This window comes from Microbacterium invictum, assembly GCF_034421375.1.
GTDB classification, from domain to species: domain Bacteria; phylum Actinomycetota; class Actinomycetes; order Actinomycetales; family Microbacteriaceae; genus Microbacterium; species Microbacterium invictum_A.
The window spans coordinates 3,288,126-3,343,257 of sequence record NZ_CP139779.1; the positions used below are offsets into that span (position 1 = coordinate 3,288,126).

At 70.6% G+C, this 55,132-nt stretch carries 57 protein-coding genes (2 of these 57 only partly in view); 25 read left to right on the forward strand and 32 right to left on the reverse strand.

Going from position 1 to position 55,132, the window contains the following annotated elements:
- From T9R20_RS15775 to T9R20_RS15850, 16 genes are all read right to left on the reverse strand, one after another.
- A protein-coding gene (locus tag T9R20_RS15775) for a family 43 glycosylhydrolase (RefSeq protein WP_322410286.1) crosses the window boundary here: on the reverse strand, positions 1–9 show its beginning. 1,455 nt of this gene lie to the left of the window's left edge; 9 of the gene's 1,464 nt are visible here — the first part of the coding sequence; it begins with the start codon at positions 7–9; its stop codon lies off the left edge, out of view.
- A complete protein-coding gene (locus tag T9R20_RS15780; RefSeq protein ID WP_322410287.1) occupies positions 6–1,172 on the reverse strand; it encodes a GDSL-type esterase/lipase family protein in 1,167 nt (388 codons plus the stop codon). Before T9R20_RS15780 ends, T9R20_RS15775 begins: the two co-directional genes overlap by 4 nt.
- Positions 1,169–2,089, reverse strand: coding sequence for an alpha/beta hydrolase (locus tag T9R20_RS15785; protein WP_322410288.1), 921 nt, complete (start codon positions 2,087–2,089; stop codon positions 1,169–1,171). The genes T9R20_RS15780 and T9R20_RS15785 overlap by 4 nt, the downstream gene beginning before the upstream one ends.
- On the reverse strand, positions 2,086–3,561 hold the full coding sequence (locus tag T9R20_RS15790) for a C-glycoside deglycosidase beta subunit domain-containing protein (protein ID WP_322410289.1): 1,476 nt from the start codon (positions 3,559–3,561) through the stop codon (positions 2,086–2,088). Before T9R20_RS15790 ends, T9R20_RS15785 begins: the two co-directional genes overlap by 4 nt.
- Positions 3,562–3,571: 10 nt before the next feature.
- Positions 3,572–4,873: a C-glycoside deglycosidase beta subunit domain-containing protein gene (locus T9R20_RS15795; RefSeq protein WP_322410290.1), complete on the reverse strand. Its 1,302-nt coding sequence runs from the start codon at positions 4,871–4,873 to the stop codon at positions 3,572–3,574.
- A gap of 139 nt (positions 4,874–5,012) precedes the next feature.
- The gene (locus tag T9R20_RS15800; protein WP_322410291.1) at positions 5,013–5,792 is read right to left on the reverse strand and encodes an IclR family transcriptional regulator domain-containing protein; all 780 of its coding nucleotides are present in this window, start codon (positions 5,790–5,792) and stop codon (positions 5,013–5,015) included.
- Complete coding sequence (locus T9R20_RS15805; RefSeq protein ID WP_322410292.1) at positions 5,789–6,958, reverse strand: thiolase family protein; 1,170 nt, start codon at positions 6,956–6,958, stop codon at positions 5,789–5,791. Before T9R20_RS15805 ends, T9R20_RS15800 begins: the two co-directional genes overlap by 4 nt.
- 2 nt (positions 6,959–6,960) lie before the next feature.
- On the reverse strand, positions 6,961–7,611 hold the full coding sequence (locus tag T9R20_RS15810; protein WP_322410293.1) for a 3-oxoacid CoA-transferase subunit B: 651 nt from the start codon (positions 7,609–7,611) through the stop codon (positions 6,961–6,963).
- Positions 7,608–8,336, reverse strand: coding sequence for a 3-oxoacid CoA-transferase subunit A (locus T9R20_RS15815; protein ID WP_322410294.1), 729 nt, complete (start codon positions 8,334–8,336; stop codon positions 7,608–7,610). Before T9R20_RS15815 ends, T9R20_RS15810 begins: the two co-directional genes overlap by 4 nt.
- A 287-nt stretch (positions 8,337–8,623) precedes the next feature.
- Entirely contained in the window at positions 8,624–9,616 is a 993-nt protein-coding gene (locus tag T9R20_RS15820; protein ID WP_322410295.1) for an acyl-CoA thioesterase, read from the reverse strand.
- A 7-nt stretch (positions 9,617–9,623) separates the two neighbouring features.
- On the reverse strand, positions 9,624–10,025 hold the full coding sequence (gene pcaC, locus T9R20_RS15825) for a 4-carboxymuconolactone decarboxylase (protein WP_322410296.1): 402 nt from the start codon (positions 10,023–10,025) through the stop codon (positions 9,624–9,626).
- A complete protein-coding gene (locus T9R20_RS15830) occupies positions 10,012–10,797 on the reverse strand; it encodes an alpha/beta fold hydrolase (protein WP_322410297.1) in 786 nt (261 codons plus the stop codon). Before T9R20_RS15830 ends, pcaC begins: the two co-directional genes overlap by 14 nt.
- Entirely contained in the window at positions 10,794–12,206 is a 1,413-nt protein-coding gene (locus T9R20_RS15835) for a lyase family protein (RefSeq protein WP_322410298.1), read from the reverse strand. The genes T9R20_RS15830 and T9R20_RS15835 overlap by 4 nt, the downstream gene beginning before the upstream one ends.
- Positions 12,181–12,762 carry a protocatechuate 3,4-dioxygenase subunit alpha gene (gene pcaG / locus T9R20_RS15840; RefSeq protein WP_322410299.1) on the reverse strand — a complete coding sequence of 194 codons (582 nt, stop codon included), beginning with the start codon at positions 12,760–12,762 and terminating at the stop codon, positions 12,181–12,183. Before pcaG ends, T9R20_RS15835 begins: the two co-directional genes overlap by 26 nt.
- The gene (pcaH, locus tag T9R20_RS15845) at positions 12,762–13,637 is read right to left on the reverse strand and encodes a protocatechuate 3,4-dioxygenase subunit beta (protein ID WP_322410300.1); all 876 of its coding nucleotides are present in this window, start codon (positions 13,635–13,637) and stop codon (positions 12,762–12,764) included. Before pcaH ends, pcaG begins: the two co-directional genes overlap by 1 nt.
- 87 nt (positions 13,638–13,724) lie before the next feature.
- A complete protein-coding gene (locus tag T9R20_RS15850) occupies positions 13,725–14,510 on the reverse strand; it encodes an IclR family transcriptional regulator (protein ID WP_322410301.1) in 786 nt (261 codons plus the stop codon).
- A gap of 116 nt (positions 14,511–14,626) precedes the next feature.
- On the opposite strand from T9R20_RS15850, the gene T9R20_RS15855 reads away from it, so the two are divergent.
- The 3 genes from T9R20_RS15855 to T9R20_RS15865 all read left to right on the forward strand — a co-directional run bounded on the left by T9R20_RS15855 (position 14,627) and on the right by T9R20_RS15865 (position 17,249).
- Complete coding sequence (locus T9R20_RS15855) at positions 14,627–15,118, forward strand: hypothetical protein (protein ID WP_322410302.1); 492 nt, start codon at positions 14,627–14,629, stop codon at positions 15,116–15,118.
- 26 nt (positions 15,119–15,144) lie between these two features.
- The gene (locus T9R20_RS15860) at positions 15,145–15,903 is read left to right on the forward strand and encodes an IclR family transcriptional regulator (RefSeq protein WP_322410303.1); all 759 of its coding nucleotides are present in this window, start codon (positions 15,145–15,147) and stop codon (positions 15,901–15,903) included.
- 161 nt (positions 15,904–16,064) lie between these two features.
- Positions 16,065–17,249, forward strand: a complete 1,185-nt coding sequence (locus T9R20_RS15865; protein ID WP_322410304.1) for a 4-hydroxybenzoate 3-monooxygenase — start codon at positions 16,065–16,067, stop codon at positions 17,247–17,249.
- 45 nt (positions 17,250–17,294) lie between these two features.
- Here the strand turns inward: T9R20_RS15865 and T9R20_RS15870 are convergent, their stop codons facing one another.
- On the reverse strand, positions 17,295–18,518 hold the full coding sequence (locus T9R20_RS15870) for a CynX/NimT family MFS transporter (RefSeq protein WP_322410305.1): 1,224 nt from the start codon (positions 18,516–18,518) through the stop codon (positions 17,295–17,297).
- A 429-nt stretch (positions 18,519–18,947) separates the two neighbouring features.
- Here T9R20_RS15870 and T9R20_RS15875 point away from each other — a divergent pair, with 429 nt between their 5' ends.
- From T9R20_RS15875 to T9R20_RS15910, 8 genes are all read left to right on the forward strand, one after another.
- On the forward strand, positions 18,948–20,192 hold the full coding sequence (locus T9R20_RS15875) for an MFS transporter (protein ID WP_322410306.1): 1,245 nt from the start codon (positions 18,948–18,950) through the stop codon (positions 20,190–20,192).
- A 52-nt stretch (positions 20,193–20,244) separates the two neighbouring features.
- The gene (locus tag T9R20_RS15880; protein ID WP_322410307.1) at positions 20,245–20,721 is read left to right on the forward strand and encodes a MarR family winged helix-turn-helix transcriptional regulator; all 477 of its coding nucleotides are present in this window, start codon (positions 20,245–20,247) and stop codon (positions 20,719–20,721) included.
- An 88-nt stretch (positions 20,722–20,809) separates the two neighbouring features.
- A complete protein-coding gene (locus T9R20_RS15885; RefSeq protein ID WP_322410308.1) occupies positions 20,810–22,213 on the forward strand; it encodes an FAD-dependent oxidoreductase in 1,404 nt (467 codons plus the stop codon).
- A 78-nt stretch (positions 22,214–22,291) separates the two neighbouring features.
- Positions 22,292–23,206, forward strand: a complete 915-nt coding sequence (locus tag T9R20_RS15890; RefSeq protein ID WP_322410309.1) for an SDR family NAD(P)-dependent oxidoreductase — start codon at positions 22,292–22,294, stop codon at positions 23,204–23,206.
- 16 nt (positions 23,207–23,222) lie between these two features.
- Positions 23,223–24,104 carry an amidohydrolase family protein gene (locus tag T9R20_RS15895; RefSeq protein ID WP_322410310.1) on the forward strand — a complete coding sequence of 294 codons (882 nt, stop codon included), beginning with the start codon at positions 23,223–23,225 and terminating at the stop codon, positions 24,102–24,104.
- A gap of 25 nt (positions 24,105–24,129) precedes the next feature.
- Positions 24,130–24,582 (forward strand): MaoC family dehydratase, encoded by a 453-nt coding sequence (locus T9R20_RS15900; RefSeq protein WP_322410311.1) that lies wholly within the window; start codon positions 24,130–24,132, stop codon positions 24,580–24,582.
- A 47-nt stretch (positions 24,583–24,629) separates the two neighbouring features.
- Positions 24,630–26,195 (forward strand): long-chain fatty acid--CoA ligase, encoded by a 1,566-nt coding sequence (locus T9R20_RS15905; RefSeq protein ID WP_322410312.1) that lies wholly within the window; start codon positions 24,630–24,632, stop codon positions 26,193–26,195.
- Between the two features lie 480 nt (positions 26,196–26,675).
- Positions 26,676–27,332 (forward strand): dihydrofolate reductase family protein, encoded by a 657-nt coding sequence (locus T9R20_RS15910; RefSeq protein ID WP_322410313.1) that lies wholly within the window; start codon positions 26,676–26,678, stop codon positions 27,330–27,332.
- Positions 27,333–27,354: 22 nt separating this feature from the next.
- Here the strand turns inward: T9R20_RS15910 and T9R20_RS15915 are convergent, their stop codons facing one another.
- The 5 genes from T9R20_RS15915 to T9R20_RS15935 form a co-directional block, all read right to left on the reverse strand.
- Positions 27,355–28,194, reverse strand: coding sequence for a PaaX family transcriptional regulator C-terminal domain-containing protein (locus tag T9R20_RS15915; RefSeq protein WP_322410314.1), 840 nt, complete (start codon positions 28,192–28,194; stop codon positions 27,355–27,357).
- Positions 28,191–28,997 (reverse strand): ABC transporter ATP-binding protein, encoded by an 807-nt coding sequence (locus tag T9R20_RS15920; protein WP_322410315.1) that lies wholly within the window; start codon positions 28,995–28,997, stop codon positions 28,191–28,193. Before T9R20_RS15920 ends, T9R20_RS15915 begins: the two co-directional genes overlap by 4 nt.
- On the reverse strand, positions 28,990–29,814 hold the full coding sequence (locus T9R20_RS15925; RefSeq protein ID WP_322410316.1) for an ABC transporter permease: 825 nt from the start codon (positions 29,812–29,814) through the stop codon (positions 28,990–28,992). Before T9R20_RS15925 ends, T9R20_RS15920 begins: the two co-directional genes overlap by 8 nt.
- Positions 29,811–30,689 (reverse strand): ABC transporter permease, encoded by an 879-nt coding sequence (locus tag T9R20_RS15930; protein ID WP_322410317.1) that lies wholly within the window; start codon positions 30,687–30,689, stop codon positions 29,811–29,813. Before T9R20_RS15930 ends, T9R20_RS15925 begins: the two co-directional genes overlap by 4 nt.
- An 83-nt stretch (positions 30,690–30,772) precedes the next feature.
- Positions 30,773–31,768, reverse strand: coding sequence for an ABC transporter substrate-binding protein (locus T9R20_RS15935; protein ID WP_322410318.1), 996 nt, complete (start codon positions 31,766–31,768; stop codon positions 30,773–30,775).
- Positions 31,769–32,086: 318 nt separating this feature from the next.
- On the opposite strand from T9R20_RS15935, the gene T9R20_RS15940 reads away from it, so the two are divergent.
- The 5 genes from T9R20_RS15940 to T9R20_RS15960 all read left to right on the forward strand — a co-directional run bounded on the left by T9R20_RS15940 (position 32,087) and on the right by T9R20_RS15960 (position 36,716).
- On the forward strand, positions 32,087–32,893 hold the full coding sequence (locus T9R20_RS15940; protein ID WP_322412204.1) for a methylenetetrahydrofolate reductase: 807 nt from the start codon (positions 32,087–32,089) through the stop codon (positions 32,891–32,893).
- A 10-nt stretch (positions 32,894–32,903) separates the two neighbouring features.
- Positions 32,904–33,788, forward strand: coding sequence for a formyltetrahydrofolate deformylase (purU, locus tag T9R20_RS15945; protein ID WP_322410319.1), 885 nt, complete (start codon positions 32,904–32,906; stop codon positions 33,786–33,788).
- Between the two features lie 52 nt (positions 33,789–33,840).
- The gene (gene ligM, locus T9R20_RS15950) at positions 33,841–35,250 is read left to right on the forward strand and encodes a vanillate/3-O-methylgallate O-demethylase (protein ID WP_322410320.1); all 1,410 of its coding nucleotides are present in this window, start codon (positions 33,841–33,843) and stop codon (positions 35,248–35,250) included.
- 78 nt (positions 35,251–35,328) lie between these two features.
- Entirely contained in the window at positions 35,329–35,907 is a 579-nt protein-coding gene (locus tag T9R20_RS15955; protein ID WP_322410321.1) for a PadR family transcriptional regulator, read from the forward strand.
- A gap of 155 nt (positions 35,908–36,062) precedes the next feature.
- Positions 36,063–36,716, forward strand: coding sequence for a GntR family transcriptional regulator (locus tag T9R20_RS15960; RefSeq protein ID WP_322410322.1), 654 nt, complete (start codon positions 36,063–36,065; stop codon positions 36,714–36,716).
- A 195-nt stretch (positions 36,717–36,911) separates the two neighbouring features.
- On the opposite strand, the gene T9R20_RS15965 is transcribed toward T9R20_RS15960, so the two are convergent.
- Genes T9R20_RS15965 through T9R20_RS15985 form a run of 5 tightly spaced genes read right to left on the reverse strand, consistent with a single transcriptional unit; the run spans position 36,912 to position 41,609 of the window.
- Entirely contained in the window at positions 36,912–38,195 is a 1,284-nt protein-coding gene (locus T9R20_RS15965) for an ABC transporter substrate-binding protein (RefSeq protein ID WP_322410323.1), read from the reverse strand.
- Complete coding sequence (locus tag T9R20_RS15970) at positions 38,192–39,250, reverse strand: branched-chain amino acid ABC transporter permease (RefSeq protein ID WP_322410324.1); 1,059 nt, start codon at positions 39,248–39,250, stop codon at positions 38,192–38,194. The genes T9R20_RS15965 and T9R20_RS15970 overlap by 4 nt, the downstream gene beginning before the upstream one ends.
- Entirely contained in the window at positions 39,250–40,131 is an 882-nt protein-coding gene (locus tag T9R20_RS15975) for a branched-chain amino acid ABC transporter permease (protein WP_322410325.1), read from the reverse strand. Before T9R20_RS15975 ends, T9R20_RS15970 begins: the two co-directional genes overlap by 1 nt.
- A 1-nt stretch (position 40,132) precedes the next feature.
- Positions 40,133–40,843 carry an ABC transporter ATP-binding protein gene (locus tag T9R20_RS15980; protein WP_322410326.1) on the reverse strand — a complete coding sequence of 237 codons (711 nt, stop codon included), beginning with the start codon at positions 40,841–40,843 and terminating at the stop codon, positions 40,133–40,135.
- Positions 40,830–41,609, reverse strand: coding sequence for an ABC transporter ATP-binding protein (locus T9R20_RS15985; protein WP_322410327.1), 780 nt, complete (start codon positions 41,607–41,609; stop codon positions 40,830–40,832). Before T9R20_RS15985 ends, T9R20_RS15980 begins: the two co-directional genes overlap by 14 nt.
- Positions 41,610–41,863: 254 nt before the next feature.
- On the opposite strand from T9R20_RS15985, the gene T9R20_RS15990 reads away from it, so the two are divergent.
- Positions 41,864–43,228: an aminomethyl transferase family protein gene (locus T9R20_RS15990; RefSeq protein WP_322410328.1), complete on the forward strand. Its 1,365-nt coding sequence runs from the start codon at positions 41,864–41,866 to the stop codon at positions 43,226–43,228.
- A gap of 176 nt (positions 43,229–43,404) precedes the next feature.
- The gene (locus tag T9R20_RS15995) at positions 43,405–43,851 is read left to right on the forward strand and encodes a DUF6069 family protein (RefSeq protein WP_322410329.1); all 447 of its coding nucleotides are present in this window, start codon (positions 43,405–43,407) and stop codon (positions 43,849–43,851) included.
- A 54-nt stretch (positions 43,852–43,905) separates the two neighbouring features.
- Here the strand turns inward: T9R20_RS15995 and T9R20_RS16000 are convergent, their stop codons facing one another.
- A complete protein-coding gene (locus tag T9R20_RS16000) occupies positions 43,906–44,442 on the reverse strand; it encodes a hypothetical protein (protein WP_322410330.1) in 537 nt (178 codons plus the stop codon).
- A 48-nt stretch (positions 44,443–44,490) separates the two neighbouring features.
- A complete protein-coding gene (locus T9R20_RS16005; protein WP_322410331.1) occupies positions 44,491–45,120 on the reverse strand; it encodes a hypothetical protein in 630 nt (209 codons plus the stop codon).
- Positions 45,121–45,185: 65 nt separating this feature from the next.
- On the opposite strand from T9R20_RS16005, the gene T9R20_RS16010 reads away from it, so the two are divergent.
- Together T9R20_RS16010 and T9R20_RS16015 are read left to right on the forward strand one after the other, a co-directional pair.
- Entirely contained in the window at positions 45,186–46,067 is an 882-nt protein-coding gene (locus T9R20_RS16010) for an IclR family transcriptional regulator (RefSeq protein ID WP_322410332.1), read from the forward strand.
- Positions 46,060–46,851 (forward strand): NAD(P)-dependent oxidoreductase, encoded by a 792-nt coding sequence (locus T9R20_RS16015; protein WP_322410333.1) that lies wholly within the window; start codon positions 46,060–46,062, stop codon positions 46,849–46,851. The genes T9R20_RS16010 and T9R20_RS16015 overlap by 8 nt, the downstream gene beginning before the upstream one ends.
- 177 nt (positions 46,852–47,028) lie before the next feature.
- On the opposite strand, the gene ligM (T9R20_RS16020) is transcribed toward T9R20_RS16015, so the two are convergent.
- Positions 47,029–48,435 carry a vanillate/3-O-methylgallate O-demethylase gene (gene ligM, locus T9R20_RS16020; protein WP_322410334.1) on the reverse strand — a complete coding sequence of 469 codons (1,407 nt, stop codon included), beginning with the start codon at positions 48,433–48,435 and terminating at the stop codon, positions 47,029–47,031.
- 142 nt (positions 48,436–48,577) lie between these two features.
- Between ligM (T9R20_RS16020) and T9R20_RS16025 the strand changes: the two genes are divergently transcribed.
- The 4 genes from T9R20_RS16025 to T9R20_RS16040 are packed head-to-tail and all read left to right on the forward strand — an operon-like array spanning position 48,578 to position 52,163.
- The gene (locus T9R20_RS16025; protein WP_322410335.1) at positions 48,578–49,333 is read left to right on the forward strand and encodes a PIG-L deacetylase family protein; all 756 of its coding nucleotides are present in this window, start codon (positions 48,578–48,580) and stop codon (positions 49,331–49,333) included.
- The gene (locus tag T9R20_RS16030; protein ID WP_322410336.1) at positions 49,330–50,043 is read left to right on the forward strand and encodes a 4-carboxy-4-hydroxy-2-oxoadipate aldolase/oxaloacetate decarboxylase; all 714 of its coding nucleotides are present in this window, start codon (positions 49,330–49,332) and stop codon (positions 50,041–50,043) included. Before T9R20_RS16025 ends, T9R20_RS16030 begins: the two co-directional genes overlap by 4 nt.
- Entirely contained in the window at positions 50,030–51,106 is a 1,077-nt protein-coding gene (locus T9R20_RS16035) for a PrpF domain-containing protein (RefSeq protein WP_322410337.1), read from the forward strand. Before T9R20_RS16030 ends, T9R20_RS16035 begins: the two co-directional genes overlap by 14 nt.
- Before the next feature lie 49 nt (positions 51,107–51,155).
- Positions 51,156–52,163 carry a VOC family protein gene (locus T9R20_RS16040; RefSeq protein WP_322410338.1) on the forward strand — a complete coding sequence of 336 codons (1,008 nt, stop codon included), beginning with the start codon at positions 51,156–51,158 and terminating at the stop codon, positions 52,161–52,163.
- Positions 52,164–52,245: 82 nt separating this feature from the next.
- On the opposite strand, the gene T9R20_RS16045 is transcribed toward T9R20_RS16040, so the two are convergent.
- Positions 52,246–53,103 (reverse strand): helix-turn-helix transcriptional regulator, encoded by an 858-nt coding sequence (locus tag T9R20_RS16045; RefSeq protein ID WP_322410339.1) that lies wholly within the window; start codon positions 53,101–53,103, stop codon positions 52,246–52,248.
- 169 nt (positions 53,104–53,272) lie between these two features.
- On the opposite strand from T9R20_RS16045, the gene T9R20_RS16050 reads away from it, so the two are divergent.
- On the forward strand, positions 53,273–54,136 hold the full coding sequence (locus T9R20_RS16050; protein ID WP_322410340.1) for an SDR family NAD(P)-dependent oxidoreductase: 864 nt from the start codon (positions 53,273–53,275) through the stop codon (positions 54,134–54,136).
- Positions 54,137–54,230: 94 nt separating this feature from the next.
- Here the strand turns inward: T9R20_RS16050 and T9R20_RS16055 are convergent, their stop codons facing one another.
- Positions 54,231–55,132 carry the 3' portion of a 5-methyltetrahydropteroyltriglutamate--homocysteine S-methyltransferase gene (locus tag T9R20_RS16055; RefSeq protein WP_322410341.1) on the reverse strand. 211 nt of this gene lie beyond the right edge of the window, so the window shows 902 of its 1,113 coding nt (coding positions 212–1,113); its start codon lies off the right edge, out of view; the stop codon is at positions 54,231–54,233.

Genomic DNA, 55,132 nt, shown 5'->3' on the forward strand with positions numbered 1-55,132 from the left:
GGTCGTCATCGCGGCTCCGGCTCGGCTGCGTCGATCCACGCGGACACGACCGGCGCCCCGGCGAATCGGTCGGCGATCCGCAGATAGCCGGCAGGGCTCGGGTGGAGCCCGTCGGGCAACTCGTCGATGTCGTCAGCGCCGAACAGGTCGAGCCCGTCGAGGAAGAAGATCCTCGTGTCCGCCACGGCGCGCGCCGCCACGATGCCCCGCAGGATCTCGCGCACCGAACGGAGAGTGAGCGGAGGTTCCAGCGGATCGGGCACGATGGGGGGCGTGCCGCGGCGCTCGCCCGTCTCCGGATCGGTGACGGTCGGGCCGGGCGTATCCTCGTGCATCGGGCACAGGATCGGCGAGATGACGAGGATCGGGGCCGTAGGAGCGCCCTCGCGGATCGTGTCGAGGAATCCATGCACCGCCGGAACGAAGGTCCGTCGCTTCATGGTGTCGCCACCGACGATGTTGATGCCGACCTTGAGGCTGAACAGGTCCGCGCCGGAGTCGCGCATCGCGCGCGCCGTGAACGGGTCCAGGTGCGCGTTCGCGGCGAAGCCGAGATTGGTCACGTCCAGATCGAGCTGGTCGGCAGCGGCGACCGGCCACACCCCGCGGGGCGTCTCCGCCTCGATGCAGTGGCTGATGGAGCTGCCGTGATGCCACCAGCGCAGCCGGCCGAGCGGCTCGGCGGGTGACAGGGCCGCGTCCGCGCGCACATCCAGGATCTCCACGGACTCGTTCTGCGACAGCCACACCACGACCCTGCGCTCCTCGAGGCCGGTGCCGCCGAGATCGAACCGCGCGACGGCCGGCTCACCCCTGACGAACCGCGGTCCCCCCGGCTCGGCGAGGTGCCGTTCCGATCCGCCGGTCACCCGGGCATCGCCGACCGGCTCGCCGTCGACCGTCGCAGAGAACACCGCCCATCGAACGTGGTCGGGGATCCACGGCAGGTACAGACCGGTGGTGTGGACGGTCAGTTCGAGCCACGTGGCCGCCGTCTGCAGCTCCAAGCGAACCCCAGAGGCCTGTTCCGAGGCGATGAGCATCCAGTCCGAATCCGTCTGGCTCCTCGCCCACGCCGGCAGGCGCATCGGTGTGACGCCGGTCGCGCTGACGCTGATGTCCGCCACCCCGCGCAGACCGGCGCGCAGCAGTTCGCGCGTCGCGCGATTCACGCGCCGATCCACTCCGCGATGGCCTCGACCGTCGGCGATGCCGTCGGATCCGCAGGCTCGTTGATGTGACCGTGGTCGGCACCCGGCTCGACGCGCAGCTGCACGTCGACGCCGGCTTCGGCGAGCTGACGGGCGAAGGCTTCGCCCGAGGGGCGGAGTGCATCCTTCTCGCACACGACGACGAGTGTCCGGGGAAAGCCGTCCACGCGGCCGAGCGCGGCGAAGGCGTGAGGGTCGGCGAGCGCCTCCTGCGATCCCGCGAAGTTCAGCGACAGCTGCCCGTGCGGCGACGCGAGGTCGACCGAGCTCGACGCCTCCGGTGCATTGGGGTGCACGACGGGGTAGACCAGCACGAGCCCGGCGGGCACCGGCTCACCGGCATCCTGCAGCTGCGCCACCGCGCCCGCCGTGAGGTTGCCGCCCGCGCTCGCACCGCCCAGCAGCACCGCCCCGGGGTCGATGCCGAAGAGCTCCGCGGCGTGCGCGACCGCGTGCGCGAACGCCGCGCGCACCTCGTCGGTGGGCTCGGGGAAGTGCGTCTCGCCGAGGCACTTGACGTAGTCGACCGAGAGGACCGGGGTGCCGCGCGACGCGATCTCGAGAGAGACCCAGTTCGCCTCGGGCATGTCGAGGTACCCGCCGATGAATGCCCCGCCGTGCACCCACACCAGGGCGCGGCCGGTCGTCGCTGCCGCGGCGTCGCGGTACAGCCGCGCCGGAACCGGCCGGCCGTACGGTCCGTCGATGCGGACGTCGGAGGTCTCGACACCGGCCAGGTGGGGGAAGCGGCGCCTGAGCGCCGCGGTGTCTATGTCGGGTCTCGGGTCCGCCGGCTCGCCGTGCTCAGCGAGCCGGCGGATGGCCTCCGCGATCGGCAGCCGACGGAGGTCGGCGGCCTCGGTCGTGCCGTCGGTCACACCGTCTCCCGCTCTCGCATCGCCGCACGAATCAGGTCGTGCTGACGCCGGACGAGGAGCAGCGGATCGACCTCGCCGAGCTCGGCGAAGGCGTGCCCCTCCCACTCGCTGGACCAGTAGCCGCGGTATCCGCCGTCGACGAACACCCGGACGTGCGCGGGGTAGTCGATCGCCGGCTCCTGGCCCGACTCGTCGATGTCGTAGAACTTCGCGTGCACGTGGAGGATCTGCGGCATGATGTCGGCCCACTCGGCCGGATCGACGTGGCCGTGCATGTTGAAGGCGAGGTGGGCGAAGGCGCCGAGCCGGCCCGGGTCGAAGCCCCGACCGTGCAGGTACGCGATGAACTCCTGCTGACGGTCGCGCATCGACGCATCCGTCGCCCAGATCTCCTGCAGCCTGTCGACCGCCTCGTCATCGAGCCCCGCCCGGCGCACCGCCCGCAGGAGGGTCGGCGACATCGCGTGCATCGTCGAGGAGAAGTCCGCGACGAAGCCGAGGAGGGGCGAATCGAGTTCGGCGTAGGTGTCGCGCACCCTCATGATCTCGGGCGCGTTCGGGCCGAGCGGCGCATGGATCTCGTAGGCGAGCTTCAGCTCGAGATCTTCGGCGACCGGGAGGAGACGCTGCAGCAGCGTGGGCTTTGCCGACTGGATGCGCACGAGGGGGAAGCCAAGCTTCTTGGCGCCCCGGAACATCTCCAGTGAGAACTCGAACTCCTCGTCGGGCGTCATGTCGCGATCGCGCCGCCGGCCCATGTCGAGGTTCGCACCGAAGGAGCTCTCTGCGAACCCGTGCCGGTCGAACGCCTCTCGCCACGTGCGGACGAAGTCATCCGAGACGACGGGGTACGTGGGCACCACCTGCGACGCGACGATCTCGATGCCGGGACCGATCCCGAATTCGGCGACCCGGCCGAGCAGTCCGTCGAAGTCGTACCAGCCGGCGCGGAACTCGGCGCTCGCCGAGTACAGGGTCAGTCCGAGCTGGAACGGATCGCTGTCGGTTGCCGGCGGCGGCGGGGCGACATCGTGCACGAGCGCCGGCGGCGGGGCGTCGACGTCGGTGGCCGTGAGAGTAAGGGTCTGATGGACGACATTGGGCACGTAGAGGCCCGGGCCGCCGTCTGCCCCGGGCGCGATCTGCATGTAGGGCAGACGCAGCTCGCCGTGCACCGTGACCTCGTGGGTGTCGCCGACGGCTACCTTCTCGTCGCGGCGCGCGATCAGCAGCGGGTGCGCCTGCAGGAACCATAGCGTCTCGCTCTGGGCGGAGAGCTCGTCGAGCGCATACCGGCGCCCGGCGAGCTCGAAGGAGAGATCGGATGCCGCCACCTCCGTTCCGTCGATGGTGACGGCGAGCGTGGACACCGACGACAGCCAGAGACTGCGGTACCACGGGAGGGTCAGGCGGAGCGCCAGTCCGTCGGGATGCAGACGGAGGCTGTCGTCGGCGATGAGTCCGTTGGGCATGGGATCCCCCCTAGAGGCTCGAGGCGATGCGGCGGATGAGGCTGTGCTGCCGGCGGACCTGCTCAATGGAGCGCCACGGTGCGCGATCGCCCTCGTACTCGCTGGAGAGGTAGCCGGAGTAGCCGGCGTCCTTCAGCGCCCGAAGCACCGGCTGCCACGGGATCTGCTGGTCGACCTGGCTCTCGTCGATGTCGTGGAACTTCGCCTGGATGAACACGACATACTCGGCGATGTCGGCGATATCAGACGGGTCGACGCCGATGCCGTCGAGGAAGGCCGGGCGCTGCCCGGGGAGCTCGCCGGGGCGAAGCGGAATCGGCCGGTCCTGGAAGATGCCGGTGTCCAGCAGCAGGCCGAAGTGCTTCGTGCCGGTGCGCTGGATGAGCCCGATGTAGTCGTCGACCACCTCGTGTTTGATGGGCGTGGGCGAGTGGATCTCGGGGCAGATGATCACGTCGAGCTCGGCGGCGAGGTCGAGGCTCCGCTCGACCGCTTCGGTCCAGGTCGGGTGCGGCACGAGGTCGCTGGAGACCACGCCGATCTTCGGCCGGACGAACCCGAATCCGAGTCGCCGCGCGAGCCGCAGGTCGCGCTGGAGCATCGCCGCCCCCTCCGCGGCCGTGAGGTCTCGCGCGTTCGGGCCGCTGGAGTGCAGCCGGGTGTCGATCCACGAGCCGTAGTTGGTCGGCTCGAGGGAGTACTTCTCCAGCAGGGCGAACCACGTGTCGATCCACGCTGTCGAGGGCTCGGGGTAGCCGGCGATGTGCCCCTCGCCGAGGATCTCGACCCCGGTGGCGCCGACGTCCGCGACGTGCGCGAGCGCCGACTCGAGGTCGAGCACCGTGCCGAAGTCGTGCATGAAGCTGTAGAGCGAGACGCCGTACTTGAAGGGCCCGCCGTCGAGGTCGGAGGTCAGCGTGATGTGACGGGTCTCGCGGTAAGTCGAGGGCTGATGCTCGACCGGGATGTACGACATCCGGAGGCGCAGCTCGATCGACACCTCGTGTGTGCCCTCGGGGAGTCCGCCGTCGAAGGGCACCGTGATCACCGCCGCATCCTCCAGGGGCCACCGCACACCCTCGGAGTCCCACAACTCCTGGAGGGTGTACGTGCGGCCCTGGAGCGTCCAGCGCGGGACGCCGGGTCCGACATCGACGAGGTCGCCGACGCGGACCGCCACGCCGTCGATGAGTGAGGCGGCCATGCCGCGGTAGGACGGCATGCGCAGCCGGATCTGGAATCCGGTGACGCGGTCGCCCTCGTGGACGTTCCGGAAGCCGATGGACTGGAGGATGTCTCGTTCGAGAAGCATCGATGCTCACTTCGTCGGGATGGTCCGGCGCGGCGACGACGCCGGCACGAGGCCTCGACAGGCCCATCCCCAGGCTAGCCCGATTCGTCGTTTTTGCTCATAAGAACGACGGATATCCGCATTGAGGGAACGGATGCCCCTACACCAGCCGCAGGTCCGCCTCGATCGCGCGCGTCGTCGCCAGGAGCGCGGGGAGGTAGGTCTCGCGCACCCGGTCGACAGTGTCGCGCGTGGCGCTCGTAGAGATGTTGACGGCGGCCACGACGGTGCCGGTGCGATCGCGGACCGGGGCGGCGACCGACCGCAGGCCCGGCTCCAGCTCGCCGTCGACGAGCGACCACCCCTGCTCACACACCTGCGCGATCTCGGCGGCGAGCGCCTCGGGATCGGTGAGGGTGCGGTCGGTGAGAGGCTCGGGCGGAAGAAGGGCGAGGATGTCGGCGACCGCCGCCTCGGGGAGCGCGGCCAGCAGCACCCTTCCCATCGAGGTGGCGTAGGCCGGGAACCGGGTGCCGATCGTGATGCGGACGCTCATGATGCGGCGCGTGGGCACGCGCGCGACGTAGACCACTTCGGTACCCGCGAGCACCCCCGCCGAGACGCTCTCGTCCACTTCGCGGGAGAGAGCCTCGAGGTGCGGCTGCACGACCTCCGGCAGCGTCAGAGCGGAGAGATAGCTGAATCCGAGCTCGAGCACCTTCGGCGTCAGCGCGAAGGCGCGGCCGTCGCTGCGGACGTAGCCGAGGGTCTGGAGCGTGTGCAAGAACCGTCGCGCCGCGGCGCGGGTGAGGTCGGTGCGTCGCGCGACATCGCTGAGGGTCAGGGAGGGGTTCTCCGCATCGAAGGCGCGGATGACGCCGAGTCCGCGCGCGAGCGACTGGACGTACTCGCTCGACGGCTCCGGGTCCCTGGCGCTCACCGCTCGAGGACCACCGCGAGCCCCTGCCCCACGCCGATGCAGAGCGCGGCCACGGCGACACCCGAGCCGCGGCGGGCGAGCTCGTGCGCCGCCCGGCCGATGACGCGGGCGCCCGAGGCACCCAGCGGGTGCCCGATCGCGATCGCGCCGCCGTGGACGTTCGCCTTCTCGGGGTCGAGTTCGGTCCACAGCTTCAGGCACGCGAGGCTCTGCGAGGCGAACGCCTCGTTGAGCTCCATGATGTCCACATCGGCCCACGTGCGGCCCGCCCGCGCGAGCGCGCGGTTGGCGGCTTCGACCGGGGCGACACCGAACACGTCGGGATCGTTCCCGAACGCCGCGCGACCGGTGATGCGCGCGAGCGGCTCGGCGTCGACGGCCCCCTCGGCGCCGAGGAGGATCGCCGCGGCACCGTCGTTGATCGACGAGGAGTTGCCGGCCGTCACCGTGCCGTCGGCGGCGAAGAGCGCCCGGAGTCCTGCGAGCTTCTCGAGCGTCGTGTCGGCGCGAATGCCTTCGTCACGGGCGAGCTCGGTGCCGGGAACCTGGGTGATCTCCCCGTCGAAGACACCGTCGCCCCACGCCTGGGCGGCGCGTTCGTGAGTGCGCAGGGCGAAGGCATCCTGTTCTTCCCGGGAGATCCCGTAGATCGACGCGAGCTTCTCGGCGGACTCGCCGTTGGAGATCGTCCACTCCTTCGGGAGCGCCTTGTTCGTCATGCGCCACCCGATCGAGGTGTTCCACATGGTCTGGTTGCCCGTGGCCGGCCACGGCTTCGGCGACTTCTCGACGACGAAGGGCGCCCGGCTCATCGACTCCACCCCGCCGGCGAGGATGACGTCGGCATCGCCGGCCTCGATGGCCCGCGATCCCTGGATGACGGCCTCCATGCTCGACCCGCAGAGCCGGTTGACGGTGACCCCGGGGACCGTGGTGGGGAACCCCGCGAGGAGCGCGCCGAACCGCGCGACGTTGCGGTTGTCCTCGCCGGCCTGATTGGCATCGCCGAAGATGACGTCGTCGATGCGGGCGGGGTCGAGCCCGGTGCGTTCGACGACGGCCTTCATGGCCACGGCGGCGAGGTCGTCGGGGCGGACGCCGGAGAGCGCGCCGCCGGCGCGGCCGAACGGGGTGCGGACGGCGTCGTAGACGTAGGTCGCGGGCATGGTCAGTGTCCTTCCGCCGAGGCCAGGCTGAGGCCGGTGAGTTCTTCGAGTGAGGCGACGGTGTTGTCGCCGAACGCCTCCCGCACCGCGAATCCGTCGGAGGTCACGTCGAAGATCGCGTGGTCGGTGTAGACGCGGGTGACGCAGCCGACCCCGGTCAGGGGGTAGGTGCACGCGGTCACGAGCTTGGACTCCCCGGTCTTGGTGAGGAGGTCGGTCATCACATAGACATCCTTGGCGCCGATGGCGAGGTCCATCGCCCCGCCGACGGCGGGGATGGCGCCGGGCGCGCCCGTCGACCAGTTCGCCAGGTCGCCGGTCTCGGAGACCTGGAACGCTCCGAGGACGCAGACGTCGAGGTGGCCGCCCCGCATCATGCCGAAGGAGTCGGCGTGGTGGAAGTACGCCGCCCCCGGGAGGGCGGTGACGGCCTGCTTGCCGGCGTTGATGAGGTCGGGGTCGACCGCGCCGGGCTCGGGCGCGGGCCCCATGCCGAGGAGTCCGTTCTCGGTGTGGAGGATGATCTCGAGGTCGGCGGGGAGGAAGTTCGCCACGAGGGTGGGGGCGCCGATGCCGAGGTTCACGTACGCGCCCTCGGGGATGTCGGCGGCGATGCGGCGGGCGAGGTCGTCTCGCGAGATGCGGGTGCTCATCGAACGGGCCGTCCTTCCAGGTCGACGCCGCCCACGAAGGCGCCGTCGTTCAGCCAGGGGCGCTCGCCCACCGCGACGACACGGTCGACGAAGATGCCGGGGGTCACCACGGCCTCGGGGTCGAGGCTTCCGAGCGGTACGATCTGGTCGACCTGCGCGATCGTGCGGGTCGCCGCCGTCGCCATGATCGGACCGAAGTTCCGAGCCGTCTCGCGGAAGACGAGGTTGCCCCACCGGTCGCCCTTGAGCGCGCTGATGAGGGCGACATCGGCCTTGATCGGGTATTCCAGCACGTAGGTGCGACCGTCGATCTCGCGGGCCTCCTTGCCCTCGGCGAGTTCGGTGCCGACCCCGGTGGGCGAGAAGAACGCGCCGATCCCCGCGCCGGCGGCGCGGATGCGCTCGGCGAGGTTGCCCTGCGGAACGAGTTCGAGCTCGATGTCGCCGTCGCGGTAGAGGCCGTCGAAGACCCACGAGTCGCTCTGACGGGGGAAGGAGCAGATGATCTTGCGCACGCGCCGCTTGGCGAGGAGTGCGGCGAGCCCGACGTCGCCGTTGCCGGCGTTGTTGTTCACGATCGTCAGGTCCTTCGCACCCTGCGCGATGAGGGCGTCGATGAGCTCGACCGGCTGACCGGCGCGACCGAAGCCGCCGATCATGACGGTCGCCCCGTCGGGGATGTCGGCGACGGCGTCTGCGACGCCCGCCACGGTCTTGTCGATCACACCGACTCCTGTCTGACCTGCAGAATGTTCGCGATACGTACACATGTACGTATGTCGTACCCAGGGTACGCCGAAACGCGCGTTGGCGCGACCCCTCGTGGCGTCGCGCCTTCGGCTGATCGTGCCTCGGTGGTCGCGATGTGCGGTGGCGAGGCGCCGCATCTGACAGGCGAACCGACCGTTCAACGCGCCTCTCGGTTCAGCTGTCACGATGTGCGTTACCGGGCCGCCGACTGCGACAGGCGAGGAGCGGCGAGCGGCGACGGGCGACGCGCGAAGCGGCGCGGTCAGTCCTGCAGCGTCAGCGCGGCGGGGATCGGCACGATGCGCTCGCGCTCGTGGATGAGTTCGACGGCATGCCTCACGAGCCGGACGTCCTCGGCGAGCTCGGGCTCCCACCGCGGCACGGGCCGGGCGCGGCCGTCGGGGCCGGGATCGACGAAGACCATGATGCACTGCGTGGTGAGGGTCTTCTCGGCGGGTGTGCGGGGGTCGGCCGAGAGCACGCGCACGACGATGTGCATGCTGCGCGGCCCGGTGTAGATGAGGCGCGCGTCGAGCTCGACGAGGTGCCCGATGCGCACGGGGGCGAGGAAGTGGATGCCGCCGGAGTACACCGCCACGGCCTTGTCGGACGACCACGCCGCAGCGCACGCGAAGGCCGCCTCGTCGATCCATCCCATCACCGTGCCGCCGTGCGCGGCACCGCCGAAGTTCACCGCGCTCGGCGGGGCGAGGAAGCGCAGCTGCGAGCGGGGCGCGGCGGTGTCGTCGGTGTACACCTGACCGAGCATGGCCTTCTTGATGGTGTCGCGCGCGGCGATCCGCGAGATGGCGATCGCTCCGAGAGCCCGGTCGGCCTCGGTGCGCGGCGTCCACTGAGGAACCGACGCCGGGCGGCGATCGTCGTCGACAGCGACGAAGACGAGCATGCAGGTCGTCGCCGGCTCGTACCGGCGGGAGCGGATGTCGCCGGCCTCGACGGTGACGGCGACGTGGACGCTCGACCGACCGGTGTGCACGACCCGGGCGTGGACGGACACGAGCGACCCCGGCGCGATCGGCCGCGTGTGGTGCACATTCCCCACGTAAGCCGTGACGCAGTACCGCCCGCTCCAGCCGACCGCGCAGGCGTACCCGGCCTGATCGATCCACTCCATCACGCTGCCGGCCGCGACGGTGAGGCCGCCTGCGGCGGCGTCGTGGGGCAGCGCGAGAAAACGCATCGTGACCCGGTCGGCAGGGGCGGCGGCGTCGGTCACGAGGGGCTCTGCGCTCATGCTCACATCATGGCGTGTCGGCGTAGACCTCTGCAGCGATGCGGAAGGCGGTGTTGGCCGCGGGCACCCCGCAGTACACCGCCGACTGCAGGATGACCTCGCGCACCTCGTCGACGGTGAGCCCGTTGCGTAGCGCGGCGCGCAGGTGCATCGCGAGCTCCTCGTGGTGACCGAGGGCGATGAGGGCGGTCAGCACCGCCACCGAGCGTGAACGTCGATCGAGCCCCGGGCGCGACCACACGTCGCCCCACGCGACACGCGTGATGAAGTCCTGGAAGTCCGCCGTCAGCGGCGTCATCCCCGCGATCGCCCGGTCGACGTGGGCGTCCGAGAGCACCTCGCGGCGTACCGCCATGCCCTGGTCGTAACGCTCCTGGTCGGTCAGTCCCTCGCCGTCAGGCCGTGTCATCCGTTGTCCTCTCGATCTCACTGACGAAGTCCGCGATCATCGTCGCCGTGGCAGCGGGATCGTCGGCGGGCGGCAGGTGGGCCGCGGTCGGGATGCCGGTGGCGCGGCCTCGCGCGACCCCATCGGCGATCTCGCGCGCGAGGGTCTCGGGGGTCACCTGATCGTGGCCGCCCCACACCGCCTGCACGGGCACGGTGATCTCGGACAGCCGGTCGCGGAGATCGTGGGCGGCGAGCGCCTCGCAGCACAGCGCGTAGCTCTCGGCGTCGGCGTCGCGCAGGGAGTGCAGGAGCCGCCCCGTCAGGTCGGGGTTCCGGGCGATCGTGTCGGGCGCGAACCAGCGCCCGGCCGAGGCGATGATGAGCGACGACGTCGACTGCTGCCGCACCTGGGCTGCGCGCTCGTGCCATCCCTCGGCAGTGCCGATCTTCGCGCCCGACGCGAGGATCGTGGCAGAGCGGACGACGGCGGGATGCCGGAGGGCCAGCTCCAACCCGACGGCGCCGCCGAGCGACACCCCCGCGTAGTGGAAGGGCTCAGCGATCTCGTCGGCCAGCGCATCGGCGAGGTCGGCCACGCGGAACGGCTCCGATGCCGCCGGCGAGACGCCGTGGCCCGGGAGGTCGAATGCGCGCACCCGGAACGTGATGCCCAGCGCCGGGACGACCTCGTCCCACAGGATCGTCGAGGTGCCGAGCGAGTTGCCGAGGACCACGAGCGGGGCCTCTGCCGGTCCGCCGGCGTCGGTGAGGGCGAGCACGGGGCGGGTCATGGGGAGTGCTCCTCCGGATCGGCGGCGGGCGAGGCGGCGGCGACCGAGCGGTCGACGAAGGCACCGGCGAGCCCGGTGTAGGCGGCCGGGTCGAGGAGGCCGGCGGCATCCGTCCCCCCGAGCTCGGGGAGGGCGCGCAGCAATGCCGCGAGGTCGTCGCCACGCGCGCCCGCGGCGACGAGCTCGCGCACGCGCGCCGCGCCGATGAGCGGGGTCAGGACGATCGACAGCCGCTCCGAGACGAGGAGCCCGCCGGTGGCCGCGAGGTTTCGAGCGACGGCGGCGGAGTCCACGCGCAGCCCTGCCGCCAGCCGCGCGGCGTTCGCCGCCGCGCCGAGCGCGAGACGGAGGAGCTCCCGCAGCGTCGGCCATTCAGCGTGCCAGGCACCGTCGGGTCGTTCGTCGGCGGCGAGCGCGGCGGCCAGGTGCAGGGTCGCTCCGAGCTGCGGGGCGCGCAGCGCCGCGGAGCGGATGAGGACGGATGACGCGGGGTTCTGCTTCTGCGGCATCGCCGACGATCCGCCGCCGGCGCCCTCGGCGAGCTCGCCGATCTCGGTGCGGCTGAGGGTCGCGACGTCGGTGGCGACCTTGCCGACCGCATCGATCGCCTGCACAAGCGCGTCGCCGAGCTCGGTGATGGGCCAGCGCTCGGTGTGCCAGGGCGCCGCCGGGGCGGCGAGGCCGAGCTCGGCGGCGTAGGCGTCGATGAGTGCGGCGGCGGCCTCGGAGGACCCCAGGTGCTCGGCGAACGCGGCGGCTGTTCCGGCCGCGCCGCCGAGCTGCGCGGGAAGCCCCGCCCGGACAGCGTCCAGCCTGGTCCGGGCGCGGTCGATGCCGCGGAGCCAGCCCGCGATGCGGGCGCCGACCGTCGTGGGGACGGCATGCTGGGTAAGTGTGCGGGCCGCCGCCACCTCGTCGCGGTGCGTGCGTGCGAGCTCGGCGAGGGCGGCGGAGGTCGCGGCGAGCGATGCGGCGACGTCTGCCGTGGCGGAGCGCGCCACGAGGACGAGGGCGGTGTCGAGGATGTCCTGGCTCGTCGCCCCACGGTGGATCCACGTCGCCGCCTCCGACGAGACGCGGGACCGCAGGGTGCCGACAAGCGGGATCACCGGATTGCCTCCCGCCACGGAAGCCGCGATGAGATCCCCGAGGGCGACGCCGTGCCCGCGGCATCCGCTCTGCCCGTCCTGCCAGCCGAAGGTCGAGGCGACCTCGGCGACGACACGTTCGGGTGCGGCGCCGACGCGCGCGGAGGCGCGGGTGAGGGCGACCTCAGCGGTGACCAGGGCGTCGAGCACCGCGGCATCCGACACCCCGGCGTCGTGACCGACGGTGACGGGACTGAGGAGGCCGACGTCGATCGCGCCGGAGCGGCCGGACGTGTCAGGCGGGAGCGTCGGGGAAGGCAAGGAACACGGTCTCCTTCTCCCCCTGCAGCCGGATGTCGTGGCGCAGATGTCCGTCGGGGGTGCGCGTTGCGATGAGCGTAGCGCGCTCGTCGGCGTCGAGAGAGGCCAGCAGCGGGTCGGCGGCGAGGAGTGCCTCGTCGTCGGGGAGGTAGATGCGGGTGTGCAGCTTGTTCGGCAGGCCCCGGGCGTAGACGATGACCGCGAAGAAGGGCGCCTTGCCGGCTTCGGCCCCGGGATTGCGGGTCCAGAACTCGTAGTGGCCGTCGTCGGTCGTGCCCGAGCGGCCGTAGCCGGTGAAGGTGTGACCGTCGCGGCGGAGCGCGCCGCGGGCGCGCGAGACGGTGCCGTCGCTGTCGGCCGACCAGACCTCCACGAGCGCGTCGGGGATCGGCGCGCCTGCGCCGTCGGTGACCGTGCCCGACAGCACGATCGCCCCGGGCGAGTGCGGGAAGGCGACCTGGTGCATCGCGTCGTACTGCACGCCGTAGTGGAAGAAGGGGCCGACCGTCTGGCCGGCGGACGGGGTCAGGGTCTTCGGACCGGTGGGGCGGGGCATCAGTGCTCTTCCTCGGGCTCGAACCAGGTGGCGTCGGGGCCGTCCACGACGATGTCGAACCGGTAGCCCATCGAGAACTCCGGCACGGTGAGGTCGTGGTCGTAGATGCTGATGAGGGCATCGCGATCGCGCTGGCGGCGGATGGTGTTGTAGATCGGATCGAGGGCGAACAGCGGATCGCCCGGGAAGTACATCTGCGTGACGATGCGCTGCGTGAACGCGCTGCCGAACACCGAGAAGTGGATGTGCGCTGGGCGCCAGGCGTTGGTGTGGTTCTTCCACGGGTAGGGCCCGGGCTTGATGGTGGTGAAGAGGTATTCGCCCTGATCGTTCGTGACCGTGCGCCCGGCGCCGGTGAAGTTCGGGTCGAGCGGGGCCGGGTGCTGGTCGCGCTGGTGGATGTAGCGCCCGGCCGCGTTGGCCTGCCAGATCTCGATCAGTTGATTCGCGATCGGGCGACCCCACGAGTCGAGCAGGCGACCGCGGACGGTGATGCGCTCCCCCATGGGCTCGCCGGAGTGCTGCAGCGTGAGATCGGATTCGATCGCGGCGACGTCGCGCTGGCCGAAGGCCGGCGAGAGCAGCTCGATCGTCTCGGGGTCGACGAGCTTGGGGTTCTTGGTGGGATGCCGCAGGATGCTCGACCGGTAGGGCGGGAAGTCCCACATCGTGGCGGGGAGCACCTCGCCGGCGGCCTCACGACGGTCGTACTCGGCGTGGAGATCGCGGATCTCCTGCGTGATCTCGGCCTGGCTCACCTGCACCGGGGTCGCGAGCAGCGACTCGGGGGCCGCGGCGAATGCGGCCGGTGCATTCGGGGCCGGGGCGGCGGGGGCCGCGGCGGGGGGCGTGGACGCCTGGTCCGCGAGTGTCATCGGGGTCTCCTTCGACGGGTCCGGGTGCGACCAGGGTGACACCGCGGGGCGCGTGAGCCGGGTCGGTGTCTCACTCAGTGGGAGATCTCAGCGGAGGTCGTCGGCCAGTTCCCGGGCGGTCTGGATGACGAGGGGTCCGAGGCGCCGCTCGTCGGCACGCTCGAGGTGCACGACCAGTCCGATCGCGGCGGGCGGCAGCCCGTCGATGCGCGGCAGGGGCGCCGCGACCGAGACGTTCCCGAGCGTCATCTCCTCCCGCGTCGTCGCGAAGCCGCGGGCGCGAGCGCGGGCGAGGTCGGCGCGGAGGGCGTTCGCGTCGGTGATCGAGTGAACCGTCTCGCGCTCGAGCGGTGCGGTGAGGTAGCGCGCCAGCCACGCGTCATCCCGCGTCATCAGCAGCGCCTTGCCGACGCCCGTCGTGTGCAGCGGACCGCGCCCGCCCATGCGGCTCAGGGTCGGGATCGAGTGGCGCCCCGTCACCCGTCCGACGTAGAGCGCCGCCGAGCCCTGCGGGCTGGGTCCGTCGAGCACGGCGAGATGCACGTTCTCGCCGGTGGCCTCGTACAGGCGGAGCATGTGCGGGAGCGCGGTCTCGCGCAGGCGCAGGGCGAGGGGCGAGAGCTCACCGAGCTCCCACAGCCGCGGGCCGATCGCGTAGCGGCGATCGGGGAGGCGCACCAGCAGACCCTGATCGACGAGGCGGGCGAGGAGACGGTGGAGGGTGGAGGACGACAGCGCCGCGCGGCTGCCGAGCTCGGCGGCGGTGAGGGCAGGATCGTCCTCGGTGAACGCGCCGAGCACGCGCAGCGCACGGTCGAGCAGGCCCTCCCCCGAGGCCGCTCGGTCGCCCGGCTGTTCGGCATCCTCGCGCACCCCTCCGACACTACGGTTCCCGCGACCCCTCCTGCACAGGCGCCCCGATGAGGGCAGCTGTCCCCAGATGCGCCGAGGGGCGTCATCCGCGCCATTCGATCGGTCAGCGTGAGGGCATGACGACGACCGATCCGCACCCCAGTCCCGACAGCAGGCTTAGCCCGGACGGCAGGCTCAGCCCCGACCGCGTGCTGCGCCACGACAGCGACCTGGAGGATGTGCTCGAACTGCTCCTGGACCGGGCGCTGAACCCCCGGCAGGTGTGGCTGCTGTTCCTGGATGACGAGCACCGCCTCACCGGCCCGGTGATGCCGTGCGACGACTACCCCCTGGATCCCTACGGGCTCGAGAAGACCGACGACCTCGGACTCGTGCCGTGCGCCGAGATCCTGACGGCCTGGATCGGCGATCTCCTCTCGGCGATCGGCGCAGCCCGGGCGGTGATCGTCTGGGAGCGGCGCGGATCGCGCGATTTCACCCCCGACGAGCGCGCGTGGGCGCGGGCGATGGCGATCGAGTGCGGCGCGGAGGGCGTCGACCTCCGGGCGCAGTTCGTGCTGCACGACGACGGAATCCGGCAACTGACCGCCGACGATCACCTGGGCTGAGCGTCCCGTCGTGAGATCGTGTGGTCATGGCCAACTCGCCCTCCGGCGACTCGGGTCTGGACCGCCTCGTGCGCGTGCTCGAGACCTTCGACGCCGACCGCACGCTGCAGACGGCGTCCGAGATCGGTCGCCGCGCCGGGCTCCCACCCTCGACCGCGCACCGCCTGGTGGGCGATCTCGTCGCCGCCGGGCTGCTCGAGCGCGACGAGGACCACCGGGTGCGGCTGGGCCTTCGGCTCTGGGAACTCGCCGAGCGCGGCTCGCTGGCGCTGCGCCTGCGACAGGCGGCGTTGCCCTTCATGGAGCGGGTGCAGGCACGCGTGCGCGAGCACACCCAGCTCGCCGTGCTCGAGCAGGGCGAGGCGCTGTTCCTCGAGCGCCTCAGCCACCCCCAGGCGGGAGCGAACATCACGCGCGTGGCGGGACGGCTCCCGCTTCACGCGTCGTCGTCGGGACTGGTGCTCCTCGCCTTCGCCGACCCGGAGGTGCAGGAGCGGGTGCTCGCCGGCCCCCTGACCGGGCTGGCTCCGGAGACGGTGACGGATGCCGCAGAGCTCCGGCGCCTCCTCGCCCGGATCCGCCGCGACCGCTTCGTGGTCGCCGCCGGCACCGTCGAGGCGGTCTCGACCGGAGTGGCGGTGCCGATCCGCGAGGGGCGGTCGGGACCCGTCGTGGCGGCGCTCTCCGTCGTCCTCCCCCGCGGGGCGCCGACCGCGGGGGCACTGGACGAGCTGCGGTCGGCCGCCGCGGGCGTGGAACAGGCGCTTCATCCGCGTTCTCATTGAACGAGAAAGAGCGGATGCCACGGGTTCCAGCCGCGCCACACTGGACCCGGCGGCGGTGAACGCCGGCGCCGACATCCGTGAGGCGGCACCGACGCGCCGGGCACCGCGCACCGGCGCCACCCGCCACACGCCGCGCACCGACATCCGTCGAAGGAGACGTCATGACCCGCATCCGCACCCGCGTCGCGATCGTGGGCGCCGGCCCCGCCGGCCTGCTGCTGTCGCACCTGCTCGCCAAGGCCGGCATCGAATCGGTGGTGATCGACCAGCGCACCCGCGAGGAGATCGAGACGACCATCCGCGCCGGGATCCTCGAGCAGGGCACCGTCGACATTCTCGAGTCCAGCGGCGCATCCACGCGCGTGCGCACGGTCGGCAACCGGCACGACGGGATCGAGCTGCGGTTCGAGGGCGAGGGTCACCGTATCGACTTCCCGTCCGTGACCGGCCGCGCGGTGTGGCTCTACCCGCAGCACGAGGTGCTGAAAGACCTCGTCGCGGTGCGCCTCGCCGAGGGCCAGGACCTGCGACTCGGGGTCACCGCCGAGCGGGTCGAAGACGCCGAGACGGACCATCCGCGGGTCATCGCCGTCGATGCCGACGGCCAGCTCCTCGAGATCGAGGCCGAATTCGTCGTGGGATCCGACGGCTCGCGCAGCGTCGTGCGCCCCGCGGTCACGGAATCGGCGACCGGCGGCTACTTCCGCGAGTATCCCTTCGCGTGGTTCGGGATCCTGTGCGAGGCACCGCCGAGCTCGAAGGAGCTGATCTACTCCAACTCGGCCAACGGGTTCGCCCTGATCAGCCAGCGGAACGCCACCGTGCAGCGGATGTACTTCCAGTGCGACCCCGAGGTGGACCCCGCCTCGTACAGCGAGGAGCAGCTCTGGCACGAGCTTCAGGTGCGTGTGCCGGGGACGACCCTGAACCAGGGCCCGATCTTCCAGCGCGACGTGCTGCGGTTCCGCAGCTTCGTCGCCCACGAGCTGCTCCGGGGCCGGGTCGCCCTCATCGGCGATGCCGCCCACACCGTGCCGCCGACGGGGGCGAAGGGGATGAACCTCGCCATCGCCGACGTGATCGTCCTCGAGCGCGCGCTGCGCGCGCTGCTGCTCGAGAATGACGCGCGACTCATCGAGGCCTTCCCCGAGACGGCGCTGAACCGCATCTGGAAGGCGCAGCACTTCTCGTGGTGGATGACGAGCATGCTCCACGTCGCCCCCGACGCCACCGACTTCGACCGCAAGCGTCAGATCGGCGAACTGCGCTCGGTCGTGGAGTCCGAGGCGGGCAAGACCTACCTCGCAGAGGCCTACACCGGCTGGCCGCTGCCGCAGGCGGGCTGAGCAGACCCTGCCGCCGCGCCGCGGCATCCGGCCCTGCGCACCCGCTCACCAGCGTTCGCGGGCTTCGCGCACCCCGATCCTCGCACCCGCGGCACCCGCGGAAAGTAGCACGACGACGGCGCCGAGCAGGATCAGAAGCGCAGGGGTCCAGTCGCCGGTCGCATCGTGCACGCCGCCCAGCAGCGGGGGCGCCAGCGCGCCGGCCGCGTAGCCGATGCCCTGCACCGTGCCCGACCTGCCCGCGACCACACGCTCGTCGCCGCCGAACCCGTTGAGCATGATGAACACCCAGGTGATCCCCGCCCCCTGGGCAAGCCCGCCGACGAGGCACCACACGAGCCATCCGTCCGGCGCCACGAGGAATCCCAGCGGGATCGCGAGCCACCCCACCCCGATGATGACGGCCGCCGGCGCGGCCGACAGGCGTCCGGTGAGGACGGGGGTCAGCAGGGCGCCGGCCACACCCATCACCTGGAAGACCGCCGCGACGGCCCCGGCCTGCACCGCCGGCATCCCGCCGTCGACGAGGAGCGAGGGCAGCCACGCGGTGGTTCCGTAGAAGGCGAACGCCTGCCCGGCGAAGGCGAGGGCGAGCAGCCAGGTGCTGAGCGTCAGGGCCGCGGCGCGCCCCCTTCCGTCGAGGCGCCCGGCGACCCCGGTCGTCGCGGGCGCCTCGGGGTCAGGTCGCAGCGCCTCGGCGCGACGGAGGCCGACCCAGACGCCGAGCGCGCCGAGTCCGAAACCTCCCCAGACCGCGATCGCCACCCGCCAGTCGGTGACGGCCGCGATGGGCACGGTTGCGAGGGTCACCGTCATCGTGCCGACGTTCATCGCCGACGTGAACAGGCTCGTCGCCCATGGCACCCGCTCGGGCGGGAACTCCCGCTTGATGATGAGCGGCACGACGACGTTGCCGACGGTGAGGAAGACGCCGAGCAGGGCGGTGCCGAGGATGACCGCGGGGAAATCCCCGGCCGACCGCACGAGCGACGCCACCACCGCACCGGCGAGAGCCAGGGTGAGGGCGAGGTCGGGCCCGAGGCGGCGGATGGTCGCCACGGCGAGCGGGGCACAGACGGCGAAGGCCAGGACCGGGATGCTGGTGAGGAGCCCCACGACCCCCGCCGAGACGCCGAGGTCCGCCTGGATGTCACGGGCCACCGGTGCCACCGCGACGATCGGTGAGCGGAGCACCGCCGCGGTGAGCACGATCGTCACCGCGACGCCCCACAGCGAGGGTGCCGGAGACCGGGGCGTTCGGACGGACATTCCGCCCAGGCTAGTGCGCGGTCGAGTGCACCCTCGCGGGGAGGGCGTGCACCTTCGCCGAGAGGGAGTGCACTCCCGCGGCGACCTGGCCGCCCCTCCGCGGCCTTCTGGCGGCCCCGCCCGCCCCCCTGCCCCCGCCCCTTCCCCTCCTCTCCGCGGCCCCTCCCCTCCGTGTCCCCTGGCTGCCCCCTCCCCAGCCCTCCCCCACCCGCGGCGCTCCGCGCGCGGACGATCGGCCGAGGCGCGTACGTTCGGGCACGGAATGTACGCCTCTCGGCCGAAAGTCCTCCTCTCAGCACCGGTCTCGGCGGTCGAGTGCACCCGCGCGGGGTGCGAGTGCACCCTCGCGGGGAGGGGGTGCACCCCCGCGGTCCCGGTGAGTGAGCGGCGGGGCCGACCGGGGGCGGGGCTCGGCTAGGTTCGGTGCTCATGACCTCACCGGTGCGGCCTCCCACGCGCGAGCCGGGGCGCACGCCGTCGCAGACGCCGGCGCGCACCACGGCGCTCACCGTCATCCTCGTCGTCGCGATGTGCCTGGTGGCGGCCAACATGCGCCCGACGATCACGGCTCTCGGGCCGGTCCTCGATCAGATCGGCGCCGACACCGGCCTCTCCCTCGCCACGCTCGGCGTGCTCGCCGCCGTGCCGCTGGCCGCGTGGGCACTGTTCTCGCCCCTCGCGCACGACGTCGCGCGCCGCTTCGGCCTCGGCGGCGCGATCCTCGGCGCCCTCGTGCTGCTCCTCGCCGGCGCGGTCGTGCGGTCCCTCCCCGGCCCCGTCGCGCTGCTGTGGATCGGCACCGCCCTCATCGGCATGGCGCTCGCGGTCGTGAACGTCCTCATGCCCGCGGTCGTCAAGCGCGACTTCTCGGCGCGCGTCCCCCTGATGATGGCGGTCTACACCGCCCTCCTCGGCGGTTTCGGCGCCCTGGCGTCCGGGATCGTCGTCCCGCTGTCCCACCTCTCCGCCGCCGGCGGCGAGCTCGGGTGGCGGTGGGCGCTCGCGCTCGTCGGCGGCGTCCTCCTCCCCCCGGCCATCGCCGGCTGGGCGGTCGCATCCCGACGCAGAAGAGCGGATGCCACGGCACGCGCGCCCCGCCGCAGCACCGGGATCTGGCGCGACCGCGTCGCCTGGCTGGTCGCGGCCTACATGGGCCTGCAGTCGGCGATGTTCTACATGAGCGTCACCTGGTTCGCCGCGATCTCGGTCTCGACCGGGCGGAGCGAAGTCGCCGCCGGCGTCGACGTGATGCTCTACCAGTTGTTCTCCACCGCCGGGGCCCTGCTCCTGCCACTGCTGCTGCGGGGCCGGTTCGAGCGGTGGGCGCCGGCGGCCATCCCGGTGCTCGCGGTGATCGGCACCGTCGGCCTCATGATCGCGCCGAACCTCATCACCGGGTGGGTGGTGCTCATCGGACTGTCCTCGGGCGCGTCGCTCGGCATGTCACTGACCCTCATGGCGGTGCGCGCCCGCGATCACGTCGCGTCGTCGGCACTGTCGGGGATGGCGCAGTCGGTCGGCTACCTCGTCGCCGCTGCCGGGCCGATCGTCTTCGGCGCCCTCTTCTCCGCGACCGGGTCGTGGCTGTGGCCGCTCGGCCTGCTGCTCGTCGTCCTCGTCGGCCAGAGCGTCGTGGGCGTGTTCGCCGGACGCCCGAGATTCGTGCGGGGCTGAGCACGGCGCATATCGTTGGAGAACTCAACGATTGAGCGCTACGATCGGCGGCATGCCGACCCGGGATGACACCGCCGCCACGCCGGCCTCCGCGCCCGCCGGTCTCACGGCATCCATTCTCGGCGACGACCTCAGCTTCCTCCTTGCGCGCGCGAACGCCCTGTCGCTGAGCGCCGGCAACGCCGCCCTCGCCGTCCACGACCTGAAGGCCCGCTCCTACGCCGTCCTCGCCGCCGCCTGCGCCACCCCGCCGCCCTCGCAGCGCGAGCTCGCCGACTTCCTGCGCCTGGACCCCAGCCAGGTGGTTTCCCTCGTCGATCAGCTCGAGCAGCGCGGGCTCGTCGAACGCCGCGCCGATCCCCAGGACCGGCGCGCGAACGCGGTCGTCGCCACCGCCGCCGGCGAGGCCCTCGCCCGCGACGCGCAGCAGACCGCCCGGCGTGCCGAGGAGGCGGTGCACGGCGACCTCGACCCCGACGAGCGTCGGACCCTCATGGCGCTGCTGCGCCGCCTCGCCTTCGCCTCCTGAGCACCCCGCGGCCCGTCGCACTGGCGGATCGCGCGCCCGATGTGCACAGTGGTGCTGAGCGGACTTCGCCACGCTCGAGGAGGACCCGATGCACACCACCGTCTTCGAACGCCGCCCGCCCGCCGCCTCGGTGATCGACCACGCGCTCCGCGCGACCCGCCACAGCGTGTTCTGGCTCGACGACATCACCCCGCCCTCCTACCCGCGACTGCTCGGCACGCACCTCGCCGACCTCGTCGTGGTCGGGGCCGGATACGCGGGCCTGTGGACCGCGCTGCGCGCGAAGGAGCGCGACCCCGGCCGACGCGTCATCGTCGTCGAGGCCCGCACCGTCGGCTGGGCGGCCTCGGGCCGCAACGGCGGCTTCTGCGAGGCGAGCCTGACCCACGGGCACGACAACGGTGCCACCCGCTGGCCCGACGAGATCGGGCGCCTCGACGAACTCGGCCGCGAGAACCTCGACGCCATCGGCGAGACCGTCGCCCGCTACGGCATGGACGCCGAGTTCGAACGCGCCGGCACCCTCTCGGTTGCCGTCGAACCCCACCAGATCGAGTGGCTGGCCGAGGAGGAGGGCTTCCTGGATGCCGCGGCGACGCGCGCCCTCGTCGACTCCCCCACCTACCTCGCGGGCGCCTGGGAGCGCGACGAGACCGCCCTCGTCCACCCCGGAAAGCTCGCGGCCGAGCTCGCGCGGGTCGCCGTGGCCGCGGGGGTGGAGATCTTCGAGCACTCTCGCGTGGTCGACATCGACTCCGAGGCGGGGAGCCGCCCGATCGTCCGCACGAAGGACGGCGCGGTCCGAGCCGCCGCCGTGGCCCTGGCGACGAACGTCTTCCCCTCGCTCCTCACCCGCACGCGGCTTCTCACCGTGCCGGTCTACGACTACGTCCTCATGACCGAGCCGCTCACCGCCGAACAGAAGGCCGCGATCGGCTGGGAGGGCCGGCAGGGGATCGCCGACCTCGCCAACCAGTTCCACTACTACCGGCTCACCCGAGACGACCGGATCCTGTTCGGCGGATACGACGCGATCTACCACTACGGCCGGAAGGTGCGTCCGGCGTACGAGGAGCGGGCGTCGAGCTACCGAACCCTCGCGTCGCACTTCTTCACCACGTTCCCGCAGCTCGAGGGCCTGCGCTTCTCGCATCGGTGGTCGGGCCCCATCGACACGTGCTCGCGGTTCTGCGCGTTCTACGGCGTCGCCCGCGGCGGCACGGTCGCCTACGCGGCCGGCTTCACCGGCCTGGGCGTGGGCGCGACGCGCTTCGCCGCCGACGTGATGCTCGACCTGCTGGGCGGAACGCCCACCGAGCGCACCGAGTTGAAGATGGTGAAGGACAAGCCCATTCCCTTCCCGCCCGAGCCCGTGGCGGCGCTCGGTGTCACCCTCACCAAGTGGTCGCTCGACCGGGCCGACCACAACCAGGGGCGGCGGAACCTTTTGCTCCGCACACTCGATGCCGTCGGGATGGGATTCGATTCGTAGCGGCATCCGCCCGTCGCCTGAATAGTTGACAACTTCAATCATCGTCCGATTCAATGGGCGGTGATCGAAGGAGCTCTCATGTCACTTCACGGCAAAGTCGCGGTCGTCACCGGCTCGGGTCGCGGCCTGGGTCTGGCCTACGCTCAGGAACTCGCACGGCAGGGCGCATCGGTCGTCATCAACGATGTCGACGCGGCCACCGCGGATGCCGCCGTGAAGAGCATCACCGACGCCGGGGGCTCCGCCGTCGCCGTCGTCGCCCCGGTCGGCCCGACCGAGACCGCCGAGCAGCTGGTCCAGACCGCCGTCGACGCCTTCGGGCGCCTCGACATCCTCGTCACCAACGCCGGGGTGCTCCGCGACACCGTGCTGTGGAAGATGAGCGACGACGACTTCGACACCGTCATCGGCGTGCACCTGCGCGGCACCTTCACCTGCGTCCGGGCCGCGGCGACCTACATGCGCGCGAACGAGATCGCGGGGCGCATCATCTGCATCGGCTCCCCCACCGGACAGCGCGGCAACTTCGGACAGACCAACTACGCCGCCGCCAAGGCCGGCATCGTCGGGATGGTCCGCACCTGGGCGCTGGAGCTGAAGAAGGCCGGGATCACCGCCAACGCGGTCATCCCGGTCGCCGCGACGGCGATGACGGCGACCGTGCCCTACTTCGCCGCCGCCGTCGAGGCCGACGAGAAGGGCGAGGCGATGCCGGCGTTCTTCCGTCACGACCTCGGCTTCGGCACCTCCGACGACGTCGCCGGCCTCATCGCCTTCCTCGCCTCCGACGCCGCCGCGGGCATCTCGGGCCAGGCGATCGGCATCGGCGGCGACCGCCTGCAGCTGTGGTCGCACCCCGAAGCGGTCGCGACCGCGTACCGCGACGGCGGCTGGACCTACGACGCGCTCGTCGACGGCTTCACCGGGGCCGTCGGCGATCTGCAGAGCGTCGGCGAGCGGTTCCCGCCGCTTCCCGAGGATCTGCAGCGGTGACCCGCGGGGGAACACGATGAGGTACGAGCCCGCGATCGACGTCGACGCGATCACCGCGATCGACGTGCACGTGCACATCGAGGTCGACGGGCACGGACATCACTCCCTTCCCGACGACCTCGTCGCCGCGGCATCCCGGTACTTCTCCGCCGACGGCCCCCGCCCCGACCTCGACTCCGTGGCCGACTACTACCGCGACCGGAAGATGGCCGCCGTCGTCTTCACCGTCGACGCCGAGACCGGCCTCGGCCACCCCCCCATTTCGAGCGCCGAGATCGCCGCAGGCGCCGCCCGTCACAACGACGTCCTCATCCCGTTCGGGTCGGTCGATCCGCACCGAACCGATGCCGCCGACCGCGTGCGCGCACTCATCGATGACGGCGGGGTGCGCGGGTTCAAGTTCCACCCCACGGTGCAGGGCTTCGACCCGTCGGACGAGCGATGGTATCCGCTGTACGAGATCCTGCAGGATGCCGGTGTGGTCGCCCTCTTCCACACCGGCCAGACCGGCATCGGGGCGGGGCTCCCCGGCGGGCGCGGGATGCGCCTGGGCCTGTCGAATCCGATGCTCCTCGACCCCGTCGCGGCCGACTTCCCCGATCTGCAGATCATCATGGCCCACCCCTCGGTGCCCTGGCAGGACGAGGCGCTGTCGGTGGCGACGCACAAGCACAACACCTGGATCGACCTGTCGGGGTGGAGCCCGAAGTACTTCCCCGAGTCGCTCGTGCGGGCGGCGAACTCGTACCTGAAGACGCGCGTGCTGTTCGGGTCGGACTTCCCCCTCCTCACCCCCGACCGTTGGCAGCGCGACGCCGCCGCGACCACCCTGAAGCCCGAGGTCATGCCCGGCATCCTCAAAGACAACGCGGTGCGGCTCCTCGGTCTCGCACCCTGATCTCATCCATCGAAGGAGACACTCCATGACCACCACCGTCAGCTACGACGACGTCGCCGGCCTCGCCGGCACCGACCTCGGCTACACCGACTGGCTCGAGGTCACCCAGGACCGGGTGAACCTCTTCGCCGACGCCACCGACGACCACCAGTGGATCCACGTCGATCCCGCCCGCGCGGCGGAGGGACCCTTCGGCGCGCCGATCGCGCACGGGTTCCTCTCGCTGTCGCTGACGGTGAAGTTCTGGTCGGAGCTGTTCGACGTCACCGGCGTCAGCACGCGTGTGAACTACGGCCTGGACAAGGTGCGCTTCGTCTCGCCGGTGAAGGTCGGCGCGCAGGTGCGCATGACCGCGGTCATCGCCGAGGTCACCGAGGTCAGGGGCGGCTACCAGTTCGCCGTCGACCAGACCATCGAGATCGAGGGCGCCGAGAAGCCCGCCGTCGTGGCCCGGGGGCTGTATCGCTTCTACGCCTGAGCGCGCGGGACGGCGAGCCCTGGCATCCGACTTCGAAGGAGAAGTGCATGCACAACCACGGCATCGGGGCGTGGGCGGCCACGCGCCGCCGGAAGAGCCCCGACAGGGTGGCGATCGTCGCCGGCGACCTGCAGGTGACCTACGGGCAGTTCGCCGACCAGGTCGACCGCATCTCGTCGGTGCTGCGTCACCGGGGGCTGGGGCGCGGCGATGCGGTGGCCTACATCGGGGAGAACTGCCCCGAGTTCCTCGAGGTGATGTTCGCCGCTGCGGCGCTCGGTGCGGTGTTCGTGCCGGTGAACACCCGGCTCGCACCGCCCGAGGTCGCCCACGTGCTCGTCGACTCGGGCGCGCGCGTCGTGATCGTCGACCCGGCCCTGCGCGAACGCGCCCAGCCGGGGATCGATCAGGCCCGCATCGGCGACGTCATCCCGACCGGCGAGGGTGACGCGCAGCATCCGGGACTGGATCTTCTTGTGCGGGGGGCGTCGGCGGGCCACGCCGACGAGCAGGTCGGTCCCGACGACGTGTCACCCGATCACCCGGCGGCGATCATCTACACCTCCGGCACGACGGGCAAGGCCAAGGGCGCCGTCCTCACCCACGGCAACCTCACCTGGGTGGCGCTGAACTGCATCATCGACTACGACGTCGTCTCGACCGACATCGCACTGATGATCTCGCCGCTGTTCCACGTCGCCTCGCTCGGGATGGGAGCGCTGCCGGTGTTCCTCAAGGGGGGCACCCTCGTGCTGGAGAAGGGCTTCGACCCCGGCCGGGCGCTCGCGCTCATCGCCGAGCACCGGGTGACGATGCTGAGCGGGGTGCCCACGACGTATCAGCTGATGGCCGATCACCCCGACTGGGCCGGCACCGACCTGTCGTCGCTGCGCAAGCTCACCTGCGGCGGATCGGCCGTGCCCACCCGCATCCTCAACGCCTACGAGGAGCGGGGTCTGTCGTTCTCGCAGGGATACGGGATGACCGAGACCTCGCCCGGGGCGACCTCGCTCGCGCCCGAGATGACGCGCGAGAAGCAGGGGAGCGTGGGGCTGCCGCACTTCTTCACCGAGGTGCGGATCGCCGACGAGCAGGGCGCGATGGTGCCGCGCGGCACGGTGGGCGAGATCGAGATCTCGGGACCGAACGTGTTCGCGGGGTACCTGAATCTGCCGGATGCCACGGCCGCGGCGTTCACCGCCGACGGGTGGTTCCGCTCGGGCGACCTCGGGTACCTCGACGCCGACGGGTACCTCTTCATCGCCGACCGGCTGAAGGACATGATCATCTCCGGCGGCGAGAACATCTACCCCGCCGAGGTCGAGAACCTCATCAGCGACCTGCCCGGGGTGACCGGTGTCGCGGTGATCGGGGTGCCCGACGAGCGGTGGGGCGAGGTGCCGTGGGCGATCCTGACGCTGGCGCCGGGCACCGAGGCCTCGCTCGACGACGTGCGGGCGCATCTGGATGGGCGGATCGCTCGGTACAAGATCCCGAAGAACGTCGTCGTGGTCGACGAGCTGCCCCGCACGGCCTCGGGGAAGGTGCGCAAGGCCGAGCTTCGTACCCGCTTCGGCGGGGAGGGGCGCCTGCGGGCCGAGCCTCCGAGATGAAGGGGACGCAAATGGCGAGGTTCAGCGCCCCAAGGTCGCCATTTGGGCCACTTCCGCCCATGGCCGTCGCGGCGGCGTCGATCGCGGTGACGCGAACGGCGAGGTCGCATGCCGGAACGCGACCATTCGCGCCACATCTCCGCGGCAGGCCGTATCCAGGTGGCGACAATCGTCCCGCAATCGCGCAGCCGACGACCATCTGCGCCACCCCGATGACCCGCCCTCATCGGGGGGGCGCAAATGGCGAGGTTCAGCGCCCCAAGGTCGCCATTCGCGCCACTTCCGCGCCGGGCCACCCGCGCCCGGCAGCTCGAGGTGGCGCGAATGGCGAGGTTCAGCGCCCCAAGGTCGCCATTTGCGCCACCTCCGCGCCGGGCCACGCCACCCGCGGCGCGCCACGAGCACGGCGCCACAGGCTCCGCCACCCGCGCCCGCACGCTCCCCTTGAACCCACCCCCGCCGCCGTGCCAGGGTCGGCGCATGAGTCTCGTTCGCATGGACCTGAACATCTCGCTCGACGGCATCGCCGCCACGGCCGACCAGACGCCCGACAATCCCTTCGGCGAAGACTGGGGCCGCCTCGTCGAGGCCTACACGCAGACGCGCACCTTCCGCGAGCAGGTGCTGCACGACACCAGCGGCGCCGGCACGGCCGGGCTCGACGACGACTACGCCCGCGGCTACTTCGATGGGATCGGCGCCGAGATCATGGGCGCCGGCAAATTCGGCCTCCACGCCCACCCGGATGATCCGGACTGGCGCGGCTGGTGGGGCGAGGAACCGCCGTTCCACACGCCCGTGTTCGTCCTCACCCACACCCCGCGCCCGCCCCTCGAGATGCAGGGCGGCACCACCTTCACCTTCCTCGAGGCCTCCCCGCCCGAGGCCCTCGCCCTCGCGCGCGAGGCCGCGGGCGACAGGGACGTCCGCATCGGCGGTGGACCGACGATGGCCCGCGAGTACCTCCGCGCCGGACTCGTCGACGTGCTCCACGTGGGCATCACCCCGATCATCCTCGACAAGGGCATCCGCCTCTGGGACGAGCTGCGCGGCCTCGACCGCGACTACGAGGTGTCGTCCGAGGCCTCCTCGAGCGGCGTCGTGCACGTCACCTTCACCCGCGCGAGGAGCGCCTGACCCCGCGCCCGGCGACTGACCCTCACCCGACGAGGGCTGCGAACTCGCGCACCGCCGGGAACGCCAGCTCCCGGTGGCGGCGAGTGAAGAGCTCGAGCGAGCGCTCCGCCGGCCAGTCGTCATCCATGTACTGCGCCGGCAGCGCCGGATCGGCCCGCAGCAGCGCCAGCCAGTCGGCGACGAGCAGGATGCGGGTGGCGAGCGCCCCGGGAGCGTCGGGGTCGACCTCGTCATCCCACTGGGCGAGGAACTCGTGGTGCGCGCGCCGGATCGACGCGATGTCCCACGCAGTGCGCACCGCCTCCCCCATCGGGAAGCCCTCGAGCTGCCGGGCGGCGAACGCCGTCACCGAGCCGGGCTTCAGATCCGGGATGATGGCGGCCAGGGCCGCGGCAAGGTCGACCTCTCCCGGGGCGATCCACAGTCCGTCGCGCAGCGGCGCGAACCCCGACCAGGTGAGGGCCGCGCGCAGGCGGTGGCGGAGGGTCCGCTGATGCTCGGGGACGCTGAAGGTCACCAGCGTCCACCCCTCCCCGTCCCGGGCGAACGGGGTCGGGCTGTGCACGCGATGCGACGCCTCGCGCAGCACGTCGCTGCCATGCGGGGTGAGCACGAACCCGATCTCGCGGCCCAGGCGCCGCCTCTCGACGAGCCCGCTGAAGACCATCCGGTCGAGGTTCGTCCGCACCGCGGGGCCGGTGACCCCCGCCCCCTCCAGCACACTCAGCAGGACGCTCGCCCGCAGCGGCTCGAAGTAGCGGTCGCACACGTACTCGCCGAAGAACGCCAGCAGCAACTGGCGCGGCTTGCGCGTGAGGACGGTGCGGTCGGGCGGCGCCGACCGGAGGACGGGGGAGCTCACGCCACCGCGCCCGGCCTCACGGCCTCGCCGCGCTTGGCGCGCTGGATCTGCTCGTACACGTGGGTGCGCAGCTCGGTGAAGCGGGGCATCGCGCGCGTCGTGATCTGGTCTCGCGCGGGCGGCAGGTCGATCGCGAGATCCTCCTGCACCCAGGTCGGCGACTTCGAGAGCACGACGACCCGCTCGCCGAGGTAGACCGACTCGTCGATGTCGTGGGTGACGAAGAGGATGGACATGCCGCGCTCGCGGTGGAGCGTCCGCACCAGGTCCTCGAGATCGGCGCGGGTCTGGGCGTCGACGGCCGCGAACGGCTCGTCCATGATCAGCACCTCGGGCTGATAGGCCACGGCCCGCGCGATCGCGACGCGCTGCTGCATCCCGCCCGACAGCCGCCAGGGGTAGCTCTTGTCGGCGTGGTCCAGGCCGACGGCCTTCAGTGCGTCGTCGACGAGGCGGTCGCGGTCGGCCCGTGACATCCGCTTGTGCTTCAACGGCAGCTCGACGTTCCCACGCACGGTCAGCCACGGGTACAGCGACCGGCCGTACTCCTGGAACACCAGCGCCATGCTCTCGGGCGGGTTCGTCACGGCTTGGCCGTCGAGTTCCACCGAGCCGGCGGTCGGGCGCAGGAGCCCCGCGATGCACTTCAGCAGGGTCGTCTTGCCGCAGCCGGAGGGCCCCACGATGCAGACCAGCTCGCCGGCCTTCATCCGGAAGCTGATGTCGCCGATGGCTTCGACGTTCCCGGTCGCCGCCTCGTAGACCTTCTTGAGGTTCTGGACCTCGAGCAGCGTTTCAGGCACGCTCCACCTCCTTGATTCCGTGGTACCAGCGCAGCACCCGCCGCTCGACGAATCCGAAGATCGTGGCGAGCAGCACGCCGATGAGGCCGAGCAGCAAGATGCCGCTCCACATCTCGGCGATGAGGTAGTTCCGCTGGAAGAAGACGATGCGATAGCCGAGCCCCGACGAGGAGTAGAACATCTCGGAGATGACCATGAGGATCAGCGCGATCGACAGGGCCTGGCGAACCCCGGTCATGATGCGCGGGCTCGCGGCCGGAAGGACGAGATAACGGATGCGTTCGCCCGGCGTCAGCGCGAACGAGCGGGCGGTCTCGGTCATGACGCTGTCTGTCGCACGCACGCCGTCGATGGTGTTCAGCAGCACCGGCCAGAGCGACCCGGCGACGATGACGACGATCTTCATCGAGTCGGTGGGCCCGAGGAGCACGGCCACGATCGGGATCAGGACCGGTGGCGGGATGGCGCGGAAGAACTCCAGGGTCGGCTCGAGGAGTTCGCTCAGCCACCGGGTGAGTCCGATGACGAGGCCGGCGACGATGCCGACGACGATGGACAGCGCCGCACCGACGACGAGCCGCCCGAGGCTCGGGAGCACGTCGGAGACGAGTGCCGGCCCGATCCACGTCTCCACGAACGCCTCGGCGATGACGAGCGGGCTCGGGAAGAACGGGGTCGTGGCGAACGACGACCAGACGCCCCAGATGACGAGGAGCAGCAGCGGGAAGCCGAGGGCGTATCCGATGCCCGAGCCGAGCTTGGCCCAGCGACGCGAGCGGGGCTTCGGCGTCACGACGGTGCTGGTGTAGAGGGTCACAGCACTTCCTCCCCTCGCACCGACTGGTGCCACGAGAGCGAGCGGCGCTCGATGACCCGGAAGACGAGATTGATGATGAGGCCGAGGATGCCGGTGACGATGACCAGGGCGTAGACACGCACGTAGTCGCCCGCAGACTGCGCGACGACGATCGCGCGACCGAGTCCTGGGTTTCCGATGGTCAACTCGGCGGTGACGGCGAGGATCAACGCGACCGCCGCACCCAGGCGGAGGCCCGTCATGAGGTAGGGGAGCGCTGTCGGGAGGATGAGATAGCGGATGCGCTCGGCGCGAGGCAGCCGGAAGCTCTTGGCCGTGTCGCGGGCGACGGCGTCGACGTCGGCGACGCCGTAGAGCACCTGCACGAAGATCTGCCAGAAGCTGGCGTAGACGACGATCACCAGCGCCGCCTCGATGCGGAGGCCGAACACGAGGATCGCGAGCGGGATGAGGGCGACCGAGGGGATCGGCCGGAGGAACTCCACCGTGGTGTGGGTGGCCTTGCGCAGGAACGGGACGAGTCCGATGATCGTGCCGAGGACGACGGCGAGCACCGTGGCGATGGCGAGGCCTATGGCCCAGGCGGTCATCGTGCGGCCGATGTTACGCCAGAACTCCAGGTCGCGAAGGTCTGCGGCCAGGCGCGCGAGCACCTCGGTGGGCGGCGGGAAGAAGCGCGGGTCGAGCAACCCCAGGGTGGGGATCAGCTGCCAGGTGACGAGGAACCCGGCGATGCCGAGCGCTCCGAGGGCGACCTTGCGGAAGGTGCGGGCCCGACGGGCCGAGCGCAGGGACGACGACCGCCGTGCGGCCGCTGGCGGCTGCGTGGGAGTCGGTGTCGGTATCACGGCCGACGATCCGGGAATGGTGTCCATGGTCCTCTCCGGGACGTGGTGGGCGGAGCGGGCGGCTCACGAAAGGCGCCGCCCCCGCTCCGCCCACCACGGGCGGGCTGAGACTACTGCTGCTGGATGAGGCGCGAGAAGTCCGGCTCGGCGTCGATGTAGCCGTATTCGACCGCGAGGGCGGCGAGGTCCTCGATGCCGGCGCTGCCGAGGTCGGCGGTGAAGTCCGGCAGCACGATGCCGGCCGCAGCCTCTTCGGGGATCTCGAGGTTCGTCGCGATGGCGGCGCGGACGGCGTCCTCGTTCTGCGAGGCGAACTCCAGCGCGTCGGCCATGGCCGCGGCGTAATCGGCGACGAGCTCGGGGTCTTCGTCGATCTTGGCCTGCGTGGTGAAGTTGGTCAGCACCGTCAGGCCCGGGATGGTCGCCTGGTAGGGAGCCACGACCTCGACTCCGCCGCCACCGACGACGATGCCGCGGAACGGGTCGGGCACCCAGGCTGCGTCGATGTTGCCGGCCTCGAGCTGGGCCTGCGCGTCGGGGAAGGCGACCTCGACGAACTCGATGGTCGACGAGTCGCCGCCGGCGTCGTCGACGGCCTTGCGGATGGTGAGGTCGCCGGCGGCGCCGAGGCTGTTGACCGCCACGCGCTTGCCGGCGAGGTCCGCCGGGCCGGCGATGCCCGCGTCGCCGAGGGCGACGACGGCGTTGACGTCCTCGCCCGAGGCGAGCGACGAGGCGTAGTTGCTGAAGATCACGACGCCGAGGTCCTGCAGGTCGGCGCGGATGGGTCCGAAGGGCTGACCGATCGCGAAGTCGATGTCGCCGCTCAGGAGCGCGGGGATGGCCTGGGCGCCGCCCTGGGCGGGCACGACCTCGACGTTCAGCCCGTACTCCTCGAAGATCCCCTCGTCGATCGCCGCCCAGAGGGCCCCGGATTCTGCGATGGGGAGGGCGGCCACGCGGACGTCGCGGACCTCCTCTGTCGTGCCGCCGGCGTCCGCACTGTCGCTCGGGTCGGCGGTGGGGCCGGCTGCGGAGTCGGTGCAACCGGCGAGGGCGAGTGCGGCTACGGCCATCAGGCCGAATGCGGCGAGCCTCTTCTTCATTGACGGGCCTCTCGTTGGTGTCGGAGTGGAGCCGGTCTCGAGGCGTGACGTCGGTGCTGCGTCGGGTCGTCACATCCTCGTGGCCTGACGTGTTCATGGTCGGTCAGGCGGCGTCCGCATGTCAAGACTTTTGTGACGAGCGTCACTGAATCGTTGAATCTGCGATGTGGGATGCCTCTTGCCATTACCTATGGACATAGTTATCGTGATCTCGAGAGCATCGACGCTCATCGCAGAGGAAAGGACCTCGACGTGGCACGCACCACCTCCGAACATTCCGCAGCGGCTCGCCAGCTCGTGCAGGATTACTCGCTGGAGATGACGGGGAAGGACATCCCCGGCCTCCAGGAGGCGCAGGACTCGATCCCGGCCGGCACGAAGGTGAATGTGACCTTCCTCGGGAACGAGGATCTCGAGATGCGGGTGGCCGCATCCAAGGCCGTGAAGGATGCCGGTTTCATCCCCGTTCCGCACATCTCGGCGCGGCGGCTGAAGTCCGCCGAGCAGCTGCAGGAGTTCCTCGCCCGCCTTCAGGAGGTCGGGGCCAGCGAGCACGTCTTCTCCGTCGGCGGCGACCCGGCCGAACCCGAGGGCCCCTACGAGGACTCGCTGTCGGTCATCCGCTCGGGCATCCTTCAGCAGTACGGCGTGAAGGAGGTCAGCATCGCGGGCTATCCCGAGGGCCACCCCGACATCGCCGACGACATCCTGTGGCGCCACCTCGAGGACAAGATCGCCGCACTCTCGGAACAGGGCCTGGACGCGGTCATCCTCACCCAGTTCGCCTTTGACACCGACCCGGTGATGGCTTGGATCCAGGAGGTCCGCCGCCGCGGGATCACTGCCGAGATCCGTATCGGCACGCCCGGCCCCGCCGGCATCAAGCGCCTGCTCGGCTTCGCGCGCCGCTTCGGCATCGGCGCGAACGCCATGATCGTGAAGAAGTACGGCTTCTCGCTGACGAACCTCATGGGCACCGCGGGCCCTGACCGCTTCGTGACCGACCTCGCAGACCTGCTGGCGCAGAACGGCACGCTCGGCGGTGTCAGACTGCACTTCTACACATTCGGCGGCCTGCGCGCGACCTCGGAGTGGGTGCGCGATTTCCGCGCCCCGCAATCCTGAGGAGTCCCGCATGACGCTGCACACCGATGCCCGGCGCAATCACGCCTGCCTGATCGTCCACGGCCCCGACCAGCCCGGGATCGTCGCGGCCGTGTCCGCGCTGATCGCGCGCAACGAGGGCAACATCGTCACCCTCGACCAGTACTCCGACAACCCGCAGGGCGGGGAGTTCTTCCAGCGGGTGGTGTTCCATCGCGCCGACCTCACCGCGACGATGCCGGCGATCGAGGCCGACCTGGAGAAGACGCTCGGGCCGCTCGGCATGACGTGGGTGCTCACCGACCAGTCGGTGCCCAAGCGCATGGCGATCCTCGCCTCGACGAGCGACCACTGCCTGCTGGAGCTGCTGTGGCGTCACCGCCGCGGCGAGCTTCCCGTCACCATCCCGATGGTCATCTCCAACCACACCAACACGGCGGAGGACGTCCGCTCGTTCGGGATCCCGTTCGTGCACGTGCACTCGCAGGGGCCGGACAAGTCCGCCGCCGAGGCGGAGATCCTCAAGCTCCTCGACGGCAACGTCGACTTCGTGGTGCTCGCCCGCTACATGCAGATCCTCTCCGAGGACTTCCTCGCGAAGATCGGCGTGCCGGTCATCAACATCCACCACTCCTTCCTCCCCGCCTTCATCGGGGCAGCCCCGTACAAGAAGGCCAAGGAGCGAGGCGTCAAGCTCATCGGCGCGACGAGCCACTACGTCACCGCCGACCTCGACGAGGGCCCGATCATCGAGCAGGACGTCGCCCGCGTCGATCATCGGATGACCGCCGCCGATCTCCAGGCCCGTGGCGCCTACGTCGAGCGCGCCGTGCTCTCGCGCGCCGTGCAGTGGCACGCCGAAGATCGCGTCATCCGTCACGGCAACCACACGATCGTCTTCAGCGACCGCCCCTGACGATCCCCCGCACCCTCCCGAAGACCACCTACCGAACAGAGAGGTTCCACCCATGGCAGAGAATCTGCAAGCCCTGCTGGACGAGAAGGGAAGCCCGGTCGAGTTGCTCCGCAACTCCCAGATCGGCTCCTACATCTACCCCGTCGTGCCCGCTGACTTCCAGAACTGGATCAAGGAGCAGAAGGCCTGGCGCGACACCGCGGTCCTGTACGACCAGTCGCACCACATGGACAATGTGTTCCTCCGCGGCTCGGACGCGATCAACCTGATCCGCGACACCGCGATCAACTCGGTCGAGGTCTTCCCCGTCAACCGCGCCAAGCAGTACGTGCCGACCACCGCGTCGGGCCACGTCATCGGCGACGGCATCCTCTTCCACGAGGAGGAGGACCAGTACGTCTACGTCGGCCGCGCGCCGGCGTCGAACTGGCTGATGTTCCACGGTGAGACCGGCGGCTACAAGAACCTCGAGATCGAGGTCGACCGCCGCTCGCCGTCGCGCCCCTACGGCGACGCGGTCTCGCGCCGCTACTACCGCTTCCAGATCCAGGGCCCCGCGGCCTGGAAGGTCATCGAGAAGCTCAACGGCGGCCCCCTCGAGCAGTTGCGGTTCTTCGCGATGTCGACGATGAACATCGAGGGCATGAACGTCCGCACGCTCCGCCACGGCATGGCGGGCGCTCCGGGTCTGGAGATCTGGGGCCCCTACGCCGACCACCACCGCGTCCGCGACATCATCGTCGAGGCCGGCGCCGAGTTCGGCCTGGTGCCGGTGGGTTCGCGCGCCTACCCCTCGAACACGCTCGAGTCGGGCTGGATCCCCTCTCCCCTCCCCGCCATCTACACCGGCGAAGAGGAGCGCGCGTACCGCGAGTGGCTCGGCGTCGACAGCTACGAGGCGACCGGGACGCTCGCCGGCTCGTTCGTGTCGGATGACATCGAGGACTACTACCTCACCCCGTGGGAGCTCGGCTACGGCTCGTTCGTGAAGTTCGACCACGACTTCATCGGGCGTGACGCGCTGGAGAAGATCGACCCCGCCACTCAGCGCAAGAAGGTCACGCTGGCCTGGAACGCCGAGGACCTCGGCCGGGTGTGGTCGTCGCTCCTGGACGTCGACGGCCCGAGCTACAAGTTCTTCGACCTGCCGCTGGCCAACTACGGCTCGGCGAACTACGACTCGGTCGTGGACGCCGACGGCACCGTCGTCGGGTTCTCGATGTTCACCGGGTACAGCGCCAACGAGAAGCGCGGCCTGTCGCTCGGCACCGTCGACCCCGACGTGCCCGAGGGCACCGAGCTGAAGGTCGTCTGGGGCGAGCCGAACGGCGGCTCGTCGAAGGCGTCGGTAGAGCCGCACGAGCAGACCGAGGTCCGCGTCGTGGTCTCGCCGGTCCCGTACTCCACGGTGGCCCGCCAGACCTACCAGGGCGGATGGCGCACCGGATACAAGAACGACTGATCGTGATGGCGGAGGGGCTCGGGCGTACGCGTCCGGGCCCCTTTGCTACCCTCACCCCAGACCCCGGCAAGGAGCTTGATGAGTCTGCGATACGCACTGCTGGCGATCCTCCGGGTCGGCGCGCTCTCGGGGTACGACCTGCAGAAGCAGTTCTCGCTCTCGGTGGGCCACGTCTGGCATGCCCCCGATTCTCAGATCTATCCCGAGCTGCGCAAGATGGAGCAGGAGGGTCTGGTCGAGGCCGAGGAGCAGACCCGCGGCGAGCGCGGCCGGCGTCGGCTCTACCACGTGACGGATGCCGGCGATCGGGCGTTCCTCGACTGGATGGCGGCACCGCTGGACTACCAGCGGGTTCGCGATCCCGCCCATCTTCGCGCCGCATACCTCGAGACCACCACGCCCGAGGCGGCGCGGGAGTTCCTCGCCCGGCACATCACCGTCTGGTCGGCCGAGCTGGCGCAGTGGGAGGGGGAGCTGGCGCGGATCGACGCCCTCAGCAACCCGATGCTCGTCCGACGCCTCGCGGTCACCGCCGAGGAGGACCGCGAGCGCACCATCGCGTACAAGCGATTCGCCTATGAGGGGCTCGTGGAGCGGGCTCGCGGCGAGATCGAGTGGGCCCGCCGTGGGCTCGACCTCGTCGATCGGGTGAGCTAGCCGCTTGACCCCCGCCGACCCTCGGATTGGCGACATAATCCGCGGCGATCTCGTCGGCAATCGCCGTTTCGGAGTACGCTCGGAGCGTACGCGGCGGATCCTCTTCCTCGGCGATCGTCGCGTGCCCGGTCGACGTCGATGGAGAGGTGGAGCGGATGACCGACGCAGACGTTCTGGATGACGCGCCCGCGCGCCCCGACCTCACGCAGCGCATCCGCGACGCGATCCTGAGCGCGGAGTTCGCCCCCCACCAGCGACTCATCGAAGCAGACCTCAGCGAACGCTTCGACGCGTCGCGCGCCTCGGTGCGCAACGCCCTGTTGAACCTGGCCGGTGAGGGCCTCGTGGAACGCCTGCCGAACCGGGGCGCACGCGTGCGGGCCATCAGCGTCGACGAGGCCGTCGAGATCGTCGAGGTGCGCGTGGGGCTGGAATCGCTGTGCGCCCGCAAGGCCGCCGAGAACCTCTCGCCCGCCGGCGAGGCCGAACTCCGCGCCATCCGCGACGGCATCGAGGAGGCGATCGCGACCGGGAACCTCGTGGAGTACGCGCGCCTCAACCAGGAGATGGACCGGTGCCTGCGCGAGGAGAGCGGCCACGTCACCGCGACGCAGCTGCTCGAGCGGCTGCGCGCCCAGTCGGCGAGGCACCAGTTCCGCCTCGCGTTCCACCCGGGGCGGGCGTCGCAGTCGGCGCCGGAGCACATCGCGATCATCGACGCCGTTCTCTCCCGCGACCCCGACGCGGCCGAGGCCGCGACCCGGGCCCACCTGAACGGCATCGTCGGCGTGCTGCGCGCGCTCGGCTGACCTTCCGCCTCCGCCACCGCTCCCCACCCCACAGCGCACGATCCGTCATAAACTCCGGCCTACGCGCGGCGCGAGCCGCACCCTGTGACGGGTCGCGCACGTCGCGGAACGCGGACCGTGGAACGCGGAACGCCGGACGCACACGAAGGCGCGCCGCCCCGGCGGGGACGGCGCGCCTCTCGACGGGATTGCGGGTTACTCGAAGGCCTCCACCGTGTCGTAGCCGCGGCCGTTGTACTTCTGCACCACGACGCTGGAGACGGCGGGCTGGCCGTCCTCGGTCGTGTCGACCGCGGTGCCCTCGAGCATCAGCGGTGCCTGGTAGTCGGAGACCGTCCGCAGCGCCTCCATGAAGTTCTCGCGGGTCGGCTCTGTCATCTCCGCGAACACCTGCTCGAGCGTGCCGCCGATCATGTAGCTCCACATGCAGTGGGGGAACGCCGGCATGTCGGGGTAGTCGGCGTACTCGGCGAGGTTGGTGAGGAAGTCCTGCACGTCCTCGTCCTCGGCGAACGCGGGGCTCGCGGGCGCCTTGGCGAAGGACACCGAGTACACGCCCGGGAACGCCGTCGCCCCGCCCGGCTCGAGGATCGCCGTCGGGCTGGAGGTGTTCGAGGGCAGGAACCACGACGGGAGCCATCCGAGCTCCTGCGCCTTCTGCAGCGACGAGATCACCAGCGGAGTGATGGACATCGCGTTGAAGAAGACGTCGGCGCCAGAGGCGGCGAGCTCGGTCAGCTGCGCGTCGACCGAGGTGTCGGTCGCCTCGTAGGTGAGCTCCTCGACGATCTCGACGTTGTCGGCGCCCTCGATCGCCTCTTTGAAGCCCTCGACGTAGCCCTCGCCGTAGTCGTCGTTCTGCGCGAGGATCGCAACCTTGTGGTCTTCGCCCGACGCGGCCAGCAGCTCACCGAACGCGGCGCCCTCGTTCTGGTAGATCGGAACGAAGCCGAGCTGCCAGGGGCTCTCCTGGGTGTTGGAGAACAGCGGGTCACCGGTCATGATGAGCACCTGGGGCACCTCATCGTCGATGGCCGCCTCGCGCCATGCGCGGTTGGTCGGCGTGCCGAGACCCGAGGTCATGGCGAACACGCTGTCCTTCAGCTGCTCGAAGTTCGCCGCGGCCTGCTGCGGATCGTACGCGTCGTCCAGGGCCTCGATCTCGACGGTGCGGGTGTTGCCGTCACCGAACTCGATGCCGCCCGCGGCGTTCGCGGCACCGAAGTAGGCCTCGATGCCCGCCACCGTGCAGGTGCCGGGGCCGGCGGTCGGACCCGACAGCGGTGTGGTGATGCCGAGCGTGATGCTGTCGTCGGTGATGCCGGGGCTCGCGGCGACGGCGTCGCCCGACGCGTCGCCGCCCCCGGTGTTCGCGCCGCGGGCACAGCCCGTGGCCACCAGGGCGAGGATGCCGATGCCGGCGACGACGGTCGTCACCCGTGCCCGGCGTCCCCACGTCTTCGTGTGGAACTCGCTCATGTGTCTTGCTCTCTCTCGGTGGATGGGTGGGATGCGGCGACCGGCTGCGGTGTCGCCGCCTGAGACCGCGCGCCGGGTCCCCCGCCCCGATCGCCGCGGCGGACCAGCCGCCCGATGACCCGGGGAAGCGAGACGAGCCCGCCGGGGAGGAGGAACAGCACGAGCAGCAGGATGGCGCCCTGCAGCATCGCGGTCAGGTTCGGGTCGATGATGTTCGTCAGCTGCGGGACGAGGACGTAGTAGGCGCCGCCGAGGATCGACCCGACGATGCTGCCCGCCCCACCGACGACCATCGAGATGACGAGTTCGATCGAGTGACCGAAGCTCAGCGTCTCGGGCGAGGTGTACTGGATCACGACCATGTAGAGGAACCCGCTCACCCCGCCGATGAGGGCGGCGATGGTGAAGGCGAGCACCTTGTACCTGTAGGGCGAGATGCCCATGGATGCCGCGACCGCCTCGTTCTCCTTCACGATGGCGAATGCGCGACCGTACTTCCCCCGCACGAGGTTGCGGGTGAGGAGGAAGGTGATGCCGCCGATCAGCAGCACGAGGTAAAGCTGCCACTGGTCGTCGTAAAGGGGCGCCCACTCGGGGGCGCCCGAGAACCGCGCCGACAGGCCCTGCGATCCGCCGGTGAACTCCCCGAGGCGCCGGGCGAGCGGAACGCCGACGATCGGGAGGGCGATGGTCACCATCGCGATCGCGAGCCCCCCGAGGCGGGCGGCCGCCAGTGCGATCACCAGACCGACGAGAGCGGTGAGGGCCAGGGCCAGGATGAACACCAGGATGATGTTCCACTCCTGCGACACCCCGTAGGCGGTGATGTAGGCCCCGAGCCCGACGAAGAAGATCTGGCCGAGCATGACCTGGCCGGTGTAGCCCATGATCACGTTGAGCCCGAGTACGGCGACGGCGAAGACGCCGATGCGGGCGAGGGTGGAGTTCGTGCCCGCGTCGAAGACGAGCGGCAGGATGATCGCGGCGAGGACGCCGAGCGCGAGGCCCGCCCCTCTCACCCAGGGGCGCTGCAGGAAGCCGGTTGTCGTCGTCATCACACCCGCACCACGACTTTCCGGCCGAACAGGCCCTGCGGCCTGAGGATCAGGACGATGAAGAGGAGGATGAAGGGCACCGCGATCCGGAGGTCGTAGCCGATGAAGGGCACATAGACCGCGGCGAGGTTCTCGAGGACCCCGATGAGCCACGCGGCGACCACCGCGCCGAGGGGGCTCGAGAGTCCGCCGATGATGACGGCGGCGAGGGCGTAGACCAGCGCCCCGTCCATCATCCCGGGGGTGAGGGTGAGCTGGGGAGCGACCATCGCGCCGGCGACGGCGCCGAGAGCTGCCGCGAGCCCCCAGCCGACCATCAGGAGCCGCCCGACCTTCAGCCCCGAGAACGACGCCGACTCGGGGTTGATCGCCACCGCCCGAAGCGCCAGACCCAGCTTGGTGCCGACGAACAGCCCCTGCAGGATCAGCATGATCACGACGATGACGAAGATCGTCCCGAGCGAGCGGACGCTGACCACCGCTCCCAGGATGGTGACGGTGTCGAGCGGGAAGAGGGACGGGAACTGCAGGTTGTTGTAGCTCCAGATCCACGCGCAGATGCCGGTGATGAGCGTGAGGAGGCCGATCGTGACCACGACCGCGGTGTCGGGGTCGCCCTTCTCGAAGCGGCGCATGAGGTATCGCTCGATGAAGGCGCCGATGAAGAACGACACCACCACCGAGGCGAGGATCGCCAGGATCAGCGGCAGCCCCCACACCGTGAACTGGTAGGCGATGTAGGCCGAGAGCACAGCGATGCCGCCCTGCGCGAAGTTGATGAGGCCCGTGGCCTGATTCACCAGGACGATCGCGAGAGCGAGCGCCGCATAGATCGACCCGGTCGACAGACCGTCGACGACGAGTTGGATGAAGGTCTGCACGTCAGCCTCCCAGGTATGCGCGGCGGATCTCGTCCATGCCCCGCAGCTCCGCGGTCGAGCCGGTGATGGCGTTGTGCCCCGTCTCAAGCACCGTGGCGCTGTCGACGAGGGTGAAGGCGAGGTTGGCGTTCTGCTCCACGACGAGCATTGCGATGCCCGACTCGCGGCGGAGGCGGCCGATCGCCTCGTAGACGGACTTGGCGGTGGAGGGCGCGAGACCCAGCGAGGCCTCGTCGAGGAGCAGGAGGCGGGGCTTGGCCATGATCGCCCGGGCGACCGCGAGCATCTGCTGCTCGCCGCCCGAGAGGGCTGACCCGTTCGAACGGATGCGGTCGCGCAGCTGCGGGAAGAGGTCGAGGCAGTACTCGATGTCGCTCTCGATGCCCTTGCGGTCGCGCCGCAGATATGCACCGACGCGGAGGTTCTCCCGGACCGTGAGCCCGCCCAGGGTGCCACGACCCTCGGGGACGTGCGCGATACCCATGGCCGCGACCTTCTCGGGCTTCGAGCCGCGGATGTCCTTGCCCTCGAAGAGGATGCTGCCCCCGGCGCGGACGGTTCCGCTGATCGCGCGAAGGGTGGTCGTCTTGCCGGCGCCGTTCGCACCGAGGATGCCGACCGCCCCGCCGTCGGGCACGGTCAGCGAGACGCCCTCCAGCACCTGGACGGGTCCGTAGAAGGCGGTGACGTCCTTCAGCTCAAGCAGCGTCATCGGCGGCATCCTTTCCGATGTACGCCTCGATCACCCGAGGATCGGACTGCGCTTCGGCGGCGGTGCCCTCCATGAGCTTCCGGCCGTGGTCGAGGACGACGACGTGGTCGGTGAGGGCGGCGATGAGGCCCATGTTGTGTTCGACGACAACGACGGTGATGCCGTCGTCGCGGACGCGCCGGACGGTCTCGATCAGCTGCTCCACCTCGTTGTGCGGCAGCCCCGCGGCCGGCTCATCCAGGAGCAGGAGCGCGGGCCGGCTCATCAGCGCCCGGCACAGCTCGATGCCCTTGTGGAGGCCGTGCGACAGCTCGTCGGCCCGGACGTAGGCGGTCCAGCCGAGGCCGTTGCGCTCGAGCAGAGCGAGCGCCTCGGCACGCAGCTCCTTCTCGGTGCGGCGGGTCCGCGGCATCCGCATCGACCATTCCAGGGCCCCGCCGGGGAGGCGCCCGTGGGCACCCAGGAGCACGTTCTCGAGCACCGTCTCACGCAGCTGGAGGGCGGGATGCTGGAAGGTGCGGGCGAGGCCGTGCTTGGCCAGGCTCGCGGGCGAGGAGCCCAGCACTTCGGACCCGTCGATCGTGATCGATCCACTCGAGGGCTTGTAGTGGCCGCTGATGCAGTTGAACAGCGACGTCTTGCCGGCTCCGTTGGGCCCCACGAGCCCCGCGATGCTTCCGGGTTCCACGGCGAAGGAGACATCCTCGAGCACCCGGACACCGCCGAAGTGGAGGTTGACGTCCGACACCGTCAATCGAGCACCCATTGCCCGCCTTCCGTCGTCGCGTCTCTGCTCTGACCAGGGATCGAGTCATCCCGTGAGGGGACGCTACGCGATCATCGTAGAAATTGTCAACGATTTTGGTGCGCAGATTGGATGACTGTGGCCCATTCGTGACCTCGTGGTCCGATCGTGGCGCGCGCCGATGGGATGCCGACGCCTATTTCCGTTGAACGGAACAAGTTGCCTCGGCTGGTGTCGCGCCGCATAGTGTGACGCCGACGAATGGAGGGTCGACGATGACCGAAACACTGGCCCAGGCGATCGCCCGCGAGGGAAGCCCGGTGGAACTGCTGCGGAACCAGAACTGGCCCGCGTTCACTTTCCCGGTGGCGCCGGAGTTCACGAACTGGCGCGACGAGCAGCGCGCCTGGAACACCTCGGTGGCGCTGATGGACCAGTCGCACCACATGACCCAGCTGTTCATGGACGGTGCCGACCTGATCCCGCTGCTGCAGAGCATCTCGCCGAACACCTTCGCAACGTTCCGGCCGGGCGTCGCCAAGCAGCTCATCTCGGTGAATAAGGACGGTTACCTCATCGGCGACGGCATCCTGTTCTACAACGACGAGGGGCCTGACGGCATCGTGCTGGTGGGGCACCACATCCTCATCGACTGGGTGCGGTTCAACATCGAGAAGGCCCAGCGCGCCGGCAAGGACGTGCGGTATCGCCTCGACCCGAACTCGCACATGCGCCAGGGCCCGCCGACGTTCTACCGCTACGAGCTGCAGGGGCCGCACGCCGACCGCGTGATGGAGAAGATCTTCGGCGGCCCTCCGCCGGCGATCAAGTTCTTCCACATCGGCGACGTCGAGATCGCCGGCAGGCCCGTCAAGGCGCTCCGCCACGGCATGGCCGGGCAGCCCGGCTTCGAGTTCTACGGGCCCTGGGAGGACAACGAGATCGTGCTGAACGCGATCATGGAGGCCGGGGAGGAGTTCGACATCCGCCGCGTGGGCGCGAAGGCGTACTCGTCCTCGCCGCTGGAATCGGGGTGGGTCCCCACGCCGTTCCCGGCCATCTTCGACGAGGACTTCGCCGAGTACCGCGAATGGCTCCCCGCCGCACGCATCGGGTCGATCGGAGGATCGCTCTACTCGTCCGACATCCACGACTTCTACATGACGCCGTTCGATCTGGGCCTCGGCCGCTCGGTGCGCTTCGATCACGACTTCCACGGCCGGGAGGCGCTGGAGAAGATCGCCGAGGCGCCGACGCGTCGCAAGGTCACGCTGATCTGGAATTCGGAGGATGTCGCCGACGTCGTCCGCTCTCAGATCGAGCCCGGGGTGCCGGCGAAATACCTCGACTTCCCGAAGGCCCGCTACGGCTTCTACCAGATGGATGAGGTCCAGCAGGGCGGGAGGCGCGTGGGCATCTCGAGCGATGCGGGCTACGTCGCGTTCGACCAGCTGTACATGTCGCTCGCGACGCTCGACAACGACGTGCCCGAGGGCGCCGAGGTCGAGGTGCTCTGGGGCGAGGATCCGATCTCGCGAAAGCACTCGGTCGAGCAGCACCGCCAGGTGCGCATCCGCGCGACCGTCGCACCGGCGCCGTACCACGAGTACGCCCGCACGGTGTATCGCGCGAACAGCTGAGGCGCATCCGGCGACTCGCTTGTCGCGACTCCCGTCTCACCCTTCGCACGGAGATTCGCGCTCCTGCGGTGCCGTTTCGCTCAATCGGTCCGCAGGAGCGCGGATCTCCTCATGAGTGCGAACGGGACGGCGCCCGTTTCGCTCCGAGTGGAGTGGATGTCGGGTAGCGTGCGAGCATGCGCGGCGTGATGACCCGGTATGCGGGGCTGAGATCGGTCTGGATCATCCTCATCGCGGTGCTGGGCGCCGTGCTGGCGAACCTGGCCATCTACGGCATCGCCCGCCTCGCAGGCGTGGAGTTCTGGTTCACCGCCGCAGGTGGCCCGCTCCAGGTGCTGCCCCCGGTGCTGATCCAGTTCACCGCTGTCCCTCTGCTCGTCGGGCTGACCGTGGCGGCGATCGTCGGGAACTGGTGGCGCTGGGTGTTCCTCGTCGCTCTGGTCGTGGCGGTACTGCTCGAGGTGGGAACCATCTTCGCGCTCACGATCCCCGCCGATTTCGACACCGGCAGCACCGTCGCCCTCGCGCTCTGCCACGTGGCCATGGTGCCGTTCACCGTCGCAGCACTCCTCGCCCTGCGCGCCCGCCGCGATGCGCGGCGAAGCGCCGTCACCCCCATGTGACGAAGACGGCTGCCGCCGCCACCCAGGCGACGACGGGGGTGGACGAGCTCCACCTCACCCCACCTGTCCGACCACGCGGTCGACCTCGTCGGGCGAGGTGAGGTAGACGCCGTCCTTGAGCCGGGGGCTGCCCCCGAGCGACGGCTTGTGGTCCACGCGTCCCGGCACCGCGGCAGGGTCGGGAAGGGTGAGCGCCGCGTACAGCCCACGCGGCGTCGCCTTGAACGACACCGCGATCCGCCCGTCCCGGTAGACGGGCAGGTAGGTGCGACACGGCTTGGCCGTGAACTCGGGCCCCGTGAGCCGGTCGAGGGCGTGGTCGTAGAGCGCGCGCTGCTCGGGGTACCGCCTGAATTGGTCGTCGACGAGACGTTCGGAGTCGGCGTACTGGTCGTCGCCGAAGGTGTGCTCCGCCACCGACGCCGCCTGGAACTGCCCGAGGCCGCGCTCGATGAGCAGCCGCGTGGCCGCCGCCGCATCCGCCACGCCCGCCTCCGCCAGCTCGGCCTGCCAACCGGCCAGATCCTTCCCCGTCTTCGACTTCAGGTTCGCGATGATCGCCTCGCCCATCGCCTTGGGGCCCAGTGCCATGTGATCCTCCTCGGTCCTGCGATCGACGCTAGCCAGTGGGGTGCGTCCTCAATAGAACGTCTGCGACATGTTCCGCCACGCGGTGGGGGTCCGGCCCGTATGCGACCGGCAGATCCGGACGTAGTGCGAGGAGTCGGCGAAGGCCCCGAGCGAGTTGTGCCCACCGGTGCGGTTGTCGGCGTCGAGAGTGCGCGCGAGCCGCGCGATGGTGTTGAGGGCCAGCGGCGAGCGGCCGGCGTACCGGAGCGCCAGTCGCTGCACCCGCCGATCGCCGGTCGGAAGCTCCTCGCCGCGCACCATCGTCTCCCAGAGGGTGAGGAAGTCGTGCTCGTCGGGGGTGACGGTGAGGCTGTCGCGGAGATCGTGCAGCAGGTCTGCGACCTGCGGCATCCCGTCGGCATTCGCGAACGGGAGCAGCAGGGGGTGGTCAGTCACGGCGATCGTGCGCTCGAGATGCCGGCGCGGCTCGCCGAGCAGGCACTTCACGACGTTCGGCGACAGCGCGGCGAGGGCGACAGGCCCCCGTGCCCGGATGACGTTCCGGTGCGGGAGGACGAGCCGGTGGGGCTCGACCGCCGTGTCGGGCGTGAGAAGCAGCGTGGCGTTGCCGGTGGGGAGCAGGTGCACCTCGTCGCCGTCCGCGATCTCGCGCTCGGAGAGCAGGAAGGGCACGACCATGACAACCATGATGGAACGGGCCGCGTGCGCGCGCGGCTAACATGGCGGCACCGAGGGAGGTGGGCATGGCACGCGGATCCGCGGGGGAGTCGGTGCTCCACAAACACCTCCGCATCCTCGAGACCTTCGACGCGTGGCATCCGTTCCTGACCCTCAGTGAGATCGCGGATGCCTCGGGGCTGCCTCGATCCAGCGCGCACCGCCTGGTCTCCGAGCTCGAACGCGAGGGGCTGCTCGAGCGCCTGCCGGACCGGACGTATCGTCTGGGCGTGCGCCTCTGGGAATTCGCCAGCCGCACACCGGGCGCCCTCGGGCTTCGCGAGATCGCGCGCCCGTGGCTCGCCGCCGTGCACGAAAGGGTGCGACAGCACACGCAGCTGGGGGTGCTGAGCGGCACCGACGTACTCTTCATCGAGCGCCTCTCGACCCGCGATGCGGTGCTGAACGCCACCCTCATCGGCGGACGGATGCCGCTGCACGCGTCCTCGAGCGGGCTCGTGCTCCTCGCCTTCGCCGACCCGGCTCTCGTCGCCGAGGTGGTCCGTCAGGGCCTGCGGGTCTACACCGACCACACCATCCGCACCGAGAAGGATCTGCGGGCACGCCTCCGGCAGGTGCGCGCCGACGGCTTCGCGGTCAACGACGGGCACATCCATGCCGAGTCGCGGGGAATCGCCGTGCCGGTCTCGGGGCCCGACGGTTCGGTCTACGCCGCCGTCGGGTTCGTCGTTCCCAACGACGGCGCGTCGCCGCATCCGTACATCGGACTGCTCCGCCGCGCGGCGGCGGGCATCGCGAAAGACCTCGCCGAGGCGTATCGGGCCGACGCGGAGGAGCACCCCCTGGGGATCCGCTCGCTCGTCCGCGGGTCGGAGCGATCGCTGGAGTATTTCGAGCAGCTCACCAGCGACCCGCACGACGCCGGGATCGTGGTGCGCGGTGAGTGAGCCGACGATCGCCGTGATCGGACTCGGTGAGGCGGGCAGCCGCTATGCCGTGGGGCTCGCCGCCGCCGGCGCGCGGGTGCGGGGATTCGATCCGCACCACGCCCTCGACCTGGCGGGCGTCGTCCACGCCGATGATGCGGCGGCAGCGGTGGCCGGAGCCGACCTGGTGCTGAGCCTCGTCCACGGCAGGCTCGCGGTCGAGGTCGCCTCGAGCCTCCTCCCCCACATCGTCGCGCCCACGATCTACGCCGACCTCAACGCCGCCTCACCCGACGCGATGCGGACAGTCGCGCAGATGGCGGCCGACCGCGGGGTGTCGATGGCGGATGTCGCGGTGCTCGCCCCCGTGCCGAGGGCCGGCCACGGGACGCCCCTCCTCGCCTCCGGCGACGGGGCCGCGGCGTTCGCCGCCCTGGTCGGCCCCCTGGGGGTGCCTGTCGAGGTGATCGACGCGCCCGCGGGCGCGGCCGCCGAGCGCAAGCTCCTGCGGAGCGTGTTCATGAAGGGGCTCGCCGCCGTGGTGCTCGAGAGCCTCGACGCCGCGCGCGCCGCGGATGCGGAGGCGTGGATGCGCGACCACATCGCCGCTGAGCTCGACGTCCACGGCGAGGGTCACGAACGCGTCGCGCGTCTGCTCGACGGCACCCGTGCCCACGCCGTACGGCGCGAGCAGGAGATGCGCGACGCCCTCGCCGAGCTCGAGGCGCTGGGCACCCCCACCGACATGACGCGCGCGACACTCGCCTGGCTCACGCGGCTCCGCGCCGCAGGCGCGCCGGACTGAGGGCCGCGGCCGGCCGCCGCGCGCGCTCCGAGCGTCGGAGAAACGCGCCTGCTTCGGAGCCCTCCCGCCGGATGCTCCGACGTTCGCGCGATTCTCCGAGGATGCGAGCGGGGCCCAGTGGGACGCGGCCGGGCGGAGCGGGACGCGGCCGGGCGGAGCGGCGGCGCCGCGCGCCGCTCAGGCCTGACCGGTGGTGCGCCAGCCGCCGTGGTACTCGGTGCGGGCGGTCTCGGCGTAGGGCACGGGGCTCACCACGGCGCGGACGGCGATCTGCTCGTGCGGCTCGACGGTGGTCTTGCCCGACCCGCCGTCGGGCTCACCCCACACCACGCGCACCTCGGCGCCGATCGGCACATCTCGGTCCACCGTCGCCAGCGACAGCCCGCGCTTCTCGTTCGCGGTGACGCCGGTGAACAGCGACAGCCCGACGGTGTTGCCGTCGGCGTCGATGACGGCGTCGTAGTTGGACGAGCCGTAGTTGGCGTTGGGCAAGTCGAAGAACTGGTAGCCGGGGCCCTCGCGGTCCAGGGGCGAGGCGAGGATCTTCGCGAGGTCCTCGTCGTTCCAGGCGAGCGTGACCTTCTTGCGCTGACGCTCGGGGTCGATCTGCTCGAGCGCCTCGCGGCCGATGAAGTCGTGGTCGAACTTCACGAACGAGCCGTACCCGAGCTCCCAGGGGTTCACGTAGTAGTCGTCGATGCTGTCGGAGACGAAGGAGCCGGCGAGGGCGTTGATCGCCTCGTAGCTGTTCGCGGGAAGCCACTCGCGGTAGCGGCGCTCGATGTCGCCGCCGGTGTAGATGGCGGGAAGCGGCGAGGGGATCCAGCCCGACTCGAGCGTGTTGGAGGAGTAGGCGCGCGAACCGCACGGCTCGATGCCGAACTCGGCGCCGGCCTCGAGGATCGCGTCGCGGATCTTGCCGTGCTGCTCGTACGGACCCCACAGCTCCAGGCCCGGGGCGCCGGCCATGCCGTGGCGCAGGGTGCGGACGTTCTCGCCGGCGATCGTCATCTCGCCCATGTGGAAGAACTTGACCTTCTCGACTTCGCCTCCGGCGAGCTTCTCGATGATCGCCCAGGCGTTCGGGCCCTGGATCTGGAAGCGGTAGTACTCGCGCTGCACCGCGGCGCCGTAGGGGCGCGAGGGCGAGCGGTCGTCGTAGCGGGTCTCAACGTCGTACCCGCCGGTCTCGGCGTGGAACTGCAGCCAGTTCGCCGCGGGCGCGCGGCCGACGTAGACGTAGTCGTTCTCGGCCTCGTGGAAGAGGATGCCGTCGCCGATCACTCCACCGTTGGAGGCGGTGGGGACGAACTGCTTGGCGACGTTGACGGGGAAGTTGGCGAAGCTGTTGATCCCGGTGTCGGAGAGCAGCTGCAGCGCGCCGGGGCCCGACATGAAGAAGTTCACCATGTGGTGCGACTGGTCGTAGAGCACGGCGGTCTCGCGCCAGGCCTTCTGCTCGCGCCGCCAGTTGGTGAACTCGGCGGGCACCACGGGGTAGATGTAGGTGCCGAGGCGGGAGTTGCGGAGCATCTCCACGGTATTCCCGCGCTCATCGAGCAGTTCCTGGAGGGTGGCGGCCATGGGGCGTCCTCGACTTCCTTGTCAGCACGGCATCCGCACGTGCGGCGACGGTGGGCGACATCCCTACGAGCGAAGGGATCCGGTAGCCCAGATTGTAGACAAAATCTTGACCATTCCGCTAGGGGTGTGATTCCCTTACGGCATGTCAGAGGCTCAGGGCACACTGCTGGTGGTCAGCGCCCACGCGGGCGACTTCGTGTGGCGCGCCGGGGGCGCGATCGCGTCCGCGGCGATGCGGGGCGACCGTGCTGTCGTGGCATGCCTGTCCTACGGCGAGCGGGGCGAGTCAGCCAGCCAGTGGCTGCAGGGCAAGGGGCTCGACGAGATCAAGGCGATTCGACGCGAGGAGGCCGAGGCCGCGGCATCCGCTCTGGGGGCCGAGATCGAATTCCTCGACCTCGGCGACTACCCCCTGGTCGAATCGCGCGAGGCCATCGTGAAGCTGGTCGACCTCTACCGGCGGGTGCAGCCCACCGTCGTGCTCACCCACACCCTGCACGATCCCTATAACGGCGACCACCCCGCCGCGGCGCGGATGGCCCTGGAAGCGCGGATCCTCGCGCAGGCCATCGGCGTTCCCAACGGCGACGGATCGACACCGACGAAGGAACAGATCATCGGCGCTCCGCCGGTGTTCTTCTTCGAGCCGCACCAGCCCGAGCAGTGCGACTTCACCCCCAACGTGCTGCTCGACATCACCGACGCCTTCCCCCGCAAGCGCGCGGCGATGGAGTGCCTCCCTGCCCAGAAGCACATGTGGTCGTACTACACCGACCTCGCCGTGCGTCGCGGGGTGCAGGTCAAGCGCAACGCGGGTCCGAACCTCGGCCTCCCCCACGACACCATGGGCGAGGCGTACATGCGCTACCTGCCGCAGGTCACGAACGTCCTGTCATGAGCGCCCGGCCCGTCATCGTCACCGACATCGCTCGGGCGGACCCCGGCGTGATCAATGCGCTGGCAGCCCACGGGGTCGCGACGGTGCACGAGGCGATGGGCCGCACGGGCCTCGTCGGGCCCGGGATCCGTCCCATTCAGGATGCCGCGCGCGTGGCCGGCAGCGCCGTCACCGTCTCTTCGGCTCCAGGGGACAACCTCATGATCCACGCGGCGATCGAGCAGTGCCGTGCCGGCGACCTGCTCGTCGTGACCACGACCTCACCGTCCACGGACGGCGCGTTCGGCGACCTCTTCGCCACGGCGCTGAAGGCGCGCGGGGTACGAGGCCTCATCACGACCACCGGGGTGCGCGACATCGCCGACCTGCGCGCCATGGGCTTTCCGGTCTGGTCGAATGGCGTGCACGCGCAGGGCACGGTGAAGGCGACGCCCGGCTCGGTGAACGTGCCGGTCGTCGTCGCGGGCGCCGTGGTGAATCCGGGAGACGTGGTGATCGCCGACGACGACGGTGTCGTGGTGGTGCCTCGCGCCGAGGCCGAGACGGCGCTGGCCGCCGCGGACGCGCGCGTGGCCAAGGAGGACGCCGATCGCGACGCCTACGGTTCCGGGCGGGAGGTGAGCCTTGACCGCAAGGGGCTACGACCACTGCTGGCAGAGCTCGGTGTCACGTACATGACGCAGGAGGAATATCACCGTGGCGGGCGCTGACGGCGTCCGGTGCATGCTGCTGCGGGGCGGCACCTCGAAGGGCGCGTACTTCGTCGCGGGCGATGTCCCTGCCGAGGCCGACGCCCGAGACGACCTGCTGCTGCGCATCATGGGCAGCCCCGACGCCCGCCAGATCGATGGGCTCGGCGGTGCGCACCCACTCACCTCGAAGGTCGCGATCGTCAGCCGGTCGAGTGAGCCGGACGTCGATGTCGACTACCTGTTCCTTCAGATCGGCGTGGACGAGCCCACGGTCGGTACGACGCAGACGTGCGGCAATCTGCTCGCCGGCGTCGGTCCGTTCGCGGTGGAGCGGGGGCTCGTCGACGTCGACGGCGATCATGCCGTCATCCGCATACGCCTGGTCAACACCGGGGATGTCGCGACGGCGACCTTCCCGCTCGAGGGCGGGATGCCGCGCTACGACGGCGAAGCATCGATCGACGGCGTGCCGGGAACGGCGGCTCCGATCGAGCTGGAGTCGGGCGGCATCCGTCCCCTCTTCCCCACCGGAAAGGTGAGCGATGTCGTTGCGGGCCGCACCGTCACCCTCGTCGACAACGGGATGCCGGTGGTGCTCGTGCGCCCGGAAGACGTCGGTGCGACGGGGGCGGAGACACCCGACCTCCTCGAGGCCGACACCGACGTGCGCGGAGCCGTGGAAGAGGTGCGTCTTGCGGCAGGCCCACTGATGGGGCTCGGCGATGTGGCCGACCAGACCGTGCCCAAAGTGATTCTCGTCTCTCCCCCCGCCGCCCAGGGGGCGGTCTCGACGCGCGCCTTCATCCCTCACCGGGTCCACTCCTCGATCGGCGTGCTGATGGCGGCGTCGGTTGCTGCCGGAATCTGCGTTCCCGGGACCGTCGCCGCGGACGTCGCCCGCATGCCGGCGGGCGAGCCGGCCGACGGCCTCGCGCTCGACGTCGAGCACCCGAGCGGCATCCTCACCTCACGGGTGCGGGTCGCCGCCGACGACCAGGGCGTCTGGCGCGCGACATCCGCGTCCCTTCGCACCGCCCGCAAGATCTTCGACGGCACCGTGTTCCCGCGGCCGCGCCGCTGACCGCCCACCCCGCCCACGTCAGACCCACCCGCGTCAGAGAGGACCGATCATGGCCAGCAGCGAGAACTTCGACCTCGCCCACATCGGCGGCGTCGAGCTGCTCACCCCGAAGTTCGATGAGAGCCTGCACTTCTTCCGCGATCTGCTGGCGATGCGCGTCGTCGCCGAGCAGGGGGACTCGGTGTACCTGCGGTGCTGGGACGAGTACCAGCTGTACACGCTGAAGCTCACCGCGTCCGACACCAACGGCATCGGCCGCACGCTCTTCCGCACGACAAGCCCCGAGGCGCTGGAGCGGCGGGTGACGGCGATCGAGGCGACCGGGCTGGGTCACGGCTGGCGCGAGCCCGAGGTCGGCGTCGGGCGGTCGTACGAGTTCGAAGACCCCGACGGGCACCTCATGGCGGTGTACTACGACACCGAGCACTACGTCTCGGACGACGAGGACCGGCCGGCGCTGAAGAACCAGGCGTCGGCGTTTCCGGGGCGCGGGGTCAACGCCCGCCGCATGGACCACATCAACTACCTCGCGTCCGACGTCAACGCCTCAGGTGAGTTCTGGCGCGACGTCATGCGCTCTCGCGAATCGGAGCGCGTGCGCCTGGACGACGGCCGCTACGGCGCCTGGTGGTTCCGGTTCCAGCAGAAGTCGTACGACGTCGTGTACTCCGACGACTGGACGGGCGAACGGGGCCGGTTCCATCACTTCGCCTTCGCGCCCGACACCCGCGAAGACATCCTGAAGGCCGCCGACATCTTCCTCGAGAACGGCGTGCACATCGAGTTCGGGCCGTACAAGCACGCGATCAACCAGACCTTCTTCATCTACGTGTGGGAGCCGGGCGGCAACCGCATCGAGCTGGCGAACGCCGGCGCGCGACTCATCCTCGACCCCGACTGGCCGGTCGTGGAGTGGAGTCAGGCCGAGCGGGCGAAAGGCCAGGCCTGGGGGGCGAAGACCGTCCCCACCTTCCACACGCACGGCACCCCGTTCGTGGAGAACCAGGAGGAGATCGACGCCGCCGCGATGCGCGGCGAGCCCTACAAGAAGCCCTGATGACGACTCGCCGGCGTTCACCGTTCCGGTTCTCGCCGGACCGCTGCCGGCCGGCCCGCGTCGCCGCCGGAGAAGGGACGGACTACACCGCCCGGGACGGAGTGGCGGTCCAGCTCGCCAGCAGGATCAGCGCCTCGTGCGATGCCGAACCCGGCTCGCAGGTATAGACGTAGAGCGCCTGGTCGCCGTCACCAGGAAACGTGAGCGTCTCGTACTGCACGGTGAGCTCGCCCACGACCGGATGCCGCAGGCGCTTCGCGCCGAAGGTGCGTTGGTGCACGTGATGCTCCGTCCACCAGGCGCGGAACTCCTCGCTGTTCTCGCTGAGTTCACCCACGAGTCTGCGGGTGTCGGGGTCACCGGGATTGCGTCCTGCTTCCAGCCGGAGCGCGGCGACGGCGTTGCGGGCCTGCTCCTCCCAGTCCACGAACAGCTCCCGCGCCTGCTCTGACAGCAGGATCCACCGCGCGTAGTTGCGCTCGCGAGCCGGCATGCGAGCGAAGTCGGTGAAGAGCGCGCGTGCCATTGCGTTGGCGGCGAGCACGTCGGCGCTGCGGCCGAGGATGAGTGCGGGCTGCGCGTCGAGGGCATCCAGCAGCTGGTGCAGGCCAGGGCGCACGCGCTGAGCCTGGGTGCGGGCGCGGGGACGTGGCGAGCCCGACAGCGAGAACAGATCGCGCAGGTGGATGCGCTCGGCGCGGTCCAGATCAAGGGCGCGCCCGATCGCCTCGATCACCTGGGTGGACGGGACGATGAGTCGGCCCTGCTCCAGCCGCGTGTAGTAGTCCGTCGACACACCCGCCAGCAGCGCGACCTCCTCACGGCGGAGCCCCTTTACACGGCGGACTCTGCCGTCATCGCGCAGATTCACACGCTGCGGATCGCACGCCGCCCGTGCACGGCGGAGGAGATCGGCGAGTTCGCGATTCACATCAGCCATGCGCCTCATGGTGCCAGACGACGCGCCTTCCAGCCTGGGTCGCTCATTCCCAGGTTCGCGACGGCCAGGAAGACGGGGGCGGGGTATGGGCGCGTGCGACCCCCGCTCGGGCGAAAACCTGGATGCAGCGGCCGGAGCGCACTCCGGCCCGGATGACTGGAGGAGACACATGACCAACCCCACCACCCGACCCGCCGTCTGGTTCGTCACCGGCGCCTCTCGCGGACTCGGTCTGGAGCTCGTCACCCAGCTGCTCGAGCGCGGCGACATGGTGGCGGCGACGACGCGATCGGCCGACCGACTCACGCGGGCGCTCGCCGACGTCGATACCTCGCACCTGCTCGTTTGCGAGGTGAACGTGGCGGACGAGAAGCGCGTCGCCGATGCTGTCGCCGCGGCCAAGAATCGCTTCGGCGGCCTCGACGTGGTCGTGAACAACGCCGGCTACGGCTTCCTCGCTGCGATCGAGGAGGTCACAGACCGCGAGGCACGCGAGATGTTCGACGTGCAGATCTTCGGCGTGTGGAACGTGCTTCGCGCGGTGCTTCCCGGTTTCCGCGCACAGCGCAGCGGCACCATCATCAACGTCTCGTCGATCCTGGGTCTCACCTCGTTCCCCGGATGGGGGCTGTACTGCGCAGGCAAGTTCGCTCTCGAAGGCATGACGGAGTCCCTGGCGTCTGAAGTCGCCGACTTCGGGGTCAAAGTCCGCCTGATCGAGCCGGGCTACATGCGCACCGACTTCCTCACCTCGCACTCCCTCGGGCTGCCGAGCCGTGCGAGCGACGCCTACCCGGCCATCCGCGAGATGACTGCAGCGCACCAGGCGATGCCCGGCACGCAGCTCGGCGACCCGTCGAAGGCGGCGGCAGCGATCATCACCGTGGCGCAGTCGGAGGACGCCCCGCTGCATCAGCTCCTCGGGTCTGATTCCGTCGCGTTCGCCGGCGCCCGCGTGCAGACGCTGCAGGCCGAGATCGAGGCCGCGCGCGCTCTCGCGGTCACGACCGACATCGCCCCGCCAGCTGCCTGAGCAGTCGAGGTGCCCACCGTGGTCGTGCCCCCACCGGCATGCGCCGTAGACGGCGACGAGCGCAACAGGGAGACTCGACACCGAAGACCGCGCGTCAGCCCCAGACGGCGTCGGCGACGGCGACGACCTCGCGGATCTTCGCCCACTGCTCGTGTTCGGTGAGGAGGTTCCCCTCCTCGGTCGAGGCGAATCCGCACTGCGGGCTGAGCGCCAGCTGCGCGAGCGGTGCGAACGCCGCGGCTTCGTCGATGCGGCGACGAACGGCATCCGGGTCCTCGAGATCACCGCTCTTGGTCGTCACGAGCCCGAGCACCACCGTCTTGTCTCCCTCGCGGAGGAACCGCAGCGGCTCGAATCCGCCTGCGCGCTCGCTGTCGTACTCGAGGAAGTAGCCGTCGTAGTCGACGACCCCCAGCAGCTGCTCGGCGACCGGCTCGTAGCCGCCCGACGAGATCCAGGTCGAACGGAAGTTTCCGCGACACACGTGCGTGGTGATGGTGAGGTCGTGGGGCTTGCCGTCGAGGATGCGATTGAGAAGCTCGGCGTAGCGCTCCGCGATGCCGTCGGTGCGGATGCCACGGCCCGCCGCCTTGGCGAGCTCCTCCTCGGAACAGAGGTAGGCCCAGGCGGTGTCGTCGAACTGCAGGTACCGCGCGCCGACGTCGTAGAAGGCCTGCACCGCGTCGCGGTAGGCCGTGACGAGGTCGTCGACGATGTCTTCGCGTCCCCCGTAGGTACCCGCGTCGATGTGCCCCGGCTCGAGGCGGAAGTCGAGCACGGTGGGCGCGGGGATCGAGAACTTGGGCACAGCCCCGGTCGTCCGCTCGAGGAGCGACGCCAGTGACCGATAGTGCTCGAGAAATGGATGCCGCGGGCTGAACCCGATCGGTCCGGTGATCTCGATGCCCCGCGGCCGCGTCTGCACCCCCTGGAACTGGATGCCGTGATCGAGTTCGACGATCTCGACGCCGTCGAGGAGCCCGAAGAAGTCGAAGT

What these genes read in the sequence shown, in the direction of transcription:
- T9R20_RS15790 (WP_322410289.1), bottom strand. Translation starts at nt 3,561, where the DNA reads ATGCCCAACGGACTCATCGCCGACGACAGCCTCCGTCTGCATCCCGAC.
- T9R20_RS15795 (WP_322410290.1), bottom strand. Translation starts at nt 4,873, where the DNA reads ATGCTTCTCGAACGAGACATCCTCCAGTCCATCGGCTTCCGGAACGTC.
- T9R20_RS15805 (WP_322410292.1), bottom strand. Translation starts at nt 6,958, where the DNA reads ATGCCCGCGACCTACGTCTACGACGCCGTCCGCACCCCGTTCGGCCGC.
- T9R20_RS15810 (WP_322410293.1), bottom strand. Translation starts at nt 7,611, where the DNA reads ATGAGCACCCGCATCTCGCGAGACGACCTCGCCCGCCGCATCGCCGCC.
- T9R20_RS15820 (WP_322410295.1), bottom strand. Translation starts at nt 9,616, where the DNA reads ATGAGCGCAGAGCCCCTCGTGACCGACGCCGCCGCCCCTGCCGACCGG.
- pcaC (WP_322410296.1), bottom strand. Translation starts at nt 10,025, where the DNA reads ATGACACGGCCTGACGGCGAGGGACTGACCGACCAGGAGCGTTACGAC.
- T9R20_RS15830 (WP_322410297.1), bottom strand. Translation starts at nt 10,797, where the DNA reads ATGACCCGCCCCGTGCTCGCCCTCACCGACGCCGGCGGACCGGCAGAG.
- pcaG (WP_322410299.1), bottom strand. Translation starts at nt 12,762, where the DNA reads ATGCCCCGCCCCACCGGTCCGAAGACCCTGACCCCGTCCGCCGGCCAG.
- pcaH (WP_322410300.1), bottom strand. Translation starts at nt 13,637, where the DNA reads ATGACACTCGCGGACCAGGCGTCCACGCCCCCCGCCGCGGCCCCCGCC.
- T9R20_RS15855 (WP_322410302.1), top strand. Translation starts at nt 14,627, where the DNA reads ATGACGACGACCGATCCGCACCCCAGTCCCGACAGCAGGCTTAGCCCG.
- T9R20_RS15860 (WP_322410303.1), top strand. Translation starts at nt 15,145, where the DNA reads ATGGCCAACTCGCCCTCCGGCGACTCGGGTCTGGACCGCCTCGTGCGC.
- T9R20_RS15865 (WP_322410304.1), top strand. Translation starts at nt 16,065, where the DNA reads ATGACCCGCATCCGCACCCGCGTCGCGATCGTGGGCGCCGGCCCCGCC.
- T9R20_RS15870 (WP_322410305.1), bottom strand. Translation starts at nt 18,518, where the DNA reads ATGTCCGTCCGAACGCCCCGGTCTCCGGCACCCTCGCTGTGGGGCGTC.
- T9R20_RS15875 (WP_322410306.1), top strand. Translation starts at nt 18,948, where the DNA reads ATGACCTCACCGGTGCGGCCTCCCACGCGCGAGCCGGGGCGCACGCCG.
- T9R20_RS15880 (WP_322410307.1), top strand. Translation starts at nt 20,245, where the DNA reads ATGCCGACCCGGGATGACACCGCCGCCACGCCGGCCTCCGCGCCCGCC.
- T9R20_RS15885 (WP_322410308.1), top strand. Translation starts at nt 20,810, where the DNA reads ATGCACACCACCGTCTTCGAACGCCGCCCGCCCGCCGCCTCGGTGATC.
- T9R20_RS15890 (WP_322410309.1), top strand. Translation starts at nt 22,292, where the DNA reads ATGTCACTTCACGGCAAAGTCGCGGTCGTCACCGGCTCGGGTCGCGGC.
- T9R20_RS15895 (WP_322410310.1), top strand. Translation starts at nt 23,223, where the DNA reads ATGAGGTACGAGCCCGCGATCGACGTCGACGCGATCACCGCGATCGAC.
- T9R20_RS15900 (WP_322410311.1), top strand. Translation starts at nt 24,130, where the DNA reads ATGACCACCACCGTCAGCTACGACGACGTCGCCGGCCTCGCCGGCACC.
- T9R20_RS15905 (WP_322410312.1), top strand. Translation starts at nt 24,630, where the DNA reads ATGCACAACCACGGCATCGGGGCGTGGGCGGCCACGCGCCGCCGGAAG.
- T9R20_RS15910 (WP_322410313.1), top strand. Translation starts at nt 26,676, where the DNA reads ATGAGTCTCGTTCGCATGGACCTGAACATCTCGCTCGACGGCATCGCC.
- T9R20_RS15930 (WP_322410317.1), bottom strand. Translation starts at nt 30,689, where the DNA reads ATGGACACCATTCCCGGATCGTCGGCCGTGATACCGACACCGACTCCC.
- T9R20_RS15935 (WP_322410318.1), bottom strand. Translation starts at nt 31,768, where the DNA reads ATGAAGAAGAGGCTCGCCGCATTCGGCCTGATGGCCGTAGCCGCACTC.
- T9R20_RS15940 (WP_322412204.1), top strand. Translation starts at nt 32,087, where the DNA reads ATGACGGGGAAGGACATCCCCGGCCTCCAGGAGGCGCAGGACTCGATC.
- purU (WP_322410319.1), top strand. Translation starts at nt 32,904, where the DNA reads ATGACGCTGCACACCGATGCCCGGCGCAATCACGCCTGCCTGATCGTC.
- ligM (WP_322410320.1), top strand. Translation starts at nt 33,841, where the DNA reads ATGGCAGAGAATCTGCAAGCCCTGCTGGACGAGAAGGGAAGCCCGGTC.
- T9R20_RS15955 (WP_322410321.1), top strand. Translation starts at nt 35,329, where the DNA reads ATGAGTCTGCGATACGCACTGCTGGCGATCCTCCGGGTCGGCGCGCTC.
- T9R20_RS15960 (WP_322410322.1), top strand. Translation starts at nt 36,063, where the DNA reads ATGACCGACGCAGACGTTCTGGATGACGCGCCCGCGCGCCCCGACCTC.
- T9R20_RS15965 (WP_322410323.1), bottom strand. Translation starts at nt 38,195, where the DNA reads ATGAGCGAGTTCCACACGAAGACGTGGGGACGCCGGGCACGGGTGACG.
- T9R20_RS15970 (WP_322410324.1), bottom strand. Translation starts at nt 39,250, where the DNA reads ATGACGACGACAACCGGCTTCCTGCAGCGCCCCTGGGTGAGAGGGGCG.
- T9R20_RS15980 (WP_322410326.1), bottom strand. Translation starts at nt 40,843, where the DNA reads ATGACGCTGCTTGAGCTGAAGGACGTCACCGCCTTCTACGGACCCGTC.
- T9R20_RS15985 (WP_322410327.1), bottom strand. Translation starts at nt 41,609, where the DNA reads ATGGGTGCTCGATTGACGGTGTCGGACGTCAACCTCCACTTCGGCGGT.
- T9R20_RS15990 (WP_322410328.1), top strand. Translation starts at nt 41,864, where the DNA reads ATGACCGAAACACTGGCCCAGGCGATCGCCCGCGAGGGAAGCCCGGTG.
- T9R20_RS15995 (WP_322410329.1), top strand. Translation starts at nt 43,405, where the DNA reads ATGCGCGGCGTGATGACCCGGTATGCGGGGCTGAGATCGGTCTGGATC.
- T9R20_RS16000 (WP_322410330.1), bottom strand. Translation starts at nt 44,442, where the DNA reads ATGGCACTGGGCCCCAAGGCGATGGGCGAGGCGATCATCGCGAACCTG.
- T9R20_RS16005 (WP_322410331.1), bottom strand. Translation starts at nt 45,120, where the DNA reads ATGGTCGTGCCCTTCCTGCTCTCCGAGCGCGAGATCGCGGACGGCGAC.
- T9R20_RS16010 (WP_322410332.1), top strand. Translation starts at nt 45,186, where the DNA reads ATGGCACGCGGATCCGCGGGGGAGTCGGTGCTCCACAAACACCTCCGC.
- ligM (WP_322410334.1), bottom strand. Translation starts at nt 48,435, where the DNA reads ATGGCCGCCACCCTCCAGGAACTGCTCGATGAGCGCGGGAATACCGTG.
- T9R20_RS16025 (WP_322410335.1), top strand. Translation starts at nt 48,578, where the DNA reads ATGTCAGAGGCTCAGGGCACACTGCTGGTGGTCAGCGCCCACGCGGGC.
- T9R20_RS16030 (WP_322410336.1), top strand. Translation starts at nt 49,330, where the DNA reads ATGAGCGCCCGGCCCGTCATCGTCACCGACATCGCTCGGGCGGACCCC.
- T9R20_RS16040 (WP_322410338.1), top strand. Translation starts at nt 51,156, where the DNA reads ATGGCCAGCAGCGAGAACTTCGACCTCGCCCACATCGGCGGCGTCGAG.
- T9R20_RS16045 (WP_322410339.1), bottom strand. Translation starts at nt 53,103, where the DNA reads ATGGCTGATGTGAATCGCGAACTCGCCGATCTCCTCCGCCGTGCACGG.
- T9R20_RS16050 (WP_322410340.1), top strand. Translation starts at nt 53,273, where the DNA reads ATGACCAACCCCACCACCCGACCCGCCGTCTGGTTCGTCACCGGCGCC.